This window comes from Nocardioides sp. NPDC004968 (genome assembly GCF_040608935.1).
In the GTDB taxonomy this organism is placed as follows: Bacteria; Actinomycetota; Actinomycetes; order Propionibacteriales; family Nocardioidaceae; genus Nocardioides.
In genome coordinates, this window is record NZ_JBEXJF010000011.1 from 1 (window position 1) to 57,671 (window position 57,671).

The window sequence follows — 57,671 nt, forward strand, 5'->3', positions numbered from 1 at the left end:
GGTCGAGGCGAGCAGCAAGGTCCAAGCTCCCGTAGGGAACGACAACGGCATGGCCTCCCGCGCACGGTTGATGGCGATCAGGAGGCTCTCCTCTGGCTTGCGGAAGATGAAGTACGCCGCGACTGCGAGCGCCACCAGGGCGATCGGGCCGGCGGAACCGCCGTCGTCCTCACCCGCGTCCCCACCGTCGCCCTCGTTCGCCGGCTCGGCCTCGTCCGGGGCTGTATCGGCGGTCGGGTCGGCGGTCGGGGACGGCTCGTCGCCGAGCACCTCACCGACCAGCTCGGGGTCGACCCGGATCACCTCGGCGCGGATGCCTTCGCTGGTCACGACGACCTCGCCCTTCGAAGTGACACCGATGGCCTCGCCCTGCTCCTGGTCGGGGGTCCGGAAGGAGCCCACCCGGTCCATCGAGGGCCAGGAGTAGATCGTGGCGGAGTAGTAGCCGCGTACGACCAGGTGCTTGCCGTCGGGGAAGAAGGCGCCGTCGGTGGCCATCGGGATGACCGGGGCGACCTCCTTCAACCGGTTGGGGCCGTCGGGGTCGAGGTGCTTCGGAACCGTATAGAGCCGCCCGCCTCCCCAGTCCTTCGTGGCGACGAAGACGCGGCCGTCGGGATGGGCCAGCAGAGACTCGGCGTTGTGCGGCCCGTCGGGGTAGACGAGCTCGTAGACGGTCGGCGAGACCGTGCGCTCGCCGCGCCCGACCCGTACCTTCGCGATCCTGATCGAGTCCCAGACGCTGTTGTTGTCGCCGATGTCGCCGACCCAGACGTGGTTGCGGCCGGCGGGCGCGAGCCCTTCGACGTCGACCGGGTCGGCGGCCCAGTGGGTCACCCCGACCGTGTCACCGCGCGAGTCGACGGTGAAGACGCGGCCGCTGTCCCCGGAGTCGTTGGTGGTGGCGTACAGACCCTTGCCGAGCGGCGTCAGCGCGCTGGCCTCGCTGATCGTCGGGTCGGAGAAGGCGAAGAGCACGTCGTCGCCGGCGGCGCTCGCGGGCACGGCCGAGATCAGCACCAGCCCGAGTGCGCCCGCGGCGACGACCGCCTTCATCGCTCGGATCTCATCGCTCCGCGAGCAGCTCGCCGAGCTTCGGACGTACGCCCCACTCGGCCACGAGCTCGTCGTACTCCTTCTTCACCGAGCCGCCCTTGACCGGCGAGCCGGTGCGGATCGCGCGGAGCATGGTGTTGCGCGGGGTGTGCTGGCTCTCCACGAACTGCACGACCTCGACGCGGTAGCCGGACAGGCGCAGCAGGCTCGCGCGCAGGGCGTCGGTCAGCGTGTCGGCGAAGCGCTCGCGGAGGATGCCGTGGCGGGTGAGCATGGAGTAGGGCGCCGGGGTCGGGGCCTTGCGCAGCTGGGCGGCGATGTCGTGATGGCAGCACGGCGCGGCCAGCACCAGCGGCGCCTCCCACTCGATCGCGCGAGCGAGGGCGTCGTCTGTGGCCGTGTCGCAGGCGTGCAGGGCGAGCACCACGTCGGGCTTCTCGTCGAGCTGTACGCCCTCGATCGTCCCTGCCACGAACTCGGCGTGCACTCCCAGCTCGTCAGCGATCTTCGAGTTGTGCTCGCGCGACTGCTCTTTGACGTCGACGCCGGTGACGACGACGGGCAGCTCGCGGACCTCGGTGAGGTAGCGCTGGGCCGCGAAGGTGAGGTAGCCGTTGCCAGCACCCAGGTCGATGATCCGCAGCGGCTCCTCGGCGGTGGGCGTGCGGACCTTGCCGGACTTCATCGCGTCGGTCAGGGCGGCGTCGAGCTGGCGCAGGAACTCCTCGACCTGGCGGTACTTCGCCTGGCGCGACGGCTTCAGCTTCCCGTCCTTGTCCGAGAGACCGAGCACCCGGAAGACCGGGTCGGACTCCGGCAGCAGTCGCTCTTTCGCCTGGTCATGGCCGCGTTCGACCTCGACCGGAGCGGTCAGCTCCGTGGTCGAGACCAGCGCCGTCGTCGGCGACTTCGCCTGGATCTGGGTCTGCTCGGTCGCGGTCGTCACGACCCAGTTGGCGAACGGTACGTCGAGCAGATCGTCCAGCGCGGTCGGGTCGCCCACCGGGTGGTTCGCGGTGAACGCCTGGGTCGCGTCGTACGTCGTGATCTGCAGGTGTCGGCCAGCCTTCAGGTCGACGTAGCGGATCTCGGCGCGACGCCACTTCGGTGCACTGCCACGCTGCTTGCCGGACGCGACCGCCTTGACCAGCTGCTCGGGATCGAGGATCACCGACCGCATCCGGTTCAGCGCCCGCAGCAGCGGCTCCGACTCCCTGCTCAACTCAGCACCCCGGCAATGACGACCACCAGCAGAAGCGCGACCAGCGCGCCGGGAATGATCATTCGGCGGTAACGCGGGTTCACCGCTTCAGTCTAGGCGCGGCCCACACCCCAACGCCCATCGCCGAGGCCCGTCGCGCCCGAACGTCCCCGGGACAGAAATCTAGCAGCGCTAGACACCCGCCGCTCTCGTCGCTAGCATTGCTAGAAAATCTGGCATCGAAAACACAGGGAGCTACAGATGCTGTACACCATCGGAATGGTCCTGATCTGGATCGTCGCCCTCGGGATCATCTACGTCGGCGTGATGTATCTACTGAGGAACGAGGCCAACGCCGCCGGCTTCGGCCTGCCGGTCCTACCCGCCCCCGAGGCTCGCGCCTGGTGGCAGCTCAAGGGCGTACGCGACATCGCCAGCGGGCTCGTCCTGATCCCGCTGATCTTCGTCGAGCCCGACGCCGTCCCCTGGGTGGTCCTCGTCGAGGCCATGATCCCGGTCGGCGACATGCTCGTGATTCTCGGCAACCGAGGGAGCAAGGCGCGCGCCTTCGGGGTCCACGGGCTCACCGCGGCCTTGATGCTCATCGCCGTGGCGCTGCTCTGGCTGGGCTGATCCAGCCGGGCCGACCACCTTCAGACGCGTGAGGCGAAGAGCTCCGCGAGGTGCATCGTGGGGACCGAGGCGAGGTCGTCGAGCTGGACGCGGCACGACATCCCGTCGGCCAGGATGACGGCGTCGGGGTGGGACCGGACAGCCGGGAGCAGGTGGGTCTCCGCGACCGCGACCGACACCTCGTAATGCCCCTCCTCGACCCCGAAGTTGCCGGCCAGGCCGCAGCAGCCGGAGACCCGGGTGACCTTCGCGCCGGCCTGGGTCAGCAGCGCCTCGTCGTCGACCCAGCCCAGGACGGCGTGCTGGTGACAGTGCGGCTGGGCGACGACCTCGACGCCGGTCAGGTCGGGCAGCGTCGCCCGGCCCTCGCCCACCAGCCGCTTCACCAGCTCGGCGAAGGTGAGCATCCCGTCACGTACGACCTCGGCCTCGGGCAGCGCCGAGAGCTCCACCGAGTCCGACCGCAGCGTCGCGGTGCACGACGGCTCCAGGCCGACGACGGGGACGCCGGAGGCGACATAGGGGGCGAGCGTACGCACGGTCTTCTCCATGATCTTCCGCGCGTCGTCGAGCTGGCCGGTCGTGATCCAGGTGAGCCCGCAGCAGGCCTTCTCGCCGATCACGCGGACGGTCAGGCCCTGCGACTCGAGCCACGCGATCGCGCCGTGGCCGGACTGGGCGAAGAAGTGGTCGGTGAAGGAGTCGGCCCAGATCCACACGTCCGGGGTCTCGGGGAGCTTCGCGGTCGGCGCCGACCGCTTCAGCGTCTTCGGCGCGAACGCGGGGATCGAGCGCCGCTGGTCGATGCCGGCGGTCTTCTTGGCGATCTTGGCGAGCGGCGAGATCTTCAGCGACGCGTTGGCCATGCCGGTGAACGGCGCCGCGAGCCGCGCCCACTTCGGCAGCTGCCCGAGAAGAGCGTGCGAGCGCGGCCGCCGCTCCCCGAGGACGTCGTGCTTCTGGTAGAGCGCCTCGGACTTGTACGTCGCCATGTCGATGCCCGTGGGGCAGTCGGAGGCACACCCCTTGCAGGCCAGGCACAGGTCGAGCGCCTCGCTCACCGCGGGGTCGCCGAGGCCACCGACGAGCGACCCGTCGAGCGCCTCCTGGAGCACCCGCGCGCGTCCACGGGTCGCGTCCTTCTCCTCGCGGGTCGCGAGGTAGGAGGGGCACATCACTCCGGCGGTCTTGGGGGCCACGCACTTGCCGACGCCGGTGCAGCGGTGGACAGCAGCACCCAGGTCACCGGAGTCGTGGATCAGCCGCAGGCCCGTCCGGGGAAGGGCGCGGGGTCGCACCGGACGCAGGTCGTCGGTGATCGACGCGGGCCGCACGATATTGCCCGGGTTGAGCAGCTCCGAGGGGTCACAGATGTCCTTGACCTGCTCGAAGAGATCGATGGAGGTCGAGTCGTACATGATGGGCAACAGCTCCGAGCGCACCCGCCCGTCACCGTGCTCGCCCGACAGCGAGCCGCCGTAGGTCACCAGCTGCGTCGCGCACGCGGTCATGAACTCCCGGAACACCTGGGCCGACTCCGGCGCGTCCGGCGCGAACGGGAAGTCGATGCGGCAGTGGATGCAGCCGTCGCCGAAGTGGCCGTAGGGGTAGCCGCGCAGGCCGAAAGACTCCAAGATTCCCTCGAAGTCGCGCAGCCAGGCACCGAGGTGCTCCGGCGGGACCGCGGCGTCCTCCCAGCCGGAGTGGGCCGGCGTGGGCAGCGAGACCCCGGCCAGCCCGGCACCGTCCTCGCGGATCCGCCACAGCGCGGCCGCCTCGAGGGGATCGATGACCACCCGCGACTCGAGCGCACCCGACTCCGCGGCGATACGTTTAACCAGGTCAGGAGCGTCCTCTCCGGCGACCTCGACCATCAGCCAGCCAGCGCCCTTGGGCAGATCCGGCACCGGGCGGCCCTTGGCGCGCACCAGGTCGGCGATCCGCGCGTCCATCCCCTCGCACGCGATCAGCCGCCCCGGCGCCACCTGCAGGAGCGCAGGCACCGCGTCGGCGGCCTCCGCCATCGTCGGATAGCCGAGCACCAGCAGCAGCCGCCCGGGCGAGTCCTCGACGAGCCGCACGGTCGTCTCCAGGATCGTCGCCAGGGTGCCCTCGGTGCCGGCCAGGAACCGGTCGACCCGACCGCCCTTCTCGGGCAGCAGGTGCTCGAGCGAGTAGCCCGAGACCTGGCGCCCGAACCGGCCGAACTCGGTCCGCACGTGACCGAGGTTGGCGCCGACGAGCGCCTGGAGGCGCTCGGCGGTCTCCCCGGTCGAGACGCCATCTGCATAGATCGCCTGCTCGCCGTTGCCGAAGAGCACGGTCAGCGCCTCGATGTTGTCGACTGTGCGGCCGTAGCCCAACGCCCGGTTGCCGCAGGCGTTGTTGCCGATCATCCCGCCGATGGTGCAGCGGGTGTGGGTCGACGGGTCGGGCCCGAACCGCAGCCCGTGCGGAGCCGCTACCCGCTGCAGGTCGGCGTGCACGACGCCCGGGTCGATCCGCGCGGTCCGCGCCTCCGGGTCGATCTCGTGGATGGTCCGCAGGTCGCGCGTGTCCACGACGATCCCGGACCCGACGGCGTTGCCGGCGATCGAGGTGCCCGCACCTCGCATCGTCACCGGCGCCCCGGTCGAACGGGACACCGCGTGCACCGCGAGCAGCTCATCGCGGGACTGCGGCCGTACGACGACGGAGGGCACGACCCGGTAGAGGCTCGCGTCGCTGGAGTAGAGCGCCCGGGCCAGCGGCGAGTCGTCGACCCGGCTGATCCCCTGGTTGCGCAGCTCATTCGCCAGATCCGAGGCAGTCGCATTCACCCGCACATTGTCACAGACCTCGGCGCGGTCACCGGTCAGCGCCCACCGTCGACGACCACAACCCGAACCCGTCTCAGTGAGCGATATTCGACTCTCATATAATGGGACCGCCCGCGAGAGCGCGGGCACTTCCAGACCTCGGAGAGAGACCATGTCCGCCACCCCCGCACCGGCCAACCCGCGCTCGCGCGTGCTCGTCGCCAGTCTCGTCGGGACGACGATCGAGTTCTACGACTTCTACGCGTACGCGACCGCAGCCGTCCTCGTCTTCCCCGCCCTCTTCTTCCCGGCCGGCGACCCGACCACCGCGCTCCTGGCGAGTTTCGCGGTCTTCGGCGCCGCGATGGTCGCCCGCCCGATCGGCGCGATCTTCTTCGGCCACCTCGGCGACCGGCTCGGCCGCAAGACGACGCTGGTCATCTCGCTGCTCACGATGGGCATCGCGACCTTCCTGATCGGTGCACTCCCGACGTACGAGACCGTCGGCTGGGTCGCCACCGCGCTGCTCGTGCTGATGCGCCTGGCCCAGGGCTTCGCGCTCGGCGGCGAGTGGAGCGGTGCGGCCCTGGTCGCGACCGAGAACGCCCCCGAGGGCAAGCGCGCGATCTACGGTACGTTCCCGCAGCTCGGCGCGCCGCTGGGCTTCATCCTCGCCAACGGCCTCTTCCTGGCCATCGCGGCGCTGCTCTCCGCTGAGGGCGCCGACCCGACCAGGCCGTCCGAGGCGTTCCTGGAGTGGGGCTGGCGGGTGCCGTTCCTCTTCTCCGCGGTGATGGTCATCGTCGGCCTGTGGGTCCGGCTGCGCCTGGTCGAGAGCGACGTGTTCACCAAGAGCCAGGACGCCGGACTGGTCCGCAAGGTCCCGCTCGCCTCGGTCGTGCGCAACCAGGGCAAGCAGCTGGTCCTCGGCACCTTCTTCATGCTGGCGACGTACGTGCTCTTCTACCTGATGACCGCGTTCTCGCTGTCGTTCGGCACCGCCGCCACAGACCTCCCGGTGCCCGGCCTGGGCTACGGTTACACGACCTTCGTGCTGATGCTGATCTTCGGCGTGATCTTCTTCGGCATCTTCACCATGGTCTCCGGGCCGCTGGCCGAGCGCTTCGGCCGGCGCCGGCTGCTGATCGCGGTCACCCTCGGGATCATCGTCTTCGGCCTGGCCTGGGCGCCGCTGGTCAACGCCGGCACCGTCGGCGTACTCCTCTGGCTGGTTCTCGGCTTCTCCCTGATGGGCCTCACCTTCGGCCCGATGGGTGCGCTGCTGCCGGAGCTTTTCCCGACCAGCGTGCGCTACACCGGCTCCGGCATCTCCTACAACGTCGCCTCGATCCTCGGCGCCGCGGTCGCACCGTTCATCGCGGTCGCGCTGTGGAAGCAGGCCGACGGCTCGCCGGTCCTGGTCGGCGTCTACCTCTCCGTGATGGCCGTGATCACCCTGATCTCGCTGGTCATCGGCAAGGAGACCAAGGACGTGGCGCTCGAGGAGACCCCGGAGAAGGCCTCCGTCTGACCGTCTACGGTGGCGGGGTGACCGTCAGGATCCTCTCCGCCACAGACGTACGCAGCATCTTCACGCCCCGCCTCGCGCTGGAGTCCCAGCGCGAGGCGTTCACCCGACTGGGAGCCGGGGAGGCCGTCCAGCCTCCCCGGCTGCTTGTCCCGGGACCGGACGAATCGGTCTCGTTCTGCTACTCCTCCCGGATCGCCCCCGACGCCCCAGCGGTGAGCAAGTTCGGCAGCGTCAACCCTGCCAACGCCGCCCGCGGGCTGGGTGCCGTGCACTCGGTCATCACGGTCCTCGACGCCGACACCGGTGCACCGCGCGCGATCATCAACGGCGACAGCGTCACCGGCCTGCGCACCTCGGCCGCGACCACCCTCGCCATGCAGCAGGTCGCCCCCGACGCCGAGAATGTCCTCGTCGTCGGCACCGGCGCCCAGGCCCGGGCCCACCTCGACGCCTTCGACGTGACCCACCCAGACGCCGAGTTCTGGATCTTCGGCCGCGATACCGCCGCGGCCGAAGAGATCGCCCTCCATCACGGCGCTCGCGCCGCCCACGACCTTCCCCAAGCGGTACGCCGCGCCGACATCGTCGTCCTCTGCACCTCGTCCCTCACCCCGGTGATCGAGGACGCCTGGGTCACCGACGGCACCACCGTCGCCAGCGTCGGCTCCTTCGCCCCCGACCGCGTCGAGCTGCCGCCGTCGCTGCTGTCGCGCTCCACGGTCGTGGTCGACTACCGCCCCTCGGCGCTGACCGACTCCGGCCCCCTCGTCGAGGCCATAGCCTCCGGCTTGGTCGCCGCGGACCGGATCACCGACCTCGGCTCCCTACTCACCGGCGCATCCTCCGTGACCCACGCCGCGGCCGACACCGTCACCTACCTCTCCGTAGGCGTAGGTGCCCAAGACGCAGCCGCCGCCAGGTTCATCCTGGCCGCAGCCGAAGAACAGAACGTAGGCACCCAGGCCGCCCTCGACTAACCCGCGAGAAGTCAGAATCTGACGCCGAGACGTCAGTTCTTGGCGTCGAAGAGTCAGTCCTCGGCGTCGAGATGTCGATTTATGCCGTCGACAAGTCGATTTTCCGTACGCCACATCGGCGGCAACAAGTGACCTTTCGCCGTCAGAAATCGACGTCTCGGCGCCAGACTTCGACTACTCGGCGCCAGATTTCGACGCTTCGGCGGCTAGGGCTGCTTGCACCACGTCTAGGAGGGGGAGGGTCTCCAGGTCGGCGCGGGTCACCCAGCGGACGTCGTCCGTCGTGCCGTTCTGCTCGACCACCCGCGGATCCTCGCCGTCGGCGACAGTCGCGGCGAAGATCAGGTGGACGCCGTGGAACTCCTCGTGACGACCGCTGGGGGCGGTGCCGGTGATGTTCACGTCGTGCACGTCGAGCAGCGCGCCGACCTCGCAGGTGAGCCCGCACTCCTCGACCACCTCGCGCACCAGCGCCTCGCGCGGCTGCTCGCCGAAGTCGACCCCGCCACCGGGCAGCGTCCACGTGCCCGCGTGGTAGCCGAGCGGCGAGATCCGGGTGAGCAGGATCGCGTCGTCGGAGGGGCGGGTGATGAAGGCGTACGCAGCCAGCCGCTGCATCCGGGACGGCTTGTGCACCTCGAGGGCGTCGGTGACCAGCGGAGACGTCGGGATCTCGCCGCTCGTCACCGCGGCCAGGGGCAGCCAGGCCGCCTCCGCGGTGGATCCGTCGACCTCCATCGTCTGCGGTTCCGGAGCGTCGTGGGGCACCCAGCCGTCGTAGACGATCCGGATCGCGTGGGCGTTGACCCGACGGCCAAGCCGCCAGGCCTTGGCCTGATGGACGGAGTAGACCCGTGCCTCGACGCCGATCTCGACCGGCACGCCGGCCTCCTCGTAGACCTCGCGCACGACCGCGTCGCGCGGGTCCTCGCCGTGGTCGATCCCGCCGCCGGGCAGCGTCCATCGCTCCTCCGGCGTGACCTTCTCCGAGAGCCGGCTGAGCAGGATCTCCGGCTCAGCGGCCGCACCGGCCCGGATGATGACGGCGTACGCCCCCACCCGCTGCACCTTCGGAAGCTTGCGTCGCCGCCCGCTGCGGCCCCGATTCCGCGTCGCCATCAGCTGAACGGGGGTCGGGAGTCGAGGGCCAGCGAGCGGCGACCGGCCCAGCGCCACACCTTGGCGGCACGGTCGCGGTCGTCGTCGGTGACCAGGTTGCCCATCCACCGCAGGGCCAGCGTCATCAGCCAGTCGGAGCGCATTCCCGCAGGCCCGAGGGTGGATACCAGGCGCGGACGGGTCGCGATCCCGGCCAGACGGCGGGCGATGGAGAACGCCTCGCCGTAGTGCTCACGCAGGGTCGCCGGCCAGGCGGTGGCCAGATTCTCGCCCGCGATCAGCGCGTCGGCGACCATCCGTCCGGTCTCCAGGCCGTAGTCGATCCCTTCGCCGTTGAGCGGGTTCACGCAGCCGGCGGCGTCGCCGATCAGCGCCCAGTTGGCGCCGGCGACCCCGGAGACGGCACCGCCCATCGGCAGCAGCGCGGACTTCTCCGCTCGCAGCTCGCCGGTGAGCCCGAACTGGTCGCGACACTGCTCCGTGTAGTGCCTCATCAGCGGCTTGATCGCGACGTCTGCGGGCCGCTTCGAGGTGGCCAGCGCACCCGCGCCGATGTTCACCTCGCCCGATCCGAGCGGGAAGATCCAGCCGTATCCCGGCAGCGCCTCACCAGACTCGTCGCGCAGCTCGAGGTGGGAGGAGATCCATTCGTCGTCGGCCTGGTCGGAGGCGATGTAGGCCCGCCCGGCGACGCCGTAGACGGTGTCGCGGTGCCACTCCCGGCCCAGCACCTTGCCGAGCGGCGAGCGTACGCCGTCGGCGACCACGACCGACCGGCACGCGACCTCGTGACCACCCTCGAAGACAACCGCGGCGATCCGCTCGCCGTCCCATCGCACGTCGACCGCGCGCACACCGTCGACCGCCGTCGCGCCAGACTTGATCGCCACCGTGCGCAGGTGATCGTCGAGCTCGGTCCGCGGCACCGCCGAACCCCACGACGGCAAGGTTCCGCCGGGCCACGGCAGGTGCAGCGTCTGCCCGAAGCCGTGCGCCCGCAGGCCCTTCGAGACCGGGTGCGCACGCAGCCAGTCCTCCAGCCCGAGCCGGACCAGCTCGTGGGTCGCGCGCGGAGTCAGCCCGTCACCGCAGGTCTTGTCACGCGGGAAGACGGCCGCGTCGGTCAACAGGACATCGACCCCGGCGCGCGCCAGCCAGGCCGCCGCGGCCGAGCCCGCGGGCCCTGCCCCCACGACGAGCACGTCAGCTGACTGCGGAAGGGACGAGGTCATGCGCATATCTTCCCAGAACCGGCCAACGGCCCGCGAAAGAACCCTCACCTCTGGCCGAAGCGGGCCTCTGCTAGGTTATTGCAAGTTCTTCGCAATAGTCCCGAAGCAGTCTCGGAAGGCCCCCACGTGCACGACCCTCTCGGCGTACGTCGCCGCCGCCGGCGCGCCGCCATCTGGCTCCTGGGCCTCCTCGCGGCCACCGCCTTGACGGTCGTCGTGGCAGTCGGGCTGGGCGCTGCGTACGTCACCCCCGGGACGATCGCCCAGATCCTCGGCCACCACCTGCTCGGCCTGCCCGAGGCCGGCTGGAAGGCCACCGAAGAGGCGATCGTGTGGAAGGTACGCCTCCCCCGCGTGCTCCTCGGCGCCCTGGTTGGAGCGGGCCTGGCCGTCACCGGCATGGCACTGCAGGCGATGGTCCGCAACATGCTCGCCGACCCCTACCTGCTCGGGATCAACTCCGGCGCCTCCAGCGGCGCCGCGGCGGCGATCCTCTTCGGCGCGGGCACCGGCCTCGGGGCGTACGCCCTGCCCGGCTCGGCCTTCCTCGGCGCCCTCGCGGCGTCGTTCCTGGTGTTCGCGCTCGCCCGCAGCGGCGGTCGGGTCACGTCGCTGCGGCTGCTCCTCTCCGGCGTCGCCGTCGGCTACCTCCTCTACGGCCTGACCAGCTTCCTGATCTTCGCCTCGGGATCGGCCGAGGGCGCGCGGTCGGTGATGTTCTGGCTGCTCGGATCGCTCGGCCTGGCCCAGTGGAACGGCCTGCTGGCCGTCGTGGCCGTCGCCGTGCTCGCCACCATCGCCCTGCTGACCCTGTCCGGTCGTGGTCTCGACGCCCTCGCGATCGGCGATGAGACCGCCCACACCCTCGGCGTCTCCCCCGACCGCTTCCGCACCCTGCTGCTGGTCCTCGTGGCACTGACCGTGGGCGTGGTCGTCTCGGCCGCCGGCAGCATCGGGTTCGTCGGCCTGGTCGTGCCCCACCTGGCCCGGCGTGCCGTCGGCTCCGCCCACTCCGTGGCGATCCCGGCCGCCGCCCTCATGGGCGCGATCCTGCTGGTCTGGGCCGACGTGCTCGCCCGTGTGCTCCTCCAGCCCCAGGAGATCCCGATCGGGATCGTCACCGCGCTCCTGGGCGCCCCGTTCCTCATCGTCCTCATCCGGCGCTTCTCGGCGCGCGACGTCTGACCATCAAGGAGCCGAAGTGATCCGCCCCATGCTCGCCACCGCCACCCTCGTGCTGGCCACGACGACCGCCTGCGGCGCCGACGCCGCCGGCGACGAGCCCGCAACCGCCGGCTTCCCGGTCACCATCGAGAACTGCGGCGCCGAGGTCACCTTCGACGCTCCGCCGGAGCGCGTCGTGATGCTGAAGAGCTCGGCGGTGCCCTACCTGCACGCGCTCGGCGTGATGGACCGGGTCGTGGCCAGGGCCGGTGAGTATCCCGCCGACTACTACGACGCCGAGACCCAGGCCGGGCTCGACGACATCCCGCTGCTCACCGACGAGATGGACACCAGCGGCCACCTGCAGATCTCCAAGGAGATCGTGATCGCCGAGCAGCCCGACCTGGTCCTCGGCGAAGTCGACAACCTCTCCCGCGACACCCTCGACGCCGTCGACATCGACCTCCTCGAGGAGCCGGCGATGTGCCCCGAGGGCGTCGACGACCCCGGTTTCGACGACATCTACAGCCAGCTGGAGACCTACGGGAAGGTCTTCGACCGCGAGGACGAAGCCGCCCATGCTGTCGCTGACCTGCGCAAACGCGTGACGGAGCTGGAAACGAAGAAGGTCGGCGAGGGACGTACGGCGGCAGTGCTCTACCCCACCGTCGGCGGCGGCGTGACCTACGCCTACGGCACCAGGTCGATGGCCCACCCGCAGCTGGAGGCGGCCGGGTTCGAGGACGTCTTCGCCGACGTCGACGAGCGCGTCTTCGAGGTCTCGACCGAGGATCTTCTCGAGCGCGACCCCGACGTGATCATCCTGCTCCACAACGCCGGCGACCCTGCCAAGGTCGAGGAGTCGATCGCCCAGCTCGCCGGCGCCGAGGACCTCACCGCGGTCAGGAACGGCGACGTGATGGCGCAGCTGTTCAACTTCACCGAGCCGCCCTCCGCCCTCTCCGTCGACGGCCTGGAGCGGATCATCGACAGGTTCGGCCGGTGATCGAGGCAGCGGGCCTGTCCTGGACGTACGGCACCACGACGATCCTCGAGGACGTCGACGTCGCCTCCCACGAGGGCCGGGTGCTGGGCCTGATCGGCCCGAACGGGAGCGGCAAGACGACCCTGCTCCGGCTGCTCTACGGCGCTCTCCGGGGCACGGGCACCGTCGAGATCGACGGCGACGACCTCGCCAGGCTCCCCGCCAGGCAGGTCGCCCGGCGCCTGGCGGTGGTCGTCCAGGAGTCCGGCACCGACACGAGCTTGACCGCCGGCGAGATGGTCCTGCTGGGACGTACGCCGCACCTGTCCGCCTTCGCCAGGGCCGGCGAGCACGACCTGGCGATCGCCGCGGAGTGCCTGGAGCGGGTCGGCGGGACCCACCTCGGGCCGCGCTCCTTCGCCGCCCTCTCGGGGGGCGAGAGGCAACGGGTGCTCATCGCAAGGGCGCTGGCGCAGGAGGCGACCCACCTGCTGCTCGACGAGCCGACCAACCACCTCGACATCCGCTACCAGCACGAGATCCTGTCGCTGGTGCGGAAGCTAGGGACGACGGCCATCGTCGTTCTCCACGACCTCAACCTGGCCGCCCGCTACTGCGACGACCTGGTGCTGCTCGACCAGCGCCGCGTCGCCGCCCGCGGCACCGTCGACGAGGTGCTCCGGCCCGAGATCCTGGAGCCGGTCTACGACATCGGCATCGAGCGGCTCGAGCTGCGCGAGGAGATCCACCTCCTCTTCCGCCCATCCACCTGAGCCGGTCCTCAGACCTCGGGGGCGGCCTCGACCCTGGTCTCGGGCACGGACTCGTCATCAGGATCGACGCCCGGAAGGTGAGCCTCCCAGAGCTCGACGTCCATCACGTAGAGCCGGAGCGACGCCTCGCCGCGCAGCTGCTCGGGCTTGAACGCCCGAGCTGTGCCGACCAGCCGGTGGAACGCCACCGCGCAGCGCTTCTCGAGCTCGAAGTCGGGCACCTGGCGCGCCATCCCGGTGACGTACGCAGCGCTCGCCCCGTACCCCGGCAGCACCGAGGAGTCGAAGATGACCCCGGCCACGCGCGGGTCGCGGATGAGGTTGCGGGAGTGCTGCGCATCGGGCGCCGAGACCCAGTAGAGGTCTCGGTAGCCGTCGTGGGAGAAGTAGACCGGCGACGTACGCGGCCGGCCATCGGGATCCGAGGTCGCCAGCACCAGGTAGGCGACGCCGTCGACGATCCCGCGGACGTGTCTGTCCAGATCAGCTGCCATACCCCAGAGGGTAAACGACTTTTCTAGTGGTGACCTGGGTATATGCGCGGCAGCTTGTAGCCGTGCTCGGCCAGCACCTCCCGCAGGACGTCCGGCCTGTCGGTGATCAGTCCGTCGACGCCGAGCCCGATCAGATGCTCCATCGTGGCGACGTCGTCCACCGTCCACGGCACGACCGCGATGCCGCGCGCGTGCGCCGCGTCGACCAGCTCCTGGGTCGTGAACGGCACATAGCCCGGATCCGACACCGAGCCGCCCTGCGGGTCGCCGTGGACCGGCGAGACCGCATCCGCCCCGAACGAGTCCGCGGCCGCGACGTACCGCTCCTGCAGCGACCCCTCGAAGTCGTCGATGTCGATCCCGCCCAGCCATGGCGAGGCGCCCGGCAGTCCCTGCTGGAGGAACTGCTGCCCATTGGTCAGCGCGACGATCGGCAGCCGCGGCTCGACCTCCCGGAACCGCTTCAGCGCGCCCCAGTCGAAGCTCTGGATCGTGACCTGGTTGCGGATGTGCGCCCGCCTGATCTCGGCCAGGACGACGCGGACGAACTGCTCGCGCGGCGCGGTCTGCTCCGGCGCTCCAGCCTCGACCTTCGTCTCCACGTTCAGCTGGACCTGGCCGGCGTGGTAGCTGTTGACCAGCGCAAACACCTCCGAGAGCAGCGGCATCCGCTCGCCCGGCGAGAGCACCTGGTCGGGGAACTGCGGCTGCCGCAGCGACCCGCAGTCGATCGTCCGCACCTGCGCGAGCGTCAGGTCCTTGATGTAGGTCCGGTTCGGCACGTACGGGAACTCCGGGTCACCGGGGAACGCCGGCGAGGTGTCGACGCACTTAGCCGGGTTCGGGTCCCGGTCGTGCGTCACGACCGCATGGCCGTCCTCGGTGATCTGCACATCGAGCTCGAGGGTGCTCACGCCCAGCTGGAGCGCCCTCTCGAAGGCCGGCAGCGTGTTCTCGACCGTCAGCGCGATACCGCCGCGGTGCGCCTGGAGGTCGAAGGTACGCGGATCGTTCTCGGCGTACGCCGGGGCGATGGCGGAGCTCGCCAGGAGCGCCGCGGACACAAGGAGGCCTGCTCGGACACGTCTCATGCCCGACAGGATCCCGCAGCCGGATGGCCGCTAGTGGAACGCGTGATGAGACAGGAGCGACACGTTCTTGTCCGCACACCCGGTGGTCTCGTGGCGGACGAACTGCGAGTCGTAGGAGTCGGGCACGTAGACCCGGAACCCGTCCACCTCGGTCGGCTTGCAGGCCGGGGCCGGATAGTTCTCGGCCGTCGACTCGGAGACCTCGCTCACGGCCACCTGACCTGGCTTCATGATCACCGTGCGCCACTTGCCCTCACGTGCCGCGGGCGCGCCGACCTGGGCGCCGTCGCCACCCCCGACGTACGACAGTCCGCCGAAGCCACCGAGGGCACACGCATGGCCGGAGACATTGGTCAGCGTGATCTCGCCGAACCGCGATCCGGCGCCGGCATCGGTCGCGCGATAGCCGGCCTTCAGGTCGGCGTCGGTGCACTTCGGCGTCTTCCGATCCGCCGGTGCGGGGTCAGAGGACGAAGCAGAGGACTCAGTCCTCACCGGCGAACCCCCCGTGGCCGCCGGTGAGGACTGAGTCGGGGACGATGGTGTGCTGCTCGCTTGGGCGGGATCCGCGGTCCCGGAGGCAGATGGTGACGAGTCGACCGCCCCGTCCTTCGTCGACCCACAACCTCCCACCGCGAGCACGCCGAGGACCCCGATTCCGACCACCATCAGTCGTAGGTGCCGCATCTTCGCTCCTCGAGTAGCAGATGCCAGCTAGATAGATCCAGCCAGTTAACTCATCGTCCCAATCCTGAGACGCGCGGACCGTTCGCTTCGTTGCGTCGGATCTCGAGAAAATCTCAGACCCTGCTGTCGTACACCGTCCGAGCCGCGTCGACCTCCGGCATGTGCTCCTCGGCCCAGGCCTTGAGGTGGCCGATGACCGGCAGCAGCGTCTGCCCGAGCGGGGTGAGCTCGTAGTCGGTTCGCACCGGCACCGACGGGGTCACCGTGCGGATCAGCAGGCCGTCGCGCTCCATCTTCCGCAGCGACTGGGTCAGCATCTTCTGGCTCACCCCCTCGATCTGCGAGGCCAGCTCCGAATACCTCAGCGGGCCGCGGAGCCCCAGCGCCACGATCGCCAGGCTCACCCACTTGTCACCGATCGTGTCCAGCAGCCGCCGGCTCGGACACAGCGCCGAGAATGCGTCGAATCCGCTCGGCCGCTCGGCCGTCGTCGTCCCCATGGCAGACCTCCAGGTGCGTACGCCACTTCAAAGTGCCTTCTTCCCAAAGGAGAGTAGGGCACCGAAAGTAGTACACGCAACCAGTCGACCACCGCAAAGGACGAACACCATGTACGCACTCATCTCCCGCGCCGGCGACCCGACCCCGCGCCTCGAGGAGCTCCCTGCCCAGACGCTCGGCCCCGACGACATCCGCGTCGAGGTGGCCGCCGCCGGCTTCACCCTCTTCGACGCCTTCGTCGCGAGCGACCACGCAGCCATCGGCCTCCCCGACGTCATCGGCCTCGGCTTCGACTTCAGCGGCGTAATCACCGAGGTCGGCGAGGCGGTCTCCGGATTCGTCATCGGCGACCGCGTCGCAGGCCTCCACAGCAACCCGGCCGCAGGCGCCCGCGCCCACGCGACCGAGGTCGTCGTCACCGCCTCCGCCGCAGCGGCCGTACCCGACGGGCTCACCCTCGAGTCGGCCGCCGCGGCTCCGCTCAACGCGCTCACCGCCCGCCAGGCGCTCGACCTGCTCGGCACCGAACGCGGCAGCCTTCTCGTCACCGGTGCCGCCGGCGGCGTCGGCCTGTGGGCACTGGCGCTGGCCAAAGCCGACGGTTGGACGGTCGACGCCCTGGTACGCCCCGGCACCGAGCACCTCGCCACCGGCGCCGACCACGCCGTCACCGAGATCGAACCGCACGCGCACGACGCCGTCCTCGACCTGGCAGCGCTCAACGAACCGGCCCTGTCAGGCGTACGCGACGGCGGCCGCTACGTCAGCGTCAAGCCCGGCCGGGCACCGACGGCCGAGCGCGGCATCGAGGTCTCGACCGCACTGAACCAGCCCGACGGCGCGGTGCTCGCCGACCTCCTCCGGTTGGCGGCCGACGGCACGGTGCCGACCCGGATCGCCGCGACCCGCCCGCTGAGCAAGGCCGCCGAGGCCTACCAGGAGGCGGAGGCTGCACCGGGATCCGATGGCCGCTGGCTGCTGATCCCGTGAAAAGGACGAAGGCCCCGCCACCCGAAGGTGGCGGGGCCTTCTAGACCACTCGATCAGCTCTGGTACGAACCAAAGTCGAAGTCGTCCAGCGCGACGGCCTGGCCGCCGGTGTTGCCGAACTCGTAGTCGTAGTTGTCGTAACCGGTCACGGAGTACGCCGCGGCGCGAGCCTCATCGGTCGGCTCGACCTTGATGTTCCGGTAGCGCTCCAGGCCGGTACCGGCCGGGATGAGCTTACCGATGATGACGTTCTCCTTCAGACCGCGCAGCGAGTCCGAGCGGCCGTTGATGGCAGCGTCGGTGAGGACGCGGGTGGTCTCCTGGAAGGAGGCCGCCGACAGCCAGGACTCGGTGGCCAGCGAGGCCTTGGTGATGCCCATCAGCTCCGGACGACCCGAGGCCGGCTTGCCGCCCTCGGAGACCACGCGCCGGTTCTCCGACTCGAAGTCGATGCGGTCGGCCAGGTCGGAGGGCAGCAGGTTGGTGTCACCGGACTCGAGCACCGTGATCCGGCGCAGCATCTGCCGCACGATGATCTCGATGTGCTTGTCGTGGATGGACACACCCTGCGACCGGTAGACCTGCTGGACCTCGTCCACGAGGTGCTGCTGCGTCTTGCGGACACCGAGGATACGGAGGACCTCCTTGGGGTCCGGCGTACCGATGGTCAGCGGAGCGCCGACCTCGATGTGGTCGCCGTCGCCAACCCGCAGACGCGAGCGGCGCGACACGACGTACTCCTTGACCTCGGAGCCGTCGTCCGGGGTGACCAGGACCTTGCGGGCCTTGTCGGTCTCCTCGATCTCGACGCGTCCGGCGACCTCGGAGATCGGCGTGACACCCTTCGGCGTACGCGCCTCGAAGAGCTCGACGACACGCGGCAGACCCTGCGTGATGTCGTCGGCCGAGGCCACACCACCGGTGTGGAACGTACGCATGGTCAGCTGGGTGCCGGGCTCACCGATGGACTGGGCGGCGATGATGCCGACCGCCTCACCGATGTCGACGAGCTTGCCGGTGGCCAGCGAGCGGCCGTAGCACTTGGCACACGTACCCGTACGAGCCTCACAGGTGAGGACCGAACGGACCTTGACCTCGGTGATGCCGGCGCGAACCAGCTCCTCGATCTTGACGTCGCCCAGGTCCTCGCCGGCGACCGCGAGAACCTCGCCGGTCGACGGGTGCTCGATGTCGACGGCAGCCGTGCGAGCGTACGCAGCGGTCTCGGCGTTGTCGTCCTTGACGACGACGCCGCCCTGGTCGACACCGATGACCTTGGGCAGACCGCGCTCGGTGCCGCAGTCGTCCTCACGGATGATGACGTCCTGCGAGACGTCCACCAGACGACGGGTCAGGTAACCCGAGTCGGCGGTACGCAGCGCGGTGTCGGCCAGACCCTTACGAGCACCGTGGGTGGAGATGAAGTACTCCAGGACGGAGAGACCCTCGCGGAAGTTCGACTTGATCGGCCGCGGGATGATCTCGCCCTTCGGGTTGGCCACCAGTCCTCGCATGGCGCCGACCTGGCGGATCTGGTTGAAGTTACCCGAAGCACCCGAGGTGACCTGCATGTAGATCGGGTTCTTGCGGTCGAACGCCTTCTCCATGGCAGCACCGACGACCTTGGCGGCCTCGGTCCAGATCTCGACGAGCTCCTGACGGCGCTCCTCGTCGGTGACCAGGCCGCGCTCGAACTGCTTCTGCACCTTGGCAGCCTGCGTCTCGAAGGTCTCCAGGATCTCGGCCTTGTTCGGCGGCGTGGTGACGTCGTCGATGGAGACCGTGACACCCGAACGGGTGGCCCAGTGGAAGCCGTTGTCCTTGAGCGCGTCCAGCGACGCCGCGACCTCGACCTTGGTGTAACGCTCGGCCAGGTCGTTGATGATCGCGCCGAGCTGCTTCTTACCGACCTCGTAGTTCACGAAGGGGTAGTCGGCCGGCAGGGTGTCGTTGAAGATCACCCGGCCCAGCGTGGTCTCGAGCACGAGCGGGTTGCCTTCGGTCCAGCCCTCCGGCACGTCGTAGCCGATCGGCGGGACGATGTCGTCGAGGCGGATCTTGATCTTCGACTGCAGCGTGATCTGGAGGTGGTCGAAGGCCATGATGGCCTCGGCCGGGGACGAGAAGGCACGGCCCTCGCCGATCTCACCCTCGCGGTCGGAGGTGATGAAGTAGAGACCGATGATCATGTCCTGGGTCGGCATCGTGACCGGACGACCGTCGGACGGCTTGAGGATGTTGTTGGTCGAGAGCATCAGGATGCGAGCCTCGGCCTGAGCCTCCGCCGACAGCGGCAGGTGGACAGCCATCTGGTCACCGTCGAAGTCCGCGTTGAACGCGGTGCAGACGAGCGGGTGCAGCTGGATGGCCTTACCCTCGATCAGCTGGGGCTCGAAGGCCTGGATGCCGAGGCGGTGCAGGGTGGGCGCACGGTTCAGCAGAACCGGGTGCTCGGTGATGACCTCTTCGAGGACGTCCCACACGACCGGGCGAGCACGCTCGACCATCCGCTTGGCGGACTTGATGTTCTGAGCGTGGCTCAGGTCCACCAGGCGCTTCATCACGAACGGCTTGAACAGCTCCAGGGCCATCTGCTTCGGCAGACCGCACTGGTGCAGCTTGAGCTGCGGACCCGACACGATGACCGAACGGCCCGAGTAGTCGACGCGCTTACCGAGCAGGTTCTGACGGAAGCGGCCCTGCTTGCCCTTGAGCATGTCGGAGAGCGACTTCAGCGGACGGTTGCCCGGCCCGGTGACCGGGCGGCCGCGACGACCGTTGTCGAACAGCGAGTCGACGGCCTCCTGCAGCATCCGCTTCTCGTTGTTCACGATGATCTCGGGGGCACCGAGGTCGAGGAGACGCTTGAGGCGGTTGTTGCGGTTGATCACACGACGGTAGAGGTCATTGAGGTCGGAGGTCGCGAAGCGGCCACCGTCGAGCTGCACCATCGGGCGCAGGTCCGGCGGGATGACCGGGACGGCGTCGAGCACCATGCCGGTCGGCTGGTTGCCGGTCTTGCGGAAGGCGTCGACGACCTTGAGGCGCTTGAGCGCGCGGACCTTGCGCTGACCCTTGCCGGTGGCGATGGTCTCGCGCAGGTTCTCGACCTCCTCGGCGATGTCGAAGCTCTCGAGGCGCTTCTGGATCGCCGTGGCGCCCATGTGGCCCTCGAAGTACTTCCCGAACCAGGTCTTCATCTCGCGGTAGAGCAGCTCGTCGCCCATGAGGTCCTGGACCTTCAGGTTCTTGAAGGTGTCCCAGACCTCGTCGAGACGGTTGACCTCACGCTCGGTGCGGTCGCGCAGCTGCTTCATCTCGCGCTCGGCGCCGTCCTTGACCTTGCGCTTGGCGTCGGACTTGGCGCCCTCGGCCTCGAGCGCGGCCAGGTCGGTCTCGAGCTTCTTGGCGCGGTCGTTGATCGCCACGTCGAGCCGGCCGGTCAGCATCTTGCGCTGCTGGTCGACCTTGGCCTCGAGCGAGGACAGGTCGCGGTGACGCGCGTCCTCGTCGACCGAGGTGATCATGTACGCAGCGAAGTAGATGACCTTCTCCAGGTCCTTCGGAGCGAGGTCGAGCAGGTAGCCCAGCCGCGACGGAACGCCCTTGAAGTACCAGATGTGGGTCACCGGAGCGGCGAGCTCGATGTGGCCCATCCGCTCCCGGCGTACCTTGGAGCGGGTGACCTCGACGCCACAGCGCTCACAGATGATGCCCTTGAAGCGCACGCGCTTGTACTTGCCGCAGTAGCACTCCCAGTCCCGGGTGGGACCGAAGATCTTCTCGCAGAAGAGGCCGTCACGCTCGGGCTTGAGCGTGCGGTAGTTGATGGTCTCAGGCTTCTTGACCTCGCCGTGGCTCCACGCGCGGATCTCGTCCGCGGTGGCCAGGCCGATCTTGAGCTGATCGAAGAAGTTGACGTCGAGCACGGTGGCTTCCAGTTCCTTCGTTAGTTCTTGGAAAATTCAAAGGGGACTGAGGGAGGGGAGGTACGCCGAGGCGTACCTCCCGCTCGTCAGACTTCCTCTACGGAAGAGGGCTCGCGACGGGAGAGGTCGATGCCGAGCTCCTCGGCGGCGCGGAAGACGTCTTCCTCCGCGTCACGAAGCTCGATCGCCGAACCGTCCTGGCTCAGCACCTCGACGTTCAGGCACAGCGACTGCATCTCCTTGACGAGAACCTTGAACGACTCCGGGATACCCGAGTCGGGGATGTTCTCGCCCTTGACGATCGCCTCGTACACCTTCACACGGCCGGGCACGTCGTCCGACTTGATGGTGAGGAGCTCCTGCAGGGCGTAGGCGGCGCCGTACGCCTCCATCGCCCAGACCTCCATCTCACCGAAGCGCTGGCCACCGAACTGGGCCTTACCGCCGAGCGGCTGCTGGGTGATCATCGAGTACGGACCAGTCGAACGCGCGTGGATCTTGTCGTCGACCAGGTGGTGCAGCTTGAGGATGTACATGTAGCCCACAGCCACCGGCTCCGGGAACGGCTCGCCGGAGCGACCGTCGAAGAGGCGGGCCTTGCCGTCGGTGCCGACCACACGCCGACCGTCCCGGTTGGGGAGGGTCGCGCTGAGCAGACCGGTGATCTCGTCCTCACGCGCACCGTCAAAGACCGGGGTGGCCACCTTGGTGCCCGGGTCGGCCTTGTCGGCGTGGATCTTGATGAGGCGCTGCTTCCAGGCGCTGTCCTCGGGGTCCTCGGAGAGGTTGAGGTCCCAGCCCTGCTTGGCGAGCCAGCCGAGGTGGAGCTCCAGGACCTGTCCGATGTTCATACGACGCGGAACACCGAGCGGGTTGAGCAGGACGTCGACCGGGGTACCGTCCTCCATGAACGGCATGTCCTCGACCGGCAGGATCTTCGCGATGACGCCCTTGTTGCCGTGACGGCCGGCGAGCTTGTCACCCACGGAGATCTTGCGCTTCTGCGCCACGTAGACCCGAACCAGCTGGTTCACGCCCGGGGGCAGCTCGTCGCCCTCCTCACGGTCGAAGACGCGGACACCGATGACGGTGCCCTCCTCGCCGTGCGGAACCTTCATCGAGGTGTCGCGGACCTCGCGCGCCTTCTCACCGAAGATCGCGCGGAGCAGGCGCTCCTCCGGGGTCAGCTCGGTCTCGCCCTTCGGGGTGACCTTGCCGACCAGGATGTCACCGGTGGTGACCTCGGCGCCGATGCGGATGATGCCGCGCTCGTCGAGGTCGGCCAGCATCTCCTCGGAGACGTTCGGGATGTCCCGGGTGATCTCCTCCGGCCCCAGCTTGGTGTCGCGGGCGTCGACCTCGTGCTCCTCGATGTGGATCGAGGTGAGGTAGTCCTGCTGCACCAGACGCTGGGAGAGGATGATCGCGTCCTCGTAGTTGTGGCCCTGCCACGACTGGAAGGCGACCAGGAGGTTGGCACCCAGCGCCATCTCGGCACCCTGGGTCGCCGGACCGTCGGCCAGCGGGGAGCCGACCTCGACCCGGGCGCCCTCGTCGACCAGCGGCTGCTGGTTGACGCAGTTGCCCTGGTTGGAGCGCTCGAACTTCGCGAGCTTGTACGAGGTGTAGGTGCCGTCGTCGTTGAGGGTCTCGATCAGGTCGGAGGAGACCTCCTTGACCACACCGGCCTTCTTCGCGACGAGCACGTCACCGGCGTCGACAGCCGCGCGGTACTCGATGCCCGTGCCGACCAGCGGCGAGTCGCTGCGGACCAGCGGCACCGCCTGACGCTGCATGTTGGCGCCCATGAGCGCACGGTTGGCGTCGTCGTGCTCGAGGAACGGGATCAGCGCGGTCGCGACCGACACCATCTGGCGCGGCGAGACGTCGATGTAGTCGACCTCGTCGGCCAGGAGCTCGGAGACCTCACCGTCGCGCTGGCGGACCAGCACGCGCTCGGTCGCGAACTTCATGTTCTCGTCGACGGCCGCGTTGGCCTGCGCGATGACGTAGCGGTCCTCGTCGTCGGCGGTCAGGTAGTCGATCTTGTCGGTGACGACACCGTTCTCGACCTTGCGGTAGGGCGTCTCGACGAAGCCGAACGGGTTGATCCGGCCGAAGGAGGCCAGCGAACCGATCAGACCGATGTTGGGACCCTCAGGGGTCTCGATCGGGCACATCCGGCCGTAGTGCGACGGGTGGACGTCTCGGACCTCCATGCCGGCGCGGTCACGGGAGAGACCACCCGGACCGAGAGCCGACAGACGCCGCTTGTGCGTCAGGCCCGCGAGCGGGTTGTTCTGGTCCATGAACTGCGACAGCTGCGAGGTGCCGAAGAACTCCTTCAGCGCAGCGACCACGGGACGGATGTTGATCAGGGACTGCGGCGTGATCGCCTCGACGTCCTGGGTCGTCATCCGCTCGCGCACCACCCGCTCCATACGAGCAAGGCCCGTACGCAGCTGGTTCTGGATCAGCTCGCCGACCGTACGCATCCGGCGGTTGCCGAAGTGGTCGATGTCGTCAGCGGCGACCTCGGTGGTGCCGGCCGGCATCTCGAGCTGCGCACGCCCGTCGTGCAGCGCGACGATGTACTTGATCGTCGCGACGATGTCATCGACGGTCAGCGTCTGCTGGTCGAAGGCCTCGGTCAGACCGAGCTTCTTGTTGACCTTGTAGCGACCGACCTTGGCGGTGTCGTAGCGCTTCGGGTTGAAGTAGTAGTTGTTCAGCAGCGTCTGCGCGGCCTCACGCGTCGGGGGCTCGCCCGGGCGCAGCTTGCGGTAGATGTCGAGCAGCGCGTCGTCCTGAGCGGTGGTGCTGTCCTTCTCGAGGGTCAGCATCATCGACTCGTACTCGCCGAACTCCTCGCGGATCTGCTCGTTGGTCCAGCCGAGGGCCTTGAGCAGCACCGTGACGTTCTGCTTGCGCTTGCGGTCGAGGCGGACGCCGACCAGGTCGCGCTTGTCGATCTCGAACTCGAGCCAGGCGCCGCGGCTGGGGATCAGCTTGGCGGTGTAGATGTCCTTGTCGGACGTCTTGTCGGCGGTGCGCTCGAAGTAGACGCCCGGGGACCGGACGAGCTGCGAGACGACAACACGCTCGGTGCCGTTGATGACGAAGGTGCCCTGCTCGGTCATGAGCGGGAAGTCGCCCATGAAGACCGTCTGGCCCTTGATCTCACCGGTGTCGTTGTTGGTGAACTCCGCCGAGACATAGAGAGGCGCGGAGTAGGTGAAGTCCTTCTCCTTGCACTCCTCGACGGTGTACTTGGGGTCGTAGAAGACAGGGCTCTCGAACGAGAGGGACATCGTCTCCGAGAAGTCCTCGATCGGGGAGATCTCCTCGAAGATCTCCTGTAGACCGGACTTGTGAGACACGTCCTCCCCCGCTGCTTCGCGGGCGGCGACCTGCTCCTGCCAGCGCTCGTTACCGATCAGCCAGTCGAAGCTGTCGGTCTGGAGGGCGAGGAGCTTGGGAAGCTCGAGAGGCTCTGAGATCTTAGCGAAAGAGATGCGGCGAGGGGTGGAGTCACCCGACGAGGTGCGCGCGGCCAAGAGGAATCCTTCGACAAGGTTCGCAGGTGGATTCGCGCCGCCGACCACCGACCAGCCACCGGGCAGGCTGAGGGGCATATGAAGGCATGCGCAAAGCGCCATCGTACGGCACAAAAGCGCACTTCACAACACCGGGCCCAATTAAAAGTCCGGCGTACCTTCATTCACACCTGCGGCGCTCGAACCTCGGCGTTGTCGGTGCAGTGCCATTGTCGAGCATCGCGGATGATCATGCGCCCCATCGGCACCCCGGGTCAAGCATCCGCGCCAATCGGTCCGACCCACGGAAAAGTTATTCCAATCACTTGACAGGTAGCGCAAAAGCCTGGATGGCCAGGTCAGCTCGGGCCTAGTCCTGGCTCGGCTGGGTCTCGACCTTGTCCACCAGCCACTCGTCGCCGACCTTGGCCATCGTGAGCATCGCGTACTCCTGGTAGCCGATCGGGGTGCTCCGCTGGGCGTTGGTGACCTGACGGTCGACCAGCACGAGGATCTGCACGGTGTCCTCGGAGACCCGGATGACGCCGGCGTCGACCGGGGCGAGCGTCTTCACCACGGTCTTCGTCTCGGGGACGTTGTCGACGAGCACGGCGAAGAGCCGGTCGTAGTCCTCGCGGTAGTCCTTGGTCATCACGTCGTGAGCCTTGCTCTTCGACTCGTCCATCTTGCTGTAGTCGTAGGAGAGCAGCGGGACGACGGCCTTCTTCGCCGCCTCGAGCGCCTCGGCGCCCTGCTCCTCGACGAGAAGCTTGTGGTTGCGGGTGATCTGCTTGCCCACCGCACCCTCGACGGTGCTGGTCGTGACGTTGTTGTTGGCGACAGTGCTGACCTTGTCCTGCCCGAAGAAGACCACGCCGGCAGCGACGACCGCGGCCAGGGCGAGCGCCCCGGCGGCGACCAGCCCCCACGTCGGGAGCAGCGGCAGCGTACGTCCGGTGGCCGCACTCTCCCCGGTGTCGGGCTCCTCGTCGGCAGGCTCGTCGTCGTCAGCTGCGTCGGCTGCCACCGCGGCGTCGGCGGTCTCCTCGTCGGCCTCACTGTCCTCGTCCTCGACCGCAGCCTCCTCGAGAGCGGCCAGCTCCGCGTCGTACGCAGCCCGCTTCTTCTCGTCCAGCAGGACCGCGGCGGCATCGTTGAGGGTGCGGAAACGGCGGTCGGTGGGGTCCAGGTCGGCAATCGCGGACTTCCACGCCGCGCGGATGTCGTCGGTGGCGGCATCGGGCTCGACGTCGAGCAGGTCGTACCAGGTCGGACTAGTCATCGTGGAACTCATGGTGTCACCCCTTCGCTGCTTTCCGAAGTAGGAGCTTCCTCGGCGGGGTACCAGTCGTCGACCAGCCACTTCCCGTTCTGCTTCACCAGCTCCACCTCTGTACGGGCGAGCTGACGCGCCGCCTCGACGCGCTCCTCGGAGCCCTCGGACTTCGGGTAGCTGATCGCGAGCTCGGCGACGACGAGCACGGTCGCGCTGTCCTCGTCGAGGCCGGCGACGCCCGTGCTGTGCACGCTCGTGGTGCGACCGACGCCCTGCTGGACGACGGTGGCCTCGGCGAAGGCGACGTTGCCCAGGAAGCTCTTCTCGAACTTCGGGGTCAGGAGCTCACCCACCCGCTCGCGATACTTCGGCATCGTCTTCTTGTCGCTGCCGACGTCATCGGGACCGTAGGTGTTGACCCGGCCGACGAACTTGTCGGCCGCCGCCATCACCTGCTCGCGCTGGCTCACCACCGACTCGTCGGCGCCGCGGGTCAGCTGCCAGCCGACGTAGACGACTGCAGCCAGGATCACGGCGATCAGCAGGGCCAGGACGCCCCAGCGGAGCAGTGCGCCCCGGTTCGCGGTCGCCTGGTCGGTCTCTGCGCCGGTCTCCGTGTCGGGTCCGGGGTCGGTCGTGGTGCTCAAGACGGATCACTCTCTGTGGTCAGCGGCTCCAGGAGCCATTTCCAAGCATCAACACCGTACGCCGCTGGCGAATCGGTCGATGCAGCAGCGTTCCGGGCCCCGACCCCGGTCGGCTGCGTGGTGGTCAGGGGTCCGGCTACTCGGTCTCCATCGGCTGCAGGTAGAGCCACTTCCAGGCGTCCTCGCCGTAGGAGGCGGGAGCGGCGGTCGACACCGTGGTCTCCTCGGCCTCGCCCCAGGTGAGCTCGCCGGTGTCCGGGTCGAAGCTGGCGATCGAGTCGGTGCCACCGACGGCCGCGCGCGGCACCTGGCTGGAGCCACGAGGGTTCGACTTGCTCGGGTCCTCGGTGCAGGAGACCTCCGTGTTGAACGGACGGCTCTGCAGGTCCAGCGGGCTGCGCTTCTTGGTGCTCTCGTAGCCCTGCTTGCACGGCGCCTGGGTGGTCAGCGCCAACCCGAAGTGGGCCTGCGCCAGGCCGGGGTGGCCGACGTCGACGACCGCGAAGCTGCCCTCGACGACGACCGGGAAGATCGAGAGCAGGTGCCTGACACCCGGCAGGTTCTTCCGGACGACCTTGCCGGTCACCAGCACCTCGTTGAGGAGCTCGCTGATCTCCACGTCGTTCTGCTCCAGGAACTGCCGCAGCTCGATCGAGCTGGCCGAGCCACTCTCGATCAGCCTGATCAGGTCCTTGTTGGAGCCGGCCAGGGTGCCGGTGAACAGCTCCAGGTCGGTCGCGAACGACTTGATCGCCGAGCTGCTGTCCAGCTGGCCCTGGAGGACCGTGTTGCTGTCCCGGATCAGCTGGGTGGTGAGGGCGAAGTTCTGGTCGGCGGTCTCCACGAAGGCGGTGCCGGTGTCGATGATGGTCTGCAGGTCCTGACCGGTGCCGGCGAACCCCTTGCCGAGCTCGTCGATGGTCGTGGTGAGCGCCTTCTGGTCGACCGAGTTCACCGTCGTGGTGACGTCCTCGAGGAGCTTCTCGGTCGGCAGCGGCGTGGTCGTCGCGGCGCGGGCGATCTCGGAGCCGTCCTCGAGGTAGGGCCCGCCCTTGGACTGCGGCTGCAGCTCGACGTACTGCTCACCGACGGCGGAGCGGTTGCCGACCACGGCGAGGCTGTCGGCCGGGATCTTGTCCTCCCAGCCCTTGTCGATCTTCAGGGTCACGTCGACACCAGTGCGGTTGAGCACCAGCTCACCGACCTGGCCGATCTTGACGCCTCGGTAGTCGACCTCGGCGTCCTCGTAGATGCCGCCGGACTGCTCGAAGTGGGCCATCACGACGTAGTGGTCCTTGACGAACAGCGACCCCAGGCGGGCGTAGCGCGCACCGACGAAGCTGACCCCGACGAGGGTGATCAGCAAGAAGACCATCAGCTGCATCTTCGTACGGCGGGTGATCATGAGACGCCCTCCTGGTGAGTGTTGCTCGAGGTGCTCAGCGCGGGGATCATCAGCGAGGTCAGCCCCGGGTCGAGCTCCTTGCTCAGCTCGTCGTACGTCACCGCATGCGTCCCCGGTGTCGCACCGGCACGGCAGAACAGGAGCAGCACGCACCCGGAGCCGTCGTCGGTGCTGCTCCCGCCGTTGGACGAGGGAGCCCCGAGCCCGAGCAGGCCGTCGAGGGTCTTCCCGATCGAACCCAGCACGCCCGTCACGCACGCTTGGGGCGCCGAGGAGGACTGTCCGGTCAGCACCTCCTGGCAGGTGTCGATGGCGCTGGCCAGCCCGCCGTCCTTGCAGACGTTCGTGAGGTTGTTGAGCCAGTCGAGAGCCGTCTCCTCGTCCGGATACGTCTTGAGCTTCCTGTTGATCTCCTCGAGACCCCAGCAGACGGTGCTACCGACCCGAGGCGCGTTCTGGAGCAGCGTGTCGAGGTTGAGGTCGACGGTGACGTCGAGGTTGACGAAGTCACCCATGTGCAGGTTGCGCGCGGCCTGCGGCGAACCACCGACCGCGGCGTCGACGAACGGATAGGTGAGGATCGTGTTCATCGCCCGGACGAAGTCATCGCCGGAGTCGGCCAGGTTCGACAGGACCGGCCTGAGGTCCTTGATGATGCCGATGGTGTTGTCCTTGGACGCCCGGATGACGCGTACGCCGGTGTCTCCGAGCCGCTCCAGGGCCTTGAGCATCTTGACCAGGTCGGCGCGCTGCTTGTCGATGCTGGAGATCGCCGAGGGCAGCTCGTCGAGGGCAGCGTCGATGGAGCCCATCTGCGCGTTGGTGGCCTTCGCCAGCGCATCGAGCGCCTCGATGGCCGCGACGATCTTCTCCTTGTTGTTGTCGAGGTCGCGCGCCAGCTTCTCCACCTGGTGGAGTACGGAGCGGGCGGAGTCCTCACGGCCGGCGAGCGCCTTGTTGAGCTCGGTCGAGATCGTCTTCAGCTGAGCCACGCCACCACCGTTGAGCAGCAGGCTCAGCGCACTGAAGACCTCTTCGATCTCCGGGTTGCGGCCGGTCTGCGACAGCGGGATGGTCGAGCCGTCGGCGAGCTTGGACGAATCGGGCTCGGCGGGCCGCTCCAGCGAGACGAACTTCTCGCCCAGCAGGGAGGTCTGCTGGATCGACGCACGGGCGTTGCTCGGCAGGCTGACGTCCTTCTTCAGCAGCATCTCGACGGTGGCGACGCCGTCGTCGAGCCAGATCTTGTTGATCTTGCCGACGTCGATGTCCTCGAGCTTGACGGTTGACTGGGGCACCAGGTCGAGGGTGTCCTCGAACTGCGCGGTGACCGAGATCGCGTCGTCACCGGCGTCCACGCCGCCCGGGAGCGGCAGGTCGTAGACGGAGAAGGTGCCGCAGCCGGTCAGCATCAGGGCGCCGGCGATCACGCCGACGAATGCCTGGAGGGCGCGCTTCATCGTTTCACCTCCACCAGGCCGCCGAGCGACATGTCATAGGGCACTCCGTAGGACGAACCCGTGCCGAGTCCGATCGCCGCGGAGCGGTTCAGTCCCGGCATCTGCCGGATCTGCGAGCAGATCTCGGCGCTGCTCCCGTCGGTCGCCTGGTCCACGAGGCTGCACAGGAACGAGGCAGGGTTCTCGATGATCTCGTCGAGGATCATGGTGATGTTCGCGTTGGTGTCGAGCGTGCCGGTCTCCGGGTTGTACGCCAGGCCCAGGTTGTTGAGCGCCAGCGGAGCGGTCCGGAGGCTCTCGTCGAGCGCCTTGCGCTGCTTCACGAGGACCTTGCCGATCCGGTTGAGGCTCTGGATGTCCTCGCGCAGGATCGCCTTGTTGTCCCGGACGAACTGGGTGACCTTGTTCAGCGCCACCGAGAGGTTCTTCATCGACGCGGCGAGCTCTTCGCGCTCACCTTCCAGCATCGAGGAGACCTCGGCGAGCGCCTGGGCGAAGTCGCGTACGGTCTTGTCGTTCTCGGCGAGCGTGCCGATGAAGCCTTCGAGCTGCTCGGCGGAGTCGAAGAACTGCTCGTCGCGGTTGTCGAGCACCTTGGTCAGCTTGCCGAGGTCGCCGACGGTCGAGTTGATCTTCTCGCCCTGGCCGCCGAGGTTCTTCGCGGTCTGCTGCAGCAGGTCGGTGAGGGCGCCGTTCTTGTTGGCTCCGTCGGGACCGATCGCGACCACGAGATCGTCGACGCTGGAGTAGATCTGGTCGAGCTCGACCGGGACCGACGTCTTGTCGGTGCTCAGCACCGCACCGTCGGCCAGCTTCTTGCCGCCGTCGTAGGCGGGCGTGACCTGGACGTAGCGGTCGCCGACGATCGACGGCGAGATGATCACGGCCTTGGCGTCCGCGGGCAGGTCGACGTCGCCCTTGTATTCCAGGGTGACCTTCACGTCGGTGCCGTTCGGCTCGACCGAGGTCACCTTGCCGACGGCGACGCCGAGCACCCGCAGGTCGCTGCCCTCGTAGAGCGAGACCGTGCGCGGGAAGTGCGCCACGAGCGTCTTCTCACCGGTGTCGCGGACCAGCGCCCAGGCCCCGACCCCGAGGACGAGAGCACCGATGATGATCGGAACAATTACCTTGTTCATGGGGTCCTCCCAGTGAGAGCCGGAACGGGAGGCATGTTCTGGATGTAGGTGTCCCACCAGGGGCCGTTGCCCAGGGTGTTGTTGAAGACCTTGTAGAACGGCGCCATCAGCCGCAGGGACTTCTCGAGGTTCTCCTCGTTCTTCGTGAAGACGTCGAGGATCACGTCGAGGCTCTCCAGCGCCGGCTTGAGGTCGGCACGGCTGTCGTCGACCAGCTGGGAGAGCTCCTTAGAGAGCAGCTGGGTCGAGATCAGCAGGTTGTGGACCGCCTCGCGCCGCTCGACCAACGCAGCGAAGAGCTGGTTGGCGTCGTTCATCAGCGTGATCAGGTCCTCGTCGCGCTCGTCGAGCACCTTCGTCACCCGGTCGAGCTGGGTGAGCAGCGACTCGATGCGCTCGTCCTTGGCGGCCAGGTTGCGGGAGAGGTCGGAGACGCCGGTGAGGGCGGCCTGGAACTCCTCCGGCGTCGACCGGGTCAGGTCGGCGAGCGTGGTGAGCGCCGCGGCGAGCTGGTCCTTGTCGATGTTGGCGGAGGTATCGGCCAGCCCCTCGAAGGCCTCGACCACGTCGTAGGGAGACTCCGTGCGGTCGACCGGGATGGTGGCTCCCGCCTTCATCTGGCCTTCTCCGGCCGGCTGCAGCTCGAGGAACATGTCGCCGAGCAGCGTCTTCACGCGTACGCCGGCTCCGGAGTTCTCACCGAAGTTGACCTTCTCGCGGATCTTGAAGCCGACCTTGACCTGGTTGCCGTCCAGCTCGATCGAGTCGACCTTGCCGACCCGGACGCCGGCCACGCGGACCTCGTCGCCGGCCTTGAGGCCACCGGCCTCGGAGAAGTTGGCGTAGTAGGTGGTGCCACCACCGATCAGCGGCAGGCTGTCGGCCTTGAACGCCATCACCAACAGCATGACGAGGACGGCGATCGAGACGGCGCCGATCTTGACTGGGTTACGTTCGCGGAAGGGAATCATCCGAGGTTGCACCTCGCTTGACCGGGCTCGTAGAGCGGAATCTCGAGGTCCTTGCCCTCAGGGTCTCGGATCGTGCCCCGCAGACCGCACAGGTAGAAGTTGAACCAACCGCCGTAGCTGGCCGTCGCGCCGATCTTGTCCAGCTTGATCGGCTGGAGCTCGAGGGCGTCGTCGAGCTGGCGCTTGTCCTTTGCCACCTCGTCGGAGAACCTCCGGGCCTGGCGCAGGTCCTCCAGGAGCGGGTCCTTCGCCTCGTGCACCAGGTCGGCGGTCTCCACGGAGAGCGCCGAGATCTGGTCCAGGGAGCCGAGGATCGCCTCGCGGTCGTTGTTGAGACCTCCGACGAAGTCGCGGAAGGTCACGATCAGGCTGGAGAGCTCCTTCTCGCGGTCGCCCACGTGCTCGAGCACCTCGGTGAGGTTGTCGATCAGAGCGTTGATGACCTGGTCCTTCTCGGCCAGCGTCGAGGTCAGCGAGGCGGTGTGGGAGAGCAGGCTCTCCAGCGTGCCGCCCTCGCCCTGGAAGACCTGGACGATCTCGTAGGACAGGGTGTTGACGTCGTTGGGCGACAGCGCCTGGAAGAGCGGCTTGAACCCGTTGAAGAGCACGGTCAGGTCGAGCGCCGGGTGGGTCTGCCCGACCGGGATGGTCTGGCCCTCCTGCAGGGCGGAGGAGTCGCCCACCAGCTGGTTGGTCAGCGCCAGGTAGCGCTGGCCGATCAGGTTGCGGTACTTGATCGTCGCCTCGGTCGTGGTCGCGATCTGCTGCGCGCTGTCGACCGTGAAGGTGACCACCGCGCTGCGGGCATCGTCGGAGATCTCGATGCCCTTGACCGAGCCGACCTTGACCCCGGAGATGCGTACGTCGTCGCCCTTGTTCACACCGGTGACGTCGGTGAAGACGGCCTTGTACTCATCGGTCTGCCCGAAGGTGACGTTGCCGATGGTGATCGCGAGCAGGCCGGTGGCCAGGGTCGTGACGATCACGAAGATCACCAGCTTCCAGAAGTCCTGGAAGGTCTTGGCGTCGAAGAGCTTCACTGCGCTCATTCGTACGTCACCTCAGCTCCACGTGCGGCCGGGCCGAGCAGCAGCCCGCCGAGGTCCGGGACCTCACTGGCGGTCATGCCCATGCCGGGGGCGAACAGCTCGTTGATGACATCGGTCTCGGCCGACGTACCGACGTAGGACAGGGCCGAGTAGCCGGTCGTCCCGGTGGCGGAGCGCATGACACCCTTTCCGGTGGGCTCGTCGACGCCGTCGTTCTTGTTGGGGAACGGCGCGAACGGCTTCTTCTGGCTCCAGGACGCGTTCGGCATCTCACCGCAGTAGGGCCCGCTGTCCTCGCCGTAGCGCGGCTTGTCCTTGGTCGAGTAGGGACGCGACTGGTGCGGCAGCGTCTCCAGCGTGATGTGGACGGTGTTGTTGCGGAACACTTCGGTGAACTCGTCGGTCAGGACGTCCATGCCACCGATGAGGCACGGGAACATCGGGGCGTAACGGGCCAGCGTCTGGGTGACCGGCCGACCGACCTCGCCGACCTGGATCAGCGTGTCGCCGTTGTCGTCGAGGAATTTGTCGGCGGTGTTGGAGAACGCGGTGACGTCGGTCAGCATCTTGTTGAGCTCCACCTCGCGGTCCTCGAGCGTGGTCGCGGTGACGATGGTGTTGCGCAGGATCTGACCGATCTCCGGGAGCACGGCCTGGTAGGTGCCGGAGACCTCCGTGGCGAGCTCGAGGTCCTCGATCAGCGCCGGGATCTCGGGGTTCAGCCGCTTCAGGTAGGAGTCGAGGGTGTCGAGCGACTCCCCGAGCTTGTCGCCACGACCCTCGAGGGCGGTGGCGAGCGCGTTGAGCGTGTTGTTGAGGTCGGCCGGCTGGATCGTCCGCAGCAGCGGGTAGAGGTCACGCAGCACGGCCTGGACCTCGGTGGCCATCTTGGTCTTCTCGATGACCGCACCGGCCTGGATCGGCTCGGTGAAGTCGGTGTCGGGCGGGACCAGCGAGACGTACTTCTGGCCGAAGAGGGTCTTGGGGAGGATCGCGCCGGTCACGTCCGGGTGGACCTTGCTGATCTCCTCGGGGAACAGCCCCAGGGTCAGCTCGGCACCCTCGTCGGTCGGCTTCATGTCGAGGACCTCGCCCACGATCAGGCCACGGACCTTGACGTCGGCGCGCTCGGGGAGCTGCAGACCGACGCGGTCGGCCTTGAGGGTGATCTCCTCGAACTGTCCGAACCGGTTGGTGAACTGCGCCCAGGTCAGGACGAGCGCGGCTAGGAGCAGCGCGAGGAAGAGGATCCCGAGGATCTTGCCCTTCTGCCGGCCCCAGGCGAGCGCCACGGCGCTCCGCTTGTGCGGCGCGGGCAGGTCGTGATGGACCTCGTCGCGAGCGAGTGTCTGAGTCATCCCGCCAACCTCACTGTCGTCGTGCTGCCCCAGATCGCCATCGAGAGCATCAGGTCGAGCACGGAGACGGCGACGATGCTCGTACGCACCGCCTTACCGACCGCGACACCGACCCCTGCGGGGCCGCCGGAGGCGTTGTAGCCGTGGTAGCAGTGGATCAGGATCACCACGACGGCGAAGATCAGCACCTTGCCGAAGGACCACAGCACGTCGACGGGCGGCAGGAACGTGTTGAAGTAGTGGTCGTACGTCCCCGCACTCTGGCCGTAGAAGAGGATCACCGTGAACCGGGTGGCGACGTACGAGGAGAGCAGGCCGACCACGTAGAGCGGCACGATCGCGATCAGGCCGCCGATCATCCGGGTGGTCACCAGGAATGGCAGCGACGGGATCGCCATCACCTCGAGAGCGTCCACCTCTTCGGAGATGCGCATCGCGCCCAGCTGGGCGGTGAAGCCGCAGCCGACCGTCGCCGCGAGCGCGATGCCGGCGACCAGCGGCGCGATCTCACGGGTGTTGAAGTAGGCCGACACGAAGCCGGAGAACGCCGAGGTGCCGAGCTGGTCGAGGGCGGTGTAGCCCGACAGGCCGACCTGGGCACCGGTGAAGAAGGTCATCGCCAAGATCACGCCGACGGTGCCGCCGATGACGGCCAGCGCCCCCGACCCGAGGGTGACCTCGGCGAGGATCCGGAGGATCTCCTTCTTGTAGCGCCTCAGTGTGCGCGGAAACCACGAGATCGCGCGCAGGTAGAAGCCGAGCTCGTCACCGAGGTGGTCGAGGCTCTTGGCAGGCTTCTGGTAGATCGCCTTGATGTTCGCCATCCGTCTCGCCTCCTATCCGGACTTGCTCGGGATGATCTGCAGGAAGATCGCAGACATCACGAAGTTCACGATGAACAGCAACAGGAACGTGATGACGACCGACTGGTTCACGGCGTCACCGACGCCCTTGGGGCCACCGCCGGCGTTCATGCCCATGTACGAAGCCACGATCGCCGCGATCAGACCGAACACGAGCGCCTTCGCGAGGCCCTGCCACAGGTCGGCCATCTGCGCGAGCGCGGTGAAGCTGGCCAGGTAGGCACCCGGGGTGCCGCCCTGGATGATGACGTTGAAGACGTACCCGCCCATGACGCCGACGATCGAGACCAGGCCGTTGAGGAAGACCGCGATCATCATGCAGGCGAGTACACGCGGGACCACCAGCCGCTGGATCGGGTCGATGCCCAGAACCATCATGGCGTCGAGCTCTTCACGGATCTTCCGAGCACCGAGGTCGGCGGCGATCGCCGAGCCACCGGCACCCGCGACCAACAGCGCGGTCGCGATCGGGGCAGCCTGCTGGACGACCGCGAGGACCGCGGCCGATCCCACGAAGGACTGCGCACCGAACTGGGCCACGAGGCCACCGACCTGCAGCGCGATGACCGCGCCGAAGGGGATCGCGACCAGCGCGGTCGGGACGATCGTCACCGACGCGATGAACCACGCCTGCTGGATGAACTCTCGGAACTGGAAGGGGCGCCGAAACACGGCGCGCCCCACGTCCAGACCGAACGCGAAGAGCGAGCCAGCGGTCCCGATCGGCTTCAGGACCCTGGCGGCGGTCAGAGATGACATCAGTAAGGAGCCTCTGTGGGGTCTGCTGCTTTCACACCACCGGGGGCCATGGCCGCGTCTGCTCGGAACGATCCCGGCGGCGGGGTGACACCGTTCTCTCGGCACCAGGCGCCCGGCGGACGCTGGTACTTGCGCGGAATGCCGTTGGACGGCTCGAGCTGCATCGGGATCGGCGGCAGCGGCGGCAGACCCAGGTCCTTCTCGGCGGCCAGCTCGTCGGCGTCCTTCTCCTCGGACATGCCGATCGGGCCGATCGTCTGGGCGTTGAGGAACTGCCGCACCACCGGCTCCTCGGAGCTCAGCAGCATCTCGCGAGGCCCGTACATGGCCAGGTGCTTGTGGTAGAGCAGGCCGATGTTGTCCGGGACCGTACGCGTCGAGTTGATGTCGTGGGTGACGATCAGGAAGGTCGCGTCGATCTGCGCGTTCAGGTCGATGAAGAGCTGGTTGATGAAGGCCGTACGCACCGGGTCGAGACCAGAGTCGGGCTCGTCGATCAGCAGGATCTCGGGGTCGAGGACCAGAGCACGCGCCAGACCGGCACGCTTACGCATACCACCGGAGATCTCGCCGGGGAGCTTGTTCTCGGCGCCGATGAGACCGACCAGGTCCATCTTCTCCATGACGATGTTGCGGATCTCGGACTCGCTCTTCTTCGTGTGCTCACGAAGCGGGAACGCGACGTTGTCGAAGAGGTCCATGGAACCGAACATGGCGCCGTCCTGGAACAGCACGCCGAACAGCTTGCGAACCTCGTAGAGGTCTCGCTCCGAGCAGCTGGCGATGTCGACGCCCTCGATGACCACGGAGCCCGTGTCGGGCTTGATCAGACCGATCAAGGTCTTGAGGAGCACCGACTTGCCCGTGCCGGACGGACCCAGCATCACGCTGATCTCGCCCGCAGGCAGGGTCAACGAGACATCTTTCCAGATGAGCTGCTTACCAAAGCTCTTGGTCAGCCCTTCGATCTTTACGTCTACACCCATCCGGGCCGGCTCCCTTCCTGTTCGCGCGGGGATCTCCCTCAAGTCCCCACTGCCCGACTAACGGCAGAGTGTGACGGGGGTTACGCACTTTCCGCGACACGCGTCACACTTTTGTAAACCATAGTGGCCTGCGAACGATGACGGTGATCACCACCCGAGACGGACTCCCCCAGCCAGAACGTCGACGGTCGGATTGCGACCCTTCACGCCCGGCGTGTGTTCAAGATAACGAAACAAACCGCGAGTGGCTACTCAGGAGTAGCAACCCGCGGCTCGAACGATCGGAGCGCTGCGCTGCAGCTTGCCCGATCTGTTGCGGAACTGTTTCCGCAATGTAGAGAAAGCCCGGGCCCGGCGGAATCCGCCGAACCCGGGCTCAAGGGCCGAAGCCCTCAGATCACTTGACGGTGACCGTGGCGCCGGCGGCCTCGAGGGCCTCCTTCGCCTTGTCAGCGGTCTCCTTGTTGGCGGCCTCGAGGACAGCCTTGGGGGCACCCTCGACGAGCTCCTTGGCCTCCTTCAGACCGAGGGAGGTCAGGGCGCGCACCTCCTTGATGACGTTGATCTTCTTGTCGCCAGCGGCCTCGAGGATGACGTCGAACTCGTCCTTGGCCTCCTCGGCGGCGGCGGCCGGGGCGCCCGGGGCGCCGGCGGCGGCGACGGCAACCGGAGCAGCAGCGGTGACGCCGAAGGTCTCCTCGAACTCCTTCACGAACTCGGAGAGCTCGATGAGGGTGAGCTCCTTGAACGCGTCGAGCAGCTCGGCGGTGGTGAGCTTCGCCATGATGGCATTTCCTTTCGTGGTGGCCCTCTGCGTTTTTCTTTGAGTACCGCAGCGGGCCGGGTTACAGGTGGTGGTTAGTTACGACCGGGGCCTCAGGCCTCGGCCGGAGCCTCCTCGGCGGCAGCCGGCTCAGCGGCACCACCTGCGAGGATCGAGGGGTCCTCCGCGGCCTTGGCCTCGAGAGCGGCAGCGAGCTGCGCGGTCTTCGAGGGCAGAGCGTTGAAGGCGTAGAGCGCCTGCGACAGCGACGCGGTCATCGCGCCGGCAAGCTTGGCGAGCAGGACATCGCGCGACTCGAGGTCGGCAAGCTTGCCAACCTCAGCAGCGTCGATGGCCTTGCCGTCCAGGTATCCACCCTTGATGACAAGGTTGGGGTTGGCCTTGGCAAAGTCACGCAGACCCTTGGCCGCCTCAACGACGTCACCCTGGATGAAGGCGATCGCGGTCGGGCCGGTCAGCAGGTCGTCGAAACCCTCGATGCCGCTCTGCTTGGCGGCGATCTTGGTCAGCGTGTTCTTGACCACGCCATAGTTGGCGTTCTCACCGAGCGAGCGGCGAAGAGTCTTCAGCTCGCCGACGGTGAGACCACGGTACTCGGTGAGCAGGGCGCCGCTCGAGGCGCTGAACTTCTCAGCGATCTCCGCGACGGCAGCCTGCCTTTCAGCCCGCGCCATGGGTCTCCTTCTTCCGGGAATCGATCCCACCGGCGAGGGCCCTGCATGACAAACGCCCCGAGCGCAGGCTCAGGGCGTGACGTACGATCTCGTCTTGCTCTTCACCTACGCTGGCCGTCCGCATCCTGCGGAACCTTCGATCGAGTGCATGCGCACCTGACAACCGGCGGTCTCTGGTTTCAGACAACAATTATGCGTACGCCGCGGGGTGCCGCCAAATCGGCGGGCAGTACGTTTGCGGCATGGAGAGCCACACCTTCGGAAGGATCGGTCGCTCGGCGTCGGTCATCGGTCTCGGCACCTGGCAGCTCGGCGCCGACTGGGGCGAGGTCAGCGAGTCGGACGCCCTGGCGGTGCTCGAGGCCGCGGGGGGCGACGGGGTGACCTTCCTCGACACCGCCGACGTCTACGGGGACGGCCGGAGCGAGCAGGTGATCGGGCGGTTCCTGCGGTCGCACGACGGGATCTTCGTGGCCACGAAGATGGGGCGCCGGGTGGACCAGGTGCCCTCGAACTACACGCTCGCCGCGTTCCGCGAGTGGCTGGACCGCTCGCGCACCAACCTCGGGGTCGACACGATCGACCTGGTGCAGTTGCACTGCCCGCCGACGGAGACGATCGAGTCCTCGGCCACCTATGACGCGCTGGACACCCTGGTCTCGGAAGGGGTGATCGCTGCGTACGGCGTCAGCGTGGAGACCTGCGACCAGGCCCTGGCAGCGATCGCGAGGCCCAACGTGGCGTCCGTCCAGATCATCCTGAACGCGTTCCGGCTCAAGCCGCTGGATCTGGTGCTTCCGGCGGCCGCGGAGGCCGGCGTCGGGATCATCGCGCGGGTGCCGCTGGCCTCCGGACTGCTGTCAGGTCGCTACTCGGAGTCGACCACCTTCGCCGCCGACGACCACCGCACCTACAACCGCCACGGCGAGGCCTTCGACGTCGGCGAGACCTTCTCCGGCGTCGACTACGCCACCGGGGTCAAGGCCGCCCAGGAGTTCGCCGCCCTGGCTGCCGAGCACGGCCCCGAGGGCGCGACGCCCGCGCAGGTCGCCCTCGCCTGGGTCGCTCAGCAGCCCGGCGTCACCACCGTCATCCCCGGTGCCCGCAACACGTCCCAGGCCCACGCCAACTCCGCCGCCGGCTCGCTGCCCGCGCTCTCCGACGAGCTGCTCTCCGGCGTACGCCAGATCTACGACACCCACTTCCGCGAGGCCATCCACTCCCGCTGGTGACGATCCCCCGCCGAGGCGTCACTCGCGTCGGCCGAGTGGGCACCTCGTTGCCGATTCGGCCGACCTAGGTGACGTCTCGAGCGACCTGAGTGACGCCTCAGTCGACGGGCGTGACGTCTCGGTCGGCGTACAAATAGTGAGCCTCGGTAACGAATCGGGCAGAGTAAAGGGGTGACGACGGAGACGACGACGGAGTTCCGGTTCCGAGACATCGCGCTGGTGGCGTACGCGCCCTCGATCGTCAGCTCCATGGGACACGGTGCGGTGATGCCGGTCCTGGCGCTTCGGGCCTCCGACCTGGGGGCGGACGCGTCGACCGCCGCGTTCGTGGTCGCGCTGCTCGGGATCGGGTCGCTGGCCACCTCGTTGCCCGCCGGGTCGTTGGTGGCACGGATCGGCGAGCGGCGGACGTTGATGGGCGCCGGGGCTCTCGACGCGGTCGCGATGACCGTGGCCTTCCTCAGCAGCTCGGTCGCCGTGCTCGCGATCGCCGTGTTCGTGAGCGGGATGAGCTGGACGGCGTTCCTGATCGCGCGGCAGGGCTTCCTCATCGACGCGACCCCGCTCTCGCACCGGGCGCGGGCGATGGCGCTGCTGGGCGGCTCGTTCCGGCTCGGGGTCTTCGTCGGACCCCTGCTCGGCGCCGGGCTCATCCATGCCTTCGGCCTCCCTGTGGTCTTCCTGTTCGCGGCCGCGACGTCGCTGTGCTCGGCGGTGATCGGCGGCTGGATGCCCGAGCTCGGCCGGACTCGCTCGCGTGAGCAGGGGCATCTGAGCGTACGCAGCGTGTTGTGGACCCATCGCCGGACCTTCGCCACGCTCGGGGTGGCGGTGGTGATCATCGGGATCTCCCGGTCCGTACGCACCGGCCTGCTCCCGCTCTGGGCCGACCACATCCACCTCGAGGCCTCGGTGGTCTCGCTGCTCTTCGCCGGGGCGGCCCTGGTCGACATCGCGCTCACCCTCCCCGGCGGCTGGCTGCTCGACCACCGCGGGCGTCAGGTCGTGGCGATCCCAGTGGTGCTCGCCGTCGGCATCGGGTGTCTGCTGCTCCCCCTCACCCACGATGCGCTCAGCCTGGGCGCGGTGATGGCGCTGATCGCCGTCGGCAACGGCCTCGGCTCGGGGATCGTGATGACGCTCGGCGCCGATGCCGCACCGGAGGACGGACGCGCCCAGTTCCTCGGCGGCTGGCGGCTGTGCGGTGACCTCGGCGGCACCGGCGGACCGCTCCTGGTCTCCGGTCTGGCCGCGGTCTTCTCGATCGCCGCCGCCCCTGTCGCGCTCGGGCTCTTCTCGCTCGCCGGAGCGGTGTGGGTCGGCTACTGGACCGGCCATGCCGACCGTTCGCGGCTTCAGGCTCGACTAGGGGACGAGCGCACGTGAGAGCGCTTCGGCGAGGGCTGCCTCGTCACCGGTGACGGTCAGCGCGGCGGACCGGGGCGTCGTACGACCCCAGAGGAGCAGCGCCAGGTCACGAGCGGATCCGGTGACGAACACCTTCTGCACCGCGTTCGGAGCGCCGATCGCCCAGGTCTGGTCGATGTCGGTCGCGGTCAGCTCGATGCGGGTGACGATCTTTCGCGTGCGCTTCAGTGCGATCTGCCGCGGGTACATCACGGTCAGCACCTCGTCGACCGTGTCCGCCCAGAGCTCCGGAGTCGCCTCGGGTGCGTCGAGCCCGAGCGCAGTGCGGATGTCCCAGAGGTGGACCAGGGTCTCGTGCACCTGGCGCCGGAACCAGAACGAGACCGGCCCACGGCCGTCCTCGGTCAGCCCGTTGAGGATCCGGCCGGTCGCCTCCGGCCCCAGCGCCGAGAGCGTCTCGCGCAGCCCGGCCGCCTGCTCCTCGTAGGCCGCGACCAGGTCCAACGGCACCGGCAGCGGCGCCTCGTCCTCGTCGCGCGCCATCGCCGCCGCCCAGTGGTGCACCCCGGCCAGGTGATCGGCCAGGTCGCCGATCGACCAGTCGTCGCAGGACGGAACCGGCACGTCCGGGTCGGCCTGCTTCAGCGCGGCCGCGAACTCGGCCTGCAGCACACCGAGGGTCACGAAGTAGTCGTCAGGCGTTGGCACGACGCAGACCCTACTTGCACCGCAACAGGACCGTGGCGAGCCGCTCCTCCAGGCGCTCCAGGTCGGCAGAATCGGTGATGAACGACGTCTTGCCGGGCGGCGGGAGGAAGCCGACGATGTCCATCACGTCGAAGTAGGGCTGCGGCGGGCGACCGGTCGTCGTGGCGTACGCATCGGCGAACCGGTCCGCGACCTCGGTCCCGTGCAGGATCGCGAGATTGCTCGCACAGTGGGCAACGTCCAGCCAGGCCGGCCCGATCGACGTCTCCACCCAATCGACGACACCGCTGATCTCGCCGCGCTCCCACAGCACGTTGCGCGGCTGGAAATCCCGGTGGATGAAGCACGGATCGTACGTCGGTGGCTCGCCGCGCAGCAGTGCAAAGGCGTCCTCCCACAGACCTGCATCCGAGGCCCACACCGGGACGACGAACTTCGCCTCCCACGCCCACGACTGGTAGCTGCGTACGTCGATCGTCGGCTCGACCGCATGAATACTCGCCAGCAACTCGGCGAGCCGCAGGAGCGAAGCGTCGTCTCTCCGCTGCGGCTCGATCGCCCCCTGAAGCAGCGTCATCAGATGCGCCGGGTGTCCGCACCTGTCCCCCGTGGCGTCGAGCGCGAGCGACCGCGGCGCAGGCACCTCCGTGGTCGCGAGCATCCGCTGGATCTCGCTCTCCCGGGTGGTGAGCGGCTCACCGTGCGTACGCCACGGCTCGTTGGTCATCAGCCGGAGAACGACTGCCTCGTGCAGCCTTGGGGTGATCGCCAGCATGGTCGACGTCCAGCCACCGGAGAGGCGTCGCACGTCATCGATCTGTTCCCCCAACACTCCCTCGGCCCACTCGAGCGCGGCAGAGCAGTCAACCCCGGGATCGGTTCGCACGCGGCAACTCTAGAAGGTAGTCCGGGACGTTCCCGCCCATTACTCGGCCGTAGATGGACCAGAAGGTCCCGGACTACTTCTGTCGGGCGCGGTGGGCGGCGGCCTTCACGCGGCTCTGGCAGCGGGTGGAGCAGAAGCGGCGGCCGGCGTTCTTGGAGGTGTCAACGAAGACGCGGTCGCACGGGCCGGCCTGGCAGACGCCGAGGCGGCCGGCCAGGTCGGAGCCGATCGCGAGCGCGAGGCCAGCGGCGATTCCCGCGCCCCAGCCGATGACGAGGCCGGGATCGCGTCCGTGGAAGTGCAGCGCCCAGCCTCCTCCGCGGGCCCGGTCGAGCTGTGGTACCGAGCCCATCTCGCGCATGAGCACGTTGACCGCGGTGGCGGCGGTGTCGAGGTCGCCGCCGGCCGCTGCCTCGAACACGACGCGCAGCGACTCGGCGAGCGCGACCATCCCGTCGGCGTCGCCTTCCTCGACCTGGGGTCGGTAGTCGGGACGAGCCAGCAGGTCGCTGACTACCTGCGCCCGCCGGCCGGTCGGAGGCGGCTGCACCGGGTGGGTGCCGTCATGCCCAGGGGTGAGCGCGTTGACGAGTTTGCAGGCCTGCTCGGTCACCGTATGCACGTGACTGTCGAAATGTATTTGACCAGTCACGAGTTCGGGTCCTACCGTCTCCTCCATGACCGTCATTCAACCATTGACCAGTCACGGACGCACACGGTGGCCGCGATCCCTCGTCGTGCTGGTCATCGCCCGAGCGGTCAACCGGCTGGGTTCGTTCGCCATGGCCTTCATGGCGGTCGCCCTGGTCGAGGTGCATGGGGCCTCCCTCGCCACGGCCGGTGCGGTCGTGACGGCCTTCGGTGTCGCCACCATCCCCTCGCGGCTCCTCGGCGGGTGGATGGCCGACACGGTGGGCCGCCGGCCGACCATCGTCGTGGGCCTCGTCGCCTGCGCGGTGGCCCAGCTGGTCATCGCCGCGTCCCCTGGGATCGCCGGCGCACTGATCGGCGCGACGCTGCTCGGGCTGGCGTACGAGATCTACGAGCCCGCCTCTCAGGCGCTGATCGCGGAGTCGGTGGAGGTCGAGCGGCGGCCGCAGGCCTACGGACTCTATGGCGCTGCGATGGCGGTCGCCGGTGTGGCGGCAGGAGCACTGGCCGCCCTCGTGGGCGGCATCGACCTGCGCCTGCTCTTCGTCGCCGACGCGCTCACCTGTCTGTGCGCTGCAGTTCTCGTCCTCGCCCTCGTGCGTGACACCACGGCTCGGAGTCGGCGCCAGCAGCGGTCCGGGCCGAGCCCGTGGCGTGATCGCTGGCTCCTGACGATGCTCGCGCTCGGTACCGGGTTCGCCACCGCATGGATCCTGAGCACGATCGCTCTCCCCCTCACCGTCTCCGCCCGCGGGCACGACGCAGCGGCCACCGGCTGGCTGCTCGTGGTCGCCGCGCTGGTCACGATCGCCGGCCAGCGCCTTCTCCGTGGCGCCGCCGCCCGGCCCTTCACGCTCATCCGCGCAGGTCTGGTCCTGATGGCCGTCGGCTTCGCCGTGATCGCGTACGCAGCACCGCTGCCGCTCCTCGCGGTCGGCTCCGCGATCGTCGCCATCGGCGAGGTGCTTCTGCTCGGCCCACCGATCGCGCTCGTGGCCGGCCTGGCGGCGACCGACGGCTCGCGAGCGGGCTATCTGGCGGCGTACGGGACCTGCTGGGGGATCGCACAGACGATCGGGCCGATGGTCGCGACCGGTCTGTTGTCGCACGGGGTTCCGACGGTCTGGCTCGTCGGCGCGGGCCTCTGTCTCGGCCTCGCAGCCATCACCGCCAGCTGCGGCCGGATGCTCACCGAGGCAACTCGGTGAGCATCCGCGCCTCAGAGCACCCGGGCGAGGAACGCCTGGGTGCGTTCGTGCTGGGGGTTGCCGAGGACGTCGGCGGGGAGGCCCTCCTCGATGATCACGCCGCCGTCCATGAAGACGACCTTGTCGGCGACCTCGCGGGCGAAGCTCATCTCGTGGGTCACCACCATCATGGTCATACCGTCGGCAGCCAGGTCCTTCATGACCGCCAGAACGTCCCCGACGAGCTCGGGGTCCAGCGCGGAGGTCGGCTCGTCGAAGAGCATCATGTCGGGATTCATCGACAGCGCCCGGGCGATGGCGACGCGCTGCTGCTGGCCACCGGAGAGGTGAGCCGGATAGGCGTCGGCCTTGTCCGAGAGCCCGACCTTCTCCAGGTTGGCCCGAGCGATCTCCAGCGACTCGGCCTTACCGCGCTTGAGCACCTTCTGCTGCGAGACCGTCAGGTTGCGCAACACGGTCATGTGCGGGAACAGGTTGAACTGCTGGAAGACCATCCCGATCCGGGCGCGCAGCCCGTCCACGTCGGCGTCCGGATCGGTGATCTCCTCGCCGTCGACCAGGATCGTGCCGCTGGTCGGCTCCTCGAGGAGGTTCACGCAGCGCAGCAGCGTCGACTTCCCAGAGCCCGAGGGCCCGATCACGCAGACGACCTCTCCCCGCGCGATGTGGAAATCGATGCCCTTGAGCACTTCGTTGTCACCGAAGTACTTGTGCAGCTGCTGTACGTCGATCACCGCCGCGCTGCGGTCGGCAGCCGGTGTCGTCTCGGTCTGGGTCATCAGCGGGCCTTCCCGGACTTGGCTTCCATGCGGCGTACGACGATCGAGAGCGGCACCGTGATCAGCAGGTAGCACAGCGCGATCGTGACCATCGGGGTCAGGTTGGCGAAGGCGTTCATGTTCTCGCGACCGAACGCGGTCAGCTCGTACTCGTCCAGCGACATCCCGAGGATGTAGACCAGCGAAGAGTCCTTGGTGAGCAGGATCAGCTCGTTGGTCAACGGCGGCAGGATGATGCGGAACGCCTGCGGGATCACGATCGTGACCATCGCGCGCGTGTGGGTCATCCCCAGAGTGCGGGCCGCTTCGTACTGCCCCTTCGGCACCGCCTGGATGCCCGCGCGGATCGTCTCAGCCATGTAGGCGCCGCCGACCAGACCGAGCGCCAGCGTCACTGTGACGATGTTGCCGAGGTTCACACCGAAGGCGATGGGCAAGCCGAGGCCGAGCACCAGGAAGACGACCAACGCCGGCAGCCCACGGAAGAGCTCGATGATGCCGGTGGAGATCCACCGGTACGGACCCACGCTCGAGAGCCGCATCAGCGCCAAGACCAGGCCCAGCGCCAGACCGAAGGCGAACCCGCAGGCGGTGTAGATGATCGTGTTCTTGAGCGCGATCAGGATGACATCGGGAAACAGCTGCGAGGCGATGTCGATGTCAAGGAACGCACGCCTGATCTCACCCCAGTCGGCGATCAGGGCAAGGACGACGACCAGCAGCACCAAGATGGCGTACTGGATGTAACGGACGAGCGCCGCGCGTTTGCGCGGCGACATCCGCTTCTTGGGAACTACGGCCGCGCTACTCACTGCGCGGCAGCCTCCCCGAACCACTTGTTGTAGACCTCGTCATAGGCAGCCTTGTCGTTGATGCCCTTGTTGAGCGCGTCGAGCAGCTTGTCGTTGCCGCCCTTCTTGACCGTGAAGCCGTACGCCTCACCGGTCTGGAACTCGCTGGTGATCTCCATGTCCGAGTTGGACTTCACGAAGTCGTAGAGCAGACCGTTGTCGTTGACGCCCGCGTCGGCCTTGCCGGACTTGACCGCCTGCATCATCAGCGCGGAGTCCTCGAGCGTGATGATCTTGGTGTCCTCGGGGGCGTTCTCCTTGACGTAGTCGGCGCCGGTGGTCGCCTCCTGGACCGCGATGGTCTTGCCGCCGAGGTCGTCGAGCGACGCGTAGCCCGCGCCCTTCTTGGTCATCAGGGCCTGGGTCGCCTCGAAGTAGGGCTCGGTGAAGTCCATGACGTTCTCCCGCTCCTCGGTGATCGTCATCGCGCCGGCGGCGACGTCACACTTGCCGGAGTTGAGGGCCTCGCCGGAGACGATGGTCTCCCAGCCGATGTTGACGACCTCGGTCTCGAGCTTCTCGGCGTCGGCCGCGATCTTGAGCACGTCGATGTCGAAGCCGACGACCTCGCCGCCCTCGTTGAACTCGAACGGCTTGTAGGGAAGGTGCGTGCAGATGGTCAGGGTGTCGGCCTTGACCAGCTTCGCACCCGACGGGGAGGTGCCACCCTCGTCGCCGCCACCGCAGGCGGCGAGCGCCAGGCCAAGGACGGGAACGGTCAGGGCAGCAGCGAACTTCCGCAGATTCATGCGTGGCACTCTACGTGTCTTGGGCCACCGATGGCCCGCTACCCCTTGAGGTGGCGGGCCATCGTAGTGAGATCGTGCATCAACCGAGAACGGCGGCCCAGAACCCACAGTGGCTCGTCGCGGCCGTGTCCACCGGGCGAACCCCTGCCTCGCCAGGAGCCAGCTGGAGTACGTCGCCAGAGTCCCGGAAGGTCGGCCAACGAGGCGCACCGGGCGCGACCGGGCGACCGTGATGGGCGAACGAGGTCCAGTAGGCGACCATCGTGTCCGACAGCCTCTGCTGTCCTTCGTCGAGCTCTCCCAGGAGCCCCGGGAACAGGAACGTCAGCTCGGTGGCGTGCTCCGCGCCCTCCTCGTAGCCCGGCAGGTCGATCAGCGGCGGTGCGCCCCGGTCGGCGAACTGGTAGGCGAAGACCGGCACCCCGGCGGCCTCGAGCTTCGCGAACGCATCCTGATGGGCGCAGGTGGACAGTGCACCGGCCGAGTCTGTACGGATCGCTGCCAGGGCGTGCCGCGGGTCGTCGTAGGCGCTCGCCGGGTAGAGGCCGAGGACGGCATCGGCGGCGGGGCCGTAGGTGCTGCGTACGATCTGCTCGTACTTCTCCGCCGTGATCGGCTGCGGATACTCGAGCCCGACGTAGAGCCGCATCTCGTCGAGGGTCGAGCCGTGCATCACCGGCACCCGGTTGAACCTTCCGGAGTCGATGGCTTCGGGATAGGTCCGCGGCAGCACCCGCGGGTCGCCGACGACAGGTCCGGCGTTGAGCCCGGCAGCGCCGAAGGCCTCGATCAGCTCCTTGACGGGGGTGGCCCGCAGGCAGGCGGCCACGTCAGCCGCGTCGCCGCAGCCCACCGCGGCGGCGAGCCGCTCGCCCTCGGCCGCGGAGCCCGCGTCGCTGCGCGCGCCGGCCGCACAGCTCCCGCTCTGCGGGATCGCCTTGTGGAACAGTCCGGCGGCGGCCGGCGAGGCGATCTGGGCGCAGGTGTCGATCGACCCGGCCGACTCACCGAAGATCGTCACGTTGCCCCGGTTGCCACCGAAGGCGGCGATGTTGCGCTGCACCCAGCGCAGCGCAGCCTGCTGGTCGAGCAGGCCGTAGTTGCCGGACTCGTACGTCCCGTCCAACCCGGGATGCGCCAGCCAGCCGATCGCGCCGAGGCGGTAGTTGACCGTCACGACCACCACGTCACCCTCGACGGCGAGCTTGCTCGCGTCGTAGCCGGAGCTGGAGCCGGTGGTGTTCCCGCCGCCGTGGAACCACACCATCACCGGCAGCTTCCGCTTCGTCGGCCGGTCCGGGGCGAACACGTTGAGGAACAGACAGTCCTCGTCGTAGGTCGTCGCCCCTCCGTACGCCGGAGCCACCTGTGCACACTGGCTGCCCGGCTCGGTGGCGTCTCGCACCCCTGTCCACGAATCGGCCGGCGCTGGGGCGCGCCAGCGGAGCCGGCCGACCGGCGGGGCGGCGTACGGGATCCCCTGGAAGGTTCGGAAGCCGTCGTGGGCAACGCCGCCGACCGCTCCCTTGTCGGTCCGGACCACCGGTTCGGACGGTTCGGGCGGGTCGGCCGCGGCGGTGACGCCCGCCGCCGCGACCAGGGCTACGGCAAGGACCGGGACGAGAGCACGAAGTCTGAGCACCGATGTTCCTTTCGTCGACCGTCCGAACCTAGGGGGTTGGCACCCTCGCCCGGCAGTGACAGAGGAACAGAAAGAAGACGTACGCAGCGCACAAATGCATCGAGCGCCGCCGCCCGGTCTGGGCGACAGCGCTCGATGAGTTGGTCGGAGAGACTCAGCTCTCGTCCTCACCCGCCACGTTCTTGACGCGGTTGGGGTCGACCTGGACACCGGGGCCCATGGTGGTCGAGAGGGTGACCTTCTTCAGGTAGCGGCCCTTGGAGGAGGACGGCTTCAGACGAAGCACCTCCTCGAGAGCAGCGGCGTAGTTCTCAGCGAGCTGGGCCTCGGAGAAGGAGGCCTTGCCGATGATGAAGTGAAGGTTGGCGTGACGGTCGACGCGGAAGTCGATCTTGCCGCCCTTGATGTCGGACACGGCCTTGCCGGGGTCCGGGGTGACGGTGCCGGTCTTCGGGTTCGGCATGAGGCCACGGGGGCCGAGCACGCGGCCGAGGCGGCCGACCTTGCCCATCATGTCGGGGGTCGCGACGACGGCGTCGAAGTCGAGCCAGCCACCGGAGACCTTCTCGATGAGGTCGTCGCCACCGACGACGTCCGCGCCGGCCTCGCGAGCGGCCTCGGCCTTGTCCGGAGCAGCGGCGAAGACGATGACGCGCATCGTCTTACCGGTGCCGTGGGGCAGGCTGACGGTGCCGCGCACCATCTGGTCGGCCTTGCGGGGGTCGACGCCGAGACGCATGACGACGTCAACGGTCTCGTCGAACTTCTTCTTGCTGGAGGACTTGGCGATCTTGATCGCGGCCAGCGGGGCGTAGAGCTCGTTCTTGTCGAACGTCTCTTCCGCCGCGCGGTAGGTCTTGCTGCGCTGCATGGTGAATTCCTTAAGGGTTAAGAGGAGATGTGGTTAGCGAGCCAGCGCGGCTCTCCCACGGTCAGTCGGTGGTGACGCCCATGGAGCGGGCGGTGCCCTCGACGATCTTCATCGCGGCGTCGATGTCCTCCGCGTTGAGGTCGGGCATCTTGGTGGTCGCGATCTCGCGCACCTGGTCCTTGGTCAGCTTGCCGACCTTGTCCTTGTGCGGGACGGACGAACCCTTCTTCAGACCGGCGGCCTTCTTGATCAGCTCGGCGGCCGGCGGGGTCTTGGTGATGAAGGTGAAGCTGCGGTCCTCGTAGATGGTGATCTCGACGGGGATCACGTTGCCGCGCATGGCTTCGGTCTGGGCGTTGTACGCCTTGCAGAACTCCATGATGTTGACGCCGTGCGGACCGAGCGCGGTACCGACGGGCGGGGCCGGGGTCGCGGCACCGGCCTGCAGCTGCACCTTGACGAGCGCTGCGATCTTCTTCTTCGGAGGCATTCTTGAAATCTCTTCCTTCTCGTGGTCATGACGAAGCCGCTTGTACGTTGTGGCCTCTGCCACCTGCTGTGTTGCTCTCGCAACTGGTCAATTGTCCGTGATCCGTCCGGCTTCACGAAATCAGCGGAGGCGGCCCACTGAGTGAGACCCCCTGAGTGACGACCACCACTCCCCTTGGCATACTCCCCCAGGGATTTACAAAGGGAGCTGAATTGTTCAACCGACGTCTGTCCATGTTCGCCGCGCTCGTGCCGCTGGCCGCGCTCTCGGCGGGGTGGACCGCCGCTGCCACCGGCACCGGGTTCGATCCGGTCGAACCCGTGACGCTGCCCGGTGGCGAGACGCTGGTGACGTCGGCGATCGACCAGCCCGCGAGCGTCACCGAGCCCGCGCCCGCTCAAGGAGCTCGCAAGGGCGCCCGAACCGGCACGATCGCCGTCGCGATGGCGCAGGGAAGCGACATCCCGATGTCGGCACTGGCCGCCTACCAGCGTGCGGCCGCCGTCGTCACCACTGCCGACCGGGCCTGTGCCCTCGACTGGACGCTGCTCGCCGCCGTCGGGATGGTCGAGTCCGACCACGGGCGTCTGAAGAGCAGTCGGCTCGACGACTCGGGCAAGGCCACGCCTCCGATCTACGGTCCCGCACTGACCGCTCCCGCCGGCGACCCCGCACCCGACACCGACGCCGGTGCCGTCGACAAGCTCACCAGTGGCGACCGGGCTGTCGGGCCGATGCAGTTCATCCCCTCCACCTGGCCGTTGGTCGCCGTCGACGGAGACGGCGACGGCGTACGCGACCCGCAGGACATCGACGACGCCGCCCTCGCCGCCGCCGTCTACCTCTGCTCCGGTGACGAGGACGTCTCCACCGATGCGGGGAAGCAGGCCTCGCTCACTCGCTACAACCGCAGCGAGGCGTACGTCTCCACCGTCCTGAAGATCGCCAAGGGCTACGCCGACAGCCCCTACGGCGGTGACGACATCGAGCTCGCCGCCGCGCCCGCGCACGCCGAGCCGAAACCAGGCCGCCCGGGGCAGAGTGCGGCGAAGAAGGCCGACCAGAAGCCCGGGAAGAAGAAGCCCCCCGCCGTCACCCCGAAGCCGAGCTCGGGCGCCCGGCCCTCGAACAAGCCGAGCCCGACCCCCTCGACGGCCCCGAGCCCCAGCCCCACCCCGACCGATGACGGCAGCTGGGCCTCGATCTCCGAGCGCCGCGGCATCTGTGCCGCCGAGCTGTCCTCCCGCTTCCCCGACCTCGCCGACGGTTGGGACACCAACCGAGCCGTCGACTCCTGCAGCATCCGGCTGCTCGGCAAGACCGTCACCCAGGCCAACGCCGCCGTCCCCGGAGTCGTCACCGACATCACCGGGTACGTCGAGTGGCTGATCAAGACGCTGCCGTAAGGCTTCCTTTCCGACCTCGAATGCGCACTTGGCATTCGGATAGGCTCGAAGCAGGGCCACAGTCGTCCAGGTCATTCTCGACACTGGCATGGTGGCAAACCCGAGGCGGTGGCACATGGCCGCACTCGGCGCGTCTCGGTCGGCCTCGGGCAACGAAGCGTGGTGGAAGTCGGCGGTGGTCTACCAGATCTACGTCCGCAGCTTCGCCGATTCCGACGACGACGGCATCGGTGACCTTCCGGGCATCCTGGAACACCTGGACTACCTCCAGGAGCTGGGGATCGATGTCATCTGGCTGTCCCCGGTCTACCGCTCGCCTCAGGAGGACAACGGCTACGACGTCAGCGACTACCAGGACGTCGACCCGCTCTTCGGCACCCTGGAGGACCTCGACCGGCTGCTCGCCGCGGTCCATCTGCGGGGCATGAGGCTGATCATGGACCTCGTCGTCAACCACACCTCGGACCAGCACCCCTGGTTCCTCGCCTCGCGCGGCTCGCGTGAGACGGCCACCTCCGAGTGGTACTTCTGGCGGGATGCCCGGCCGGGGACGGTGCCCGGTGAGCCCGGGTCGGAACCGAACAACTGGGGTGCATCCTTCGGCGGGTCCGCATGGGAGTGGGTGCCGGAGCGAGGCCAGTACTACCTGCACCTGTTCGCTCGGTCCCAGCCGGACCTGAACTGGGACAACCCGGACACCCGCGAGGCGGTCTTCACCATGATGAACTGGTGGCTCGACCGCGGCATCGATGGCTTCCGGATGGACGTCATCAACTTCATCTCCAAGGATCCACGGCTCCCCGACGCGCCGCTCAACCGCGACGGCTACGGCGACGGGATGCCGTACTTCAGCCATGGTCCGCGGATCCGCGACTATCTGTCCGAGATGAAGCGCCGGGTCTTCGACTCGCGGCCGAGCAGCTACCTCACCGTGGGTGAGATGCCAGGGGTCACACCCGAGCAGGCCCGGGAGTTCACCGACCAGGTGCACGGCCAACTCGCCATGGTGTTCCAGTACGAGCACGTCACCCTCGACGCGGACGGCGACAAGTGGACCCAACGACGAATGAGCGTGAAAGACCTGCGGGACACGCTCGCGAAGTGGCAGACCGCCCTCGGCGACACCGGCTGGAACAGCCTCTACTGGAACAACCACGACCAGCCCAGGGTCGTCTCCCGCTACGGCAACGACACGATGTACTGGCGCGAGTCGGCCACCGCCCTGGCCACGGTGCTGCATCTGCACCGGGGCACGCCGTACGTCTTCCAGGGCGAGGAGATCGGGATGACCAACACCCGGTTCACCGGCATCGACGACTTCCGGGACGTCGAGTCGCTCGACTACTACGCGAGAGCGGTCGGTACGCACCGCGTGGACGCCGCCGTCGCGCTGGACACCCTGCGACGCCGGAGCCGGGACAACGCGCGTACGCCGATGCAGTGGAGCGCCGAGTCGGGGGCCGGCTTCACGACCGGGAGCCCCTGGATCGGGGTCAATCCCAACCACAGCTGGTTGAACGTCGACGCACAGCGTGGCGCGCCGGGCTCGGTCTATGAGTACTACCGCGCCCTGATCGCACTGCGGCACCGCTTGCCGGTCGTGGTGGACGGGCACTTCGCCGCCATCGACACCGGCCGTGACCAGATCTACGCCTTCCGGCGCCAGCTGGGTGACGTGACCCTCACCGTCCATGCGAATCTGTCCGACCTGCCGGTCTCCGTCGACCGCGACGACCCGGTGGCTCGTGAGCTGGTGCTGGCCAACTACCCCCGGAGCAGGATCGATCCCGATCGGCTGGAGCCCTGGGAAGTCCGCGTCTACGTGAGGTGAGGGCCCGGCGGTTAGGCTGGGGCCAAGACTGCAGGACACCTGCCGCTCGACGCGGACATCGCGGGGGGCACACGGCAGCGGTGTCGGCAGCAACCCGCAGACAGTGGGCAGATGCCTTCGTATCTCGACAATCGTCCGAAGACAGTCGGAAACATCTACTTCGTCTGGAACCCGCACCAGCCGCTGCCGGCAGGAACCGGGGGCACCGAGAACTACACGATCGGCCATGTCCGCGAGCTCAATCGCCGCGGCATCAATGCCCACGTCGTCACCATCGGTGTCGGGATGACGGACGGACGCGACGAGTTCGCGGACATCCCCTTCCTCTCGATGGCGAGCGTCGCGGACGTCGGCGAGCTGGACGGGGTCGTGATCTTCGTCGCCGAGTTCCCCGTCGTGGTGACCAGGCGACCGGCGTACCAGATGCTGCATGTGCCACCACCAGGAGACGCCGTCGACCGGACCCGCATCGCGGCCACCATGCAGGACCGGTCGCTGATCGCGACCAGCCGGTTCTCCGCGCAGTTGTGGGCCGAGTTCCTCGACGTCGACATCGACACCATCAGCATCGTCTACCCCTACGCCGAGGCGTGCTTCAGCACCGAGGTCCGCCCGCCGGCCGACGAGGCCGGGATTCGCATCCTCTACGCGGGCCGGCTGAGCCCGGAGAAGGGGATCTACACGTTGCTGGCGATGCTCGACCTGGACCCGGTCGGCCAGGAGCGGGCCTTCACCTGCACGGCCACGACCGCCGGCTCCGACAAGCCGCAGGGCCGCAACATCGAGCGGGTCCTCGAAGCGCATCCCAGCGTTCGGCTCGTGCCCCGGCGGACCACCTCGCGCGCGATGGCCACGTTGATGGCCCAGCACGACATCATCGTCATGCCCTCCAACAGCCAGTACTGGCACGAGACCTTCGGCATCGTCTCGATCGAGGCCCAGCACTCCGGCTGTCGCGTCGTCGCCTCCGACGACGGCGGTCTCCCCGAGACCGACTGTGGCTCGATCACGCTGGTCGCCCCCGACGACCCCGCTGCGCTGGCGCAAGGCGTCCGCGCCGCCGCCGCCCAGGGCGAGGTCAACGAGCTCGTCAGGATCAACGCTGCCGCTCGGTTCACCGTCGACAACTCGGTCGACGGCCTCATCGACGTGCTGCTGCTGCCGTCACCTCTCACGCCTGCCGCCGTCGTACGGGACCTGGAGACTCTCGTCCTGATGCCGGCTGCCGACGATCCGCAGGAGCTCTCGACCTTGCAGACGCCTGCCTGACCTTCGCTCAGCTGCAAAACGCATCAGGCTCCTTGCTCGCGGGTGCGGGCAAGGAGCCTGATTGCTACGGGAAAGTGGGTCTCGACCCGCTCAGACTTTTTCAATCTGGTTGAAGCTGAGCTCGACCGGAGTCTCGCGGCCGAAGATCTCGACGAGCGCCTTGACGCGCTGGGACTCGGCGTTGAGCTCGGTGATGGTCGCGTGAAGCGTGGCGAAGGGGCCGTCGACGACGGTGACCGAGTCGCCCTCGGCGAAGTCGACGACCTCGACGGGCTTCTTGGCGGTGCCGGTGGAGCCGGAGGTGGCGGTCGCAGCGTCACCGGCGGCGGCAGCCTCGGCCTCGGCCTGGGCGACGACGGCGGGGGCGAGCATGTTCTCGACCTCGGTCATCGACAGCGGGACCGGCTGGTGGCTGTGGCCGACGAAGCCGGTGACCGACGGGGTGTGGCGTACGGCGGCCCAGGACTCGTCGGTGAGGTCCATCCGGACCAGCACGTAACCCGGGAGAACGGTGCGCTTGACCATCTTGCGCTGGCCGTTCTTGATCTCCGGGACCTCCTCGGTGGGGACCACGATCTCGTGGATGTAGTCCTCCATGTTGAGGGAGACGATGCGGTTCTCCAGGTTGGACTTCACCCGGTTCTCCATGCCGGAGTAGGTGTGGATCACGAACCAGTCGCCCGGCTTCGCCCACAGCTCACGGCGGAACGCCTCGAGCGGGTCGTCCTCAGCGGCCTCGGGGGTCTCGCCCTCGACGATCTCGTCGAAGGAGTCCTCGGACTCGACAGCGTCAGCGGACTCGTCGGCCTCGTCGAGCTCAGCCTCTGCAGGCACGTCGGAGGCGGCCTCGGCCGTCTCGAGGACCTCGGTCTCCTCGGTGTAGTCCTGCTCAGACACGTCCTGCTCCAAACCGTTGATTGTGTGTATCGGGTGTGTTCCGCGGGCCGGGGCCCACGCGATCACGCGTCGCGGCCGCCGAACACCCAGAACATCAACTTGCCGAACCCGAGGTCAAGGCCCGCGACGATCGCCATCATGACCAGGACGAAGACCAGAACCACGATGAAGTACGTCGTGAGCTGCTGCTGCGTCGGCCAGACGACCTTGCGGAGCTCGGCCACGACCTGGCGGTAGAACGTCGGGAGACTGGTGCGCTTCTCCGTCTTCTTGTCGTTCGGAGTCGGGACTGCCTTGCTGTCCGTCACGCCGCCACCTTCTCTCGAAAACGTTTCCATCGCTGGTCCGGCTTTGCAGGGCACGAGGGACTTGAACCCCCAACCTTCGGTTTTGGAGACCGATGCTCTGCCAGTTGAGCTAGTGCCCTACGGAGGTCTGCATCAGACGCGCGGTTGAGGGCGCGGCTAACCATGTGGGAAGACCACCAACGGTGAGTCTACGCACTGGGCAATTGGCCCTCCAAAACGAGGGGGTCAAAACCGGGGTGCACCGACCCATAGGATGGCTGACATGACCTCAGATCCCCGTCCCCTCGCCGAGCTCTCGCGCGAGGAACTCGAAGCGTTCGCAACGGAGCAGCGCACGGCGTACGACAACTTGGTGGCCAAGGGCCTGAAGCTGGACCTGACCCGGGGGAAGCCCTCCGCGGACCAGCTCAACCTCTCCGACGGCCTGCTCCATCTCCCCAAGACGACGACCGCCCCGGACGGCACCGACACGCGCAACTACGGCGGCCTGGCCGGCGGCATCGAGATCCGCGAGATCTACGCCGAGCTGCTCGGCCTGGACACCGACCAGCTCATCGCCGGCGGCAACTCGAGCCTCACGATGATGCGCGACACGCTGATGTACCTGTGGCTTCACGGTGGCGTCGACAGCGAGCGGCCGTGGGGCCAGGAGGAGACGGTCAAGTTCGTCTGCCCGGTGCCGGGTTACGACCGCCACTTCACGCTCCTGGAGTGGTTCGGGATCGAGATGGTGACCGTGCCGATGCACGCCGACGGACCCGATGCCGACGCCGTCGCCGCGCTGGTCAAGGACGACCCCACGATCAAGGGCATGTGGCTGGTCCCGACCTACGGCAACCCGACCGGCGACACCACCTCGCAGGAGATCGCCGAGCGGCTAACCTCGATGCCGACCGCGGCCCCCGACTTCAAGATCTTCTGGGACAACGCCTACGCGCTGCACCACCTGACCCCGGCCGAGACCAAGACCGCCGACGTCGTCTCTCTGGCCAACGCGGCCGGCAACCCCCACCGTCCGCTGGTCTTCGCCTCGACCTCCAAGGTCACCTACGCCGGCGCCGGCGTCGGCTTCTTCGGCGGCTCGAAGGAGAACGTCGCCTGGTGGCTGGACCACCTCAGCCACGGCGCGATCGGCCCCGACAAGGTCAACCACCTGCGGCACGCGGAGTTCTTCGGCTCGGCCACCGGCGTACGCGAGCACATGGCCAAGCACCGCGAGCTGCTCGCGCCGCGGTTCGCGGCCGTCGAGGACGCGCTCACCGACCAGCTCGGCGCGCTCGGCGTGGCGACCTGGACCAAGCCCGCCGGCGGCTACTTCGTCAGCCTCGACGTGCTCCCGGGCACCGCGACCCGGGTGATCGAGCTGGCCAAGGGTGCCGGCGTCGCACTGACCCCGGCCGGTTCGGCGTTCCCCGGCAAGGTCGACCCGGAGGACACCAACATCCGGCTGGCCCCGTCCTTCCCGCCGTTGGAGCAGGTCAGCGGGGCCATGGAGGTCGTCACGGTGTGCGTGAAGCTGGCCGCTGCGGAGAAGCTGCTCGCGTGACTTCTGTTTCTGTCGAGGCCCGACGCGACCTACGTACGCTGCCGAAGGCGCATCTGCACCTGCACTTCACGGGTGCGATGCGCCACGAGACCCTGCTCGAGCTGGCCACCCGCGACGGGATCCGGCTGCCCGAGCAGCTGGTCGCGGACTGGCCGCCGACGCTGAGCGCGGCCGACGAGAAGGGCTGGTTCAGGTTCCAGCGTCTCTACGACGTCGCGCGCTCGGTGCTGCGCACCGAGGCGGACATCCGGCGGCTGGTCATGGAGGTCGCCGAGGACGACGTACGCGACGGCGGCAGGTGGCTCGAGATCCAGGTCGACCCGTCGGGCTATGCGGCGAAGTTCGGCGGGATCACGGCCTTCACCGACCTGGTGCTCTCGGCCGTCGGCGACGCGGAGCGGGCGACCGGGCTCGGGATCGCGGTGATCATCGCCTCCAACCGCACCCGGCACCCGATGGACGCGCGCACGCTGGCGCGCCTGGCCGCGCAGTACGTCGACCACGGCGTGGTCGGCTTCGGGCTCTCCAACGACGAGCGGCGCGGGCGGACCGAGGAGTTCGACCACGCCTTCCAGATCGCCGAGCGGGCCGGTCTGCGGCTGATGCCGCACGGTGGCGAGCTGCGCGGTCCCGAGCACATCCGCACCGTGCTGCGGTCGCTGCACGCGACCCGGTTAGGTCACGGCGTACGCGCTGCCGAGGATCCGGCGCTGCTCGACGAGATCGTGCGCGCGGGCGTCGCGCTGGAGGTCTGCCCGACCTCCAACGTGTCGCTCGGCGTCTACTCCGACCTGACCTCGGTGCCGCTGCCGCAGCTGCTCGACGCGGGTGCGACGGTGGCTCTGGGAGCCGATGACCCGCTGCTGTTCGGGTCCCGGCTGGCGGCGCAGTACGCCACCATGCGGGCCGCT

Annotated in this window: 50 protein-coding genes and 1 tRNA gene (1 of these 51 running past the window's edge); 15 read left to right on the forward strand and 36 right to left on the reverse strand. The window is 68.2% G+C overall.

Annotated elements, in window-relative coordinates; genetic code table 11:
- On the reverse strand, positions 1-1,056 hold a 1,056-nt coding region (locus tag ABZU72_RS13180; RefSeq protein ID WP_355019302.1), incomplete at its 3' end, for a hypothetical protein.
- 10 nt (positions 1,057-1,066) lie between these two features.
- Positions 1,067-2,278 (reverse strand): SAM-dependent methyltransferase, encoded by a 1,212-nt coding sequence (locus ABZU72_RS13185; RefSeq protein ID WP_355019303.1) that lies wholly within the window; start codon positions 2,276-2,278, stop codon positions 1,067-1,069.
- Positions 2,279-2,518: 240 nt separating this feature from the next.
- Between ABZU72_RS13185 and ABZU72_RS13190 the strand changes: the two genes are divergently transcribed.
- Positions 2,519-2,890, forward strand: a complete 372-nt coding sequence (locus tag ABZU72_RS13190; RefSeq protein ID WP_355019304.1) for a DUF4267 domain-containing protein — start codon at positions 2,519-2,521, stop codon at positions 2,888-2,890.
- Between the two features lie 20 nt (positions 2,891-2,910).
- Here ABZU72_RS13190 and ABZU72_RS13195 read toward each other — a convergent pair whose 3' ends face one another.
- A complete protein-coding gene (locus ABZU72_RS13195; protein ID WP_355019305.1) occupies positions 2,911-5,709 on the reverse strand; it encodes an FAD-binding and (Fe-S)-binding domain-containing protein in 2,799 nt (932 codons plus the stop codon).
- Positions 5,710-5,860: 151 nt separating this feature from the next.
- Between ABZU72_RS13195 and ABZU72_RS13200 the strand changes: the two genes are divergently transcribed.
- Positions 5,861-7,219, forward strand: coding sequence for an MFS transporter (locus ABZU72_RS13200; RefSeq protein ID WP_355019306.1), 1,359 nt, complete (start codon positions 5,861-5,863; stop codon positions 7,217-7,219).
- A gap of 17 nt (positions 7,220-7,236) precedes the next feature.
- A complete protein-coding gene (locus ABZU72_RS13205; protein WP_355019307.1) occupies positions 7,237-8,196 on the forward strand; it encodes an ornithine cyclodeaminase family protein in 960 nt (319 codons plus the stop codon).
- A gap of 174 nt (positions 8,197-8,370) precedes the next feature.
- On the opposite strand, the gene ABZU72_RS13210 is transcribed toward ABZU72_RS13205, so the two are convergent.
- Positions 8,371-9,315, reverse strand: a complete 945-nt coding sequence (locus tag ABZU72_RS13210; RefSeq protein ID WP_355019308.1) for an NUDIX domain-containing protein — start codon at positions 9,313-9,315, stop codon at positions 8,371-8,373.
- Positions 9,315-10,547 carry a geranylgeranyl reductase family protein gene (locus tag ABZU72_RS13215; protein ID WP_355019309.1) on the reverse strand — a complete coding sequence of 411 codons (1,233 nt, stop codon included), beginning with the start codon at positions 10,545-10,547 and terminating at the stop codon, positions 9,315-9,317. Before ABZU72_RS13215 ends, ABZU72_RS13210 begins: the two co-directional genes overlap by 1 nt.
- Positions 10,548-10,673: 126 nt before the next feature.
- On the opposite strand from ABZU72_RS13215, the gene ABZU72_RS13220 reads away from it, so the two are divergent.
- The 3 genes from ABZU72_RS13220 to ABZU72_RS13230 are packed head-to-tail and all read left to right on the forward strand — an operon-like array spanning position 10,674 to position 13,469.
- Positions 10,674-11,732 (forward strand): iron ABC transporter permease, encoded by a 1,059-nt coding sequence (locus tag ABZU72_RS13220; protein ID WP_355019310.1) that lies wholly within the window; start codon positions 10,674-10,676, stop codon positions 11,730-11,732.
- 16 nt (positions 11,733-11,748) lie between these two features.
- Positions 11,749-12,717, forward strand: coding sequence for an ABC transporter substrate-binding protein (locus tag ABZU72_RS13225; protein ID WP_355019311.1), 969 nt, complete (start codon positions 11,749-11,751; stop codon positions 12,715-12,717).
- Positions 12,714-13,469, forward strand: coding sequence for an ABC transporter ATP-binding protein (locus ABZU72_RS13230; RefSeq protein ID WP_355019312.1), 756 nt, complete (start codon positions 12,714-12,716; stop codon positions 13,467-13,469). Before ABZU72_RS13225 ends, ABZU72_RS13230 begins: the two co-directional genes overlap by 4 nt.
- 8 nt (positions 13,470-13,477) lie before the next feature.
- On the opposite strand, the gene ABZU72_RS13235 is transcribed toward ABZU72_RS13230, so the two are convergent.
- The 4 genes from ABZU72_RS13235 to ABZU72_RS13250 form a co-directional block, all read right to left on the reverse strand.
- The gene (locus tag ABZU72_RS13235; protein WP_355019313.1) at positions 13,478-13,963 is read right to left on the reverse strand and encodes a pyridoxamine 5'-phosphate oxidase family protein; all 486 of its coding nucleotides are present in this window, start codon (positions 13,961-13,963) and stop codon (positions 13,478-13,480) included.
- A gap of 23 nt (positions 13,964-13,986) precedes the next feature.
- A complete protein-coding gene (locus ABZU72_RS13240) occupies positions 13,987-15,054 on the reverse strand; it encodes a glycerophosphodiester phosphodiesterase family protein (protein WP_355019314.1) in 1,068 nt (355 codons plus the stop codon).
- Between the two features lie 30 nt (positions 15,055-15,084).
- On the reverse strand, positions 15,085-15,549 hold the full coding sequence (locus ABZU72_RS13245; protein ID WP_355019315.1) for a DUF4232 domain-containing protein: 465 nt from the start codon (positions 15,547-15,549) through the stop codon (positions 15,085-15,087).
- Positions 15,550-15,854: 305 nt separating this feature from the next.
- The gene (locus ABZU72_RS13250; protein ID WP_355019316.1) at positions 15,855-16,241 is read right to left on the reverse strand and encodes a helix-turn-helix domain-containing protein; all 387 of its coding nucleotides are present in this window, start codon (positions 16,239-16,241) and stop codon (positions 15,855-15,857) included.
- Between the two features lie 109 nt (positions 16,242-16,350).
- Here ABZU72_RS13250 and ABZU72_RS13255 point away from each other — a divergent pair, with 109 nt between their 5' ends.
- Complete coding sequence (locus tag ABZU72_RS13255; protein WP_355019317.1) at positions 16,351-17,232, forward strand: zinc-binding dehydrogenase; 882 nt, start codon at positions 16,351-16,353, stop codon at positions 17,230-17,232.
- Between the two features lie 53 nt (positions 17,233-17,285).
- Here the strand turns inward: ABZU72_RS13255 and ABZU72_RS13260 are convergent, their stop codons facing one another.
- The 15 genes from ABZU72_RS13260 to rplJ form a co-directional block, all read right to left on the reverse strand.
- Positions 17,286-21,161 carry a DNA-directed RNA polymerase subunit beta' gene (locus ABZU72_RS13260; RefSeq protein WP_355019318.1) on the reverse strand — a complete coding sequence of 1,292 codons (3,876 nt, stop codon included), beginning with the start codon at positions 21,159-21,161 and terminating at the stop codon, positions 17,286-17,288.
- An 86-nt stretch (positions 21,162-21,247) separates the two neighbouring features.
- On the reverse strand, positions 21,248-24,718 hold the full coding sequence (rpoB, locus tag ABZU72_RS13265; protein ID WP_355019319.1) for a DNA-directed RNA polymerase subunit beta: 3,471 nt from the start codon (positions 24,716-24,718) through the stop codon (positions 21,248-21,250).
- A gap of 349 nt (positions 24,719-25,067) precedes the next feature.
- On the reverse strand, positions 25,068-25,991 hold the full coding sequence (locus ABZU72_RS13270) for a DnaJ domain-containing protein (protein ID WP_355019320.1): 924 nt from the start codon (positions 25,989-25,991) through the stop codon (positions 25,068-25,070).
- Positions 25,988-26,620, reverse strand: a complete 633-nt coding sequence (locus tag ABZU72_RS13275; RefSeq protein WP_355019321.1) for a hypothetical protein — start codon at positions 26,618-26,620, stop codon at positions 25,988-25,990. The genes ABZU72_RS13270 and ABZU72_RS13275 overlap by 4 nt, the downstream gene beginning before the upstream one ends.
- A gap of 136 nt (positions 26,621-26,756) precedes the next feature.
- Complete coding sequence (locus ABZU72_RS13280; protein WP_355019322.1) at positions 26,757-28,025, reverse strand: MlaD family protein; 1,269 nt, start codon at positions 28,023-28,025, stop codon at positions 26,757-26,759.
- Positions 28,022-29,485: an MCE family protein gene (locus ABZU72_RS13285; protein WP_355019323.1), complete on the reverse strand. Its 1,464-nt coding sequence runs from the start codon at positions 29,483-29,485 to the stop codon at positions 28,022-28,024. Before ABZU72_RS13285 ends, ABZU72_RS13280 begins: the two co-directional genes overlap by 4 nt.
- The gene (locus ABZU72_RS13290; RefSeq protein WP_355019324.1) at positions 29,482-30,624 is read right to left on the reverse strand and encodes an MCE family protein; all 1,143 of its coding nucleotides are present in this window, start codon (positions 30,622-30,624) and stop codon (positions 29,482-29,484) included. The genes ABZU72_RS13285 and ABZU72_RS13290 overlap by 4 nt, the downstream gene beginning before the upstream one ends.
- The gene (locus ABZU72_RS13295) at positions 30,621-31,595 is read right to left on the reverse strand and encodes an MCE family protein (protein WP_355019325.1); all 975 of its coding nucleotides are present in this window, start codon (positions 31,593-31,595) and stop codon (positions 30,621-30,623) included. The genes ABZU72_RS13290 and ABZU72_RS13295 overlap by 4 nt, the downstream gene beginning before the upstream one ends.
- Positions 31,592-32,644 carry an MlaD family protein gene (locus ABZU72_RS13300; RefSeq protein ID WP_355019326.1) on the reverse strand — a complete coding sequence of 351 codons (1,053 nt, stop codon included), beginning with the start codon at positions 32,642-32,644 and terminating at the stop codon, positions 31,592-31,594. The genes ABZU72_RS13295 and ABZU72_RS13300 overlap by 4 nt, the downstream gene beginning before the upstream one ends.
- Positions 32,641-34,002, reverse strand: coding sequence for an MCE family protein (locus ABZU72_RS13305; protein ID WP_355019327.1), 1,362 nt, complete (start codon positions 34,000-34,002; stop codon positions 32,641-32,643). The genes ABZU72_RS13300 and ABZU72_RS13305 overlap by 4 nt, the downstream gene beginning before the upstream one ends.
- On the reverse strand, positions 33,999-34,826 hold the full coding sequence (locus tag ABZU72_RS13310; RefSeq protein WP_355019328.1) for an ABC transporter permease: 828 nt from the start codon (positions 34,824-34,826) through the stop codon (positions 33,999-34,001). Before ABZU72_RS13310 ends, ABZU72_RS13305 begins: the two co-directional genes overlap by 4 nt.
- Positions 34,827-34,838: 12 nt before the next feature.
- Positions 34,839-35,624, reverse strand: coding sequence for an ABC transporter permease (locus ABZU72_RS13315; protein ID WP_160025586.1), 786 nt, complete (start codon positions 35,622-35,624; stop codon positions 34,839-34,841).
- Entirely contained in the window at positions 35,624-36,610 is a 987-nt protein-coding gene (locus ABZU72_RS13320) for an ABC transporter ATP-binding protein (protein ID WP_355019329.1), read from the reverse strand. Before ABZU72_RS13320 ends, ABZU72_RS13315 begins: the two co-directional genes overlap by 1 nt.
- Before the next feature lie 397 nt (positions 36,611-37,007).
- Positions 37,008-37,394: a 50S ribosomal protein L7/L12 gene (rplL, locus tag ABZU72_RS13325; RefSeq protein ID WP_179660967.1), complete on the reverse strand. Its 387-nt coding sequence runs from the start codon at positions 37,392-37,394 to the stop codon at positions 37,008-37,010.
- A gap of 92 nt (positions 37,395-37,486) precedes the next feature.
- On the reverse strand, positions 37,487-38,068 hold the full coding sequence (gene rplJ, locus ABZU72_RS13330; RefSeq protein ID WP_355019330.1) for a 50S ribosomal protein L10: 582 nt from the start codon (positions 38,066-38,068) through the stop codon (positions 37,487-37,489).
- A 242-nt stretch (positions 38,069-38,310) separates the two neighbouring features.
- Here rplJ and ABZU72_RS13335 point away from each other — a divergent pair, with 242 nt between their 5' ends.
- Positions 38,311-39,300: an aldo/keto reductase gene (locus tag ABZU72_RS13335; RefSeq protein ID WP_355019331.1), complete on the forward strand. Its 990-nt coding sequence runs from the start codon at positions 38,311-38,313 to the stop codon at positions 39,298-39,300.
- 171 nt (positions 39,301-39,471) lie between these two features.
- Positions 39,472-40,686, forward strand: coding sequence for an MFS transporter (locus tag ABZU72_RS13340; protein ID WP_355019332.1), 1,215 nt, complete (start codon positions 39,472-39,474; stop codon positions 40,684-40,686).
- Here ABZU72_RS13340 and ABZU72_RS13345 read toward each other — a convergent pair.
- From ABZU72_RS13345 to ABZU72_RS13355, 3 genes are all read right to left on the reverse strand, one after another.
- Positions 40,666-41,376, reverse strand: a complete 711-nt coding sequence (locus ABZU72_RS13345; protein WP_355019333.1) for a maleylpyruvate isomerase family mycothiol-dependent enzyme — start codon at positions 41,374-41,376, stop codon at positions 40,666-40,668. The two genes, ABZU72_RS13340 and ABZU72_RS13345, sit on opposite strands and share 21 nt — an antisense overlap.
- Positions 41,377-41,386: 10 nt before the next feature.
- On the reverse strand, positions 41,387-42,262 hold the full coding sequence (locus tag ABZU72_RS13350; RefSeq protein ID WP_355019334.1) for an aminoglycoside phosphotransferase family protein: 876 nt from the start codon (positions 42,260-42,262) through the stop codon (positions 41,387-41,389).
- A gap of 73 nt (positions 42,263-42,335) precedes the next feature.
- Positions 42,336-42,875: a CGNR zinc finger domain-containing protein gene (locus tag ABZU72_RS13355; protein WP_355019335.1), complete on the reverse strand. Its 540-nt coding sequence runs from the start codon at positions 42,873-42,875 to the stop codon at positions 42,336-42,338.
- A 64-nt stretch (positions 42,876-42,939) separates the two neighbouring features.
- Between ABZU72_RS13355 and ABZU72_RS13360 the strand changes: the two genes are divergently transcribed.
- Positions 42,940-44,121: an MFS transporter gene (locus ABZU72_RS13360; RefSeq protein WP_355019336.1), complete on the forward strand. Its 1,182-nt coding sequence runs from the start codon at positions 42,940-42,942 to the stop codon at positions 44,119-44,121.
- Between the two features lie 11 nt (positions 44,122-44,132).
- On the opposite strand, the gene ABZU72_RS13365 is transcribed toward ABZU72_RS13360, so the two are convergent.
- The 6 genes from ABZU72_RS13365 to rplK all read right to left on the reverse strand — a co-directional run bounded on the left by ABZU72_RS13365 (position 44,133) and on the right by rplK (position 49,503).
- Positions 44,133-44,900 carry an amino acid ABC transporter ATP-binding protein gene (locus tag ABZU72_RS13365; protein WP_355019337.1) on the reverse strand — a complete coding sequence of 256 codons (768 nt, stop codon included), beginning with the start codon at positions 44,898-44,900 and terminating at the stop codon, positions 44,133-44,135.
- Complete coding sequence (locus ABZU72_RS13370; RefSeq protein ID WP_355019338.1) at positions 44,900-45,712, reverse strand: amino acid ABC transporter permease; 813 nt, start codon at positions 45,710-45,712, stop codon at positions 44,900-44,902. The genes ABZU72_RS13365 and ABZU72_RS13370 overlap by 1 nt, the downstream gene beginning before the upstream one ends.
- A complete protein-coding gene (locus tag ABZU72_RS13375; RefSeq protein WP_355019339.1) occupies positions 45,709-46,500 on the reverse strand; it encodes a transporter substrate-binding domain-containing protein in 792 nt (263 codons plus the stop codon). The genes ABZU72_RS13370 and ABZU72_RS13375 overlap by 4 nt, the downstream gene beginning before the upstream one ends.
- Before the next feature lie 79 nt (positions 46,501-46,579).
- The gene (locus ABZU72_RS13380; protein WP_355019340.1) at positions 46,580-48,142 is read right to left on the reverse strand and encodes a carboxylesterase family protein; all 1,563 of its coding nucleotides are present in this window, start codon (positions 48,140-48,142) and stop codon (positions 46,580-46,582) included.
- Between the two features lie 154 nt (positions 48,143-48,296).
- A complete protein-coding gene (gene rplA, locus ABZU72_RS13385) occupies positions 48,297-49,013 on the reverse strand; it encodes a 50S ribosomal protein L1 (protein WP_355019341.1) in 717 nt (238 codons plus the stop codon).
- A gap of 61 nt (positions 49,014-49,074) precedes the next feature.
- A complete protein-coding gene (gene rplK, locus ABZU72_RS13390; RefSeq protein WP_355019342.1) occupies positions 49,075-49,503 on the reverse strand; it encodes a 50S ribosomal protein L11 in 429 nt (142 codons plus the stop codon).
- A 212-nt stretch (positions 49,504-49,715) separates the two neighbouring features.
- Here rplK and ABZU72_RS13395 point away from each other — a divergent pair, with 212 nt between their 5' ends.
- The 3 genes from ABZU72_RS13395 to ABZU72_RS13405 all read left to right on the forward strand — a co-directional run bounded on the left by ABZU72_RS13395 (position 49,716) and on the right by ABZU72_RS13405 (position 54,009).
- Positions 49,716-50,909, forward strand: a complete 1,194-nt coding sequence (locus ABZU72_RS13395; protein ID WP_355019343.1) for a lytic murein transglycosylase — start codon at positions 49,716-49,718, stop codon at positions 50,907-50,909.
- A 115-nt stretch (positions 50,910-51,024) separates the two neighbouring features.
- Complete coding sequence (locus tag ABZU72_RS13400) at positions 51,025-52,740, forward strand: alpha-glucosidase (protein ID WP_355019344.1); 1,716 nt, start codon at positions 51,025-51,027, stop codon at positions 52,738-52,740.
- Positions 52,741-52,851: 111 nt separating this feature from the next.
- The gene (locus ABZU72_RS13405) at positions 52,852-54,009 is read left to right on the forward strand and encodes a glycosyltransferase family 4 protein (protein WP_355019345.1); all 1,158 of its coding nucleotides are present in this window, start codon (positions 52,852-52,854) and stop codon (positions 54,007-54,009) included.
- Between the two features lie 90 nt (positions 54,010-54,099).
- On the opposite strand, the gene nusG is transcribed toward ABZU72_RS13405, so the two are convergent.
- The 3 genes from nusG to ABZU72_RS13420 all read right to left on the reverse strand — a co-directional run bounded on the left by nusG (position 54,100) and on the right by ABZU72_RS13420 (position 55,333).
- Positions 54,100-54,906 carry a transcription termination/antitermination protein NusG gene (nusG, locus tag ABZU72_RS13410; RefSeq protein WP_355019346.1) on the reverse strand — a complete coding sequence of 269 codons (807 nt, stop codon included), beginning with the start codon at positions 54,904-54,906 and terminating at the stop codon, positions 54,100-54,102.
- 62 nt (positions 54,907-54,968) lie between these two features.
- On the reverse strand, positions 54,969-55,244 hold the full coding sequence (secE, locus tag ABZU72_RS13415; RefSeq protein WP_160025598.1) for a preprotein translocase subunit SecE: 276 nt from the start codon (positions 55,242-55,244) through the stop codon (positions 54,969-54,971).
- A 16-nt stretch (positions 55,245-55,260) separates the two neighbouring features.
- Positions 55,261-55,333 (reverse strand) — tRNA-Trp (locus tag ABZU72_RS13420).
- 143 nt (positions 55,334-55,476) lie between these two features.
- Between ABZU72_RS13420 and ABZU72_RS13425 the strand changes: the two genes are divergently transcribed.
- Together ABZU72_RS13425 and ABZU72_RS13430 are read left to right on the forward strand one after the other, a co-directional pair.
- Positions 55,477-56,760 carry an aminotransferase class I/II-fold pyridoxal phosphate-dependent enzyme gene (locus ABZU72_RS13425; protein WP_355019347.1) on the forward strand — a complete coding sequence of 428 codons (1,284 nt, stop codon included), beginning with the start codon at positions 55,477-55,479 and terminating at the stop codon, positions 56,758-56,760.
- Positions 56,757-57,671, forward strand: partial view of an adenosine deaminase gene (locus tag ABZU72_RS13430; RefSeq protein WP_355019348.1) — the 5' portion only. Its footprint extends 147 nt past the window's final position; the window shows 915 of its 1,062 coding nt (coding positions 1-915); it begins with the start codon at positions 56,757-56,759; its stop codon lies beyond the right edge, outside the window. The genes ABZU72_RS13425 and ABZU72_RS13430 overlap by 4 nt, the downstream gene beginning before the upstream one ends.

Bases quoted from the DNA above. Each gene is read 5' to 3' on its own strand.
- ABZU72_RS13360 (WP_355019336.1), top strand. From the start codon at position 42,940: ATGACCGTCATTCAACCATTGACCAGTCACGGACGCACACGGTGGCCG.
- ABZU72_RS13425 (WP_355019347.1), top strand. From the start codon at position 55,477: ATGACCTCAGATCCCCGTCCCCTCGCCGAGCTCTCGCGCGAGGAACTC.
- secE (WP_160025598.1), bottom strand. From the start codon at position 55,244: ATGGAAACGTTTTCGAGAGAAGGTGGCGGCGTGACGGACAGCAAGGCA.
- rplJ (WP_355019330.1), bottom strand. From the start codon at position 38,068: ATGGCGCGGGCTGAAAGGCAGGCTGCCGTCGCGGAGATCGCTGAGAAG.
- ABZU72_RS13250 (WP_355019316.1), bottom strand. From the start codon at position 16,241: ATGGGGACGACGACGGCCGAGCGGCCGAGCGGATTCGACGCATTCTCG.
- ABZU72_RS13365 (WP_355019337.1), bottom strand. From the start codon at position 44,900: ATGACCCAGACCGAGACGACACCGGCTGCCGACCGCAGCGCGGCGGTG.
- ABZU72_RS13375 (WP_355019339.1), bottom strand. From the start codon at position 46,500: ATGAATCTGCGGAAGTTCGCTGCTGCCCTGACCGTTCCCGTCCTTGGC.
- ABZU72_RS13285 (WP_355019323.1), bottom strand. From the start codon at position 29,485: ATGAAGCGCGCCCTCCAGGCATTCGTCGGCGTGATCGCCGGCGCCCTG.
- ABZU72_RS13310 (WP_355019328.1), bottom strand. From the start codon at position 34,826: ATGGCGAACATCAAGGCGATCTACCAGAAGCCTGCCAAGAGCCTCGAC.
- ABZU72_RS13315 (WP_160025586.1), bottom strand. From the start codon at position 35,624: ATGTCATCTCTGACCGCCGCCAGGGTCCTGAAGCCGATCGGGACCGCT.
- ABZU72_RS13280 (WP_355019322.1), bottom strand. From the start codon at position 28,025: ATGATCACCCGCCGTACGAAGATGCAGCTGATGGTCTTCTTGCTGATC.
- ABZU72_RS13405 (WP_355019345.1), top strand. From the start codon at position 52,852: ATGCCTTCGTATCTCGACAATCGTCCGAAGACAGTCGGAAACATCTAC.
- ABZU72_RS13320 (WP_355019329.1), bottom strand. From the start codon at position 36,610: ATGGGTGTAGACGTAAAGATCGAAGGGCTGACCAAGAGCTTTGGTAAG.
- rplL (WP_179660967.1), bottom strand. From the start codon at position 37,394: ATGGCGAAGCTCACCACCGCCGAGCTGCTCGACGCGTTCAAGGAGCTC.
- ABZU72_RS13210 (WP_355019308.1), bottom strand. From the start codon at position 9,315: ATGGCGACGCGGAATCGGGGCCGCAGCGGGCGGCGACGCAAGCTTCCG.
- ABZU72_RS13300 (WP_355019326.1), bottom strand. From the start codon at position 32,644: ATGAGCGCAGTGAAGCTCTTCGACGCCAAGACCTTCCAGGACTTCTGG.
- rplK (WP_355019342.1), bottom strand. From the start codon at position 49,503: ATGCCTCCGAAGAAGAAGATCGCAGCGCTCGTCAAGGTGCAGCTGCAG.
- ABZU72_RS13400 (WP_355019344.1), top strand. From the start codon at position 51,025: ATGGCCGCACTCGGCGCGTCTCGGTCGGCCTCGGGCAACGAAGCGTGG.
- ABZU72_RS13295 (WP_355019325.1), bottom strand. From the start codon at position 31,595: ATGATTCCCTTCCGCGAACGTAACCCAGTCAAGATCGGCGCCGTCTCG.
- ABZU72_RS13270 (WP_355019320.1), bottom strand. From the start codon at position 25,991: ATGAGTTCCACGATGACTAGTCCGACCTGGTACGACCTGCTCGACGTC.
- ABZU72_RS13235 (WP_355019313.1), bottom strand. From the start codon at position 13,963: ATGGCAGCTGATCTGGACAGACACGTCCGCGGGATCGTCGACGGCGTC.
- ABZU72_RS13215 (WP_355019309.1), bottom strand. From the start codon at position 10,547: ATGACCTCGTCCCTTCCGCAGTCAGCTGACGTGCTCGTCGTGGGGGCA.
- ABZU72_RS13290 (WP_355019324.1), bottom strand. From the start codon at position 30,624: ATGAACAAGGTAATTGTTCCGATCATCATCGGTGCTCTCGTCCTCGGG.
- ABZU72_RS13200 (WP_355019306.1), top strand. From the start codon at position 5,861: ATGTCCGCCACCCCCGCACCGGCCAACCCGCGCTCGCGCGTGCTCGTC.
- ABZU72_RS13305 (WP_355019327.1), bottom strand. From the start codon at position 34,002: ATGACTCAGACACTCGCTCGCGACGAGGTCCATCACGACCTGCCCGCG.
- rplA (WP_355019341.1), bottom strand. From the start codon at position 49,013: ATGCAGCGCAGCAAGACCTACCGCGCGGCGGAAGAGACGTTCGACAAG.
- ABZU72_RS13335 (WP_355019331.1), top strand. From the start codon at position 38,311: ATGGAGAGCCACACCTTCGGAAGGATCGGTCGCTCGGCGTCGGTCATC.
- ABZU72_RS13255 (WP_355019317.1), top strand. From the start codon at position 16,351: ATGTACGCACTCATCTCCCGCGCCGGCGACCCGACCCCGCGCCTCGAG.
- ABZU72_RS13190 (WP_355019304.1), top strand. From the start codon at position 2,519: ATGCTGTACACCATCGGAATGGTCCTGATCTGGATCGTCGCCCTCGGG.
- ABZU72_RS13240 (WP_355019314.1), bottom strand. From the start codon at position 15,054: ATGAGACGTGTCCGAGCAGGCCTCCTTGTGTCCGCGGCGCTCCTGGCG.